Origin of the sequence: Salmonella sp. SAL04214 (assembly GCF_046550615.1) — a bacterium.
In the GTDB taxonomy this organism is placed as follows: Bacteria; Pseudomonadota; Gammaproteobacteria; order Enterobacterales; family Enterobacteriaceae; genus Salmonella; species Salmonella enterica.
Window position 1 is genome coordinate 258,776 of sequence record NZ_JBGDXT010000003.1, and the last position, 57,050, is coordinate 315,825.

The window sequence follows — 57,050 nt, forward strand, 5'->3', positions numbered from 1 at the left end:
AGCGTCGCCAAATGCCTTCATCGCCTCTTCAACATGATCATAAACGGCGTTGTACCACGGGTTGGTCGCTTCGCGAGACTGGAAGTAGGTGTCCGGATTCGCTGAAGTTCCACGAATCACCGGATGTTCCGGATTCAGCGCGCGGGCGCGGTGAGCGTCGATCTCCGCCTGCGGCATCAGGTTCAGAATGGTTTCATCCGTTAGCGGTATAATTTTGTTGATTTCATGCGATGTACGGAAGCCATCAAAAAAATGAATAAACGGAACGCGGCTTTTCAGCGTAGCCCTGTGCGCGATCAGCGCAAAATCCTGCGCTTCCTGAACGCTGGCGGCGCATAACATCGCGCAGCCTGTCTGGCGGACCGCCATCACATCGGAATGGTCGCCAAAAATAGAAAGCGCGTGTGTGGCGACGGTGCGCGCGGCAACGTGCAGTACAAACGGCGTGAGCTGCCCCGCCAGTTTATACAGCGTTGGAATCATCAGCAGCAGCCCCTGCGATGATGTAAATGACGTGGAAAGCGAACCGGTTTGTAACGCACCGTGAACGGCGGCGATCGCGCCGCCTTCCGACTGCATCTCTACCACACGCGGCGTATCGCCCCAGACATTTTTAAGCCCATTACCGGCCCAGGCATCCGCTTGTTCAGCCATTGTTGAACTGGGCGTAATCGGGTAAATGGCGATAACCTCGCTGGTACGGAACGCCACCGACGCTACCGCGCCATTACCGTCAATTGTTTGCATATGACACCCTTACATTGCGCAAAAAAGAGGGACACGCATAATCGTGAGCGCATCCTGTAGTTATCCTTTTATTTTAGCAAAGCCCTTCAAGCCCCATTTTCGCTTTTGTGTCCCTGGCGGGAGGAGAATGGCGATTTCTTGCCGAAAAGACGTAAAAAATTGCCAATAAATGTTAATGAAGCGCATAAATGCGCGCTTTGCCTCTCGACGCGTCAGTTTCTGCTGCCTATTATTTAGGGCGGTGTCGTTTGGATGAATAAACAGAGGGGAGAGAAATGCGCGCAGCGTTTTGGGTGGGATGTGCCGCGTTATTATTGTCGGCTTGCAGTAGCGAGCCTGTTCAGCAGGCAACTGCGGCGCATGTTTCGCCAGGGATGAAAGCGGCGATGTCCAGCGCCGGCGAAGCGAATTGCGCTATGATTGGCGGTTCGCTTTCAGCGGCCCGGCAGCTTGATGGTTCAGTAATTGGTATGTGCGCGCTACCCAACGGCAAACGTTGTAGCGAACAGTCGCTTGCCGCCGGAAATTGCGGGAGTTACTAAGCGCGGCGTTTCGCCTGACGCGTATAACTTTTCACTTAATGGCTTAGTGCGCTAAATCCGCCAGTTTATACATTAGCGTTGTTTCTGCCGTCGCCAGCGTTAATTGGTTCGCGGTTAAATCGACCTGCGCGCCTTTGCTGAAGAGCTCGCTGAGGGTGCCGTCCAGCGCATTAAGCTGCGGATCGGCGCACATCATTCGGGTCATCGCTAAATTTTTCACTTTTAATTCGCCGTCAGACAGTTTTCCTTCGCCGGTGAATTGATTGCACATTTTGCCGGATACCGTCATGTCCTCGCCAAAGCTGAGCTCCGGGCCGGTGACCGTTTTACCGTTTACGCTTTCCAGAACAAAGCGGTGGTGCTCCAGTTGCTCGCGTTTGACGGACACTTTTCCACTGCTCACACACCCTGTCATTATGATGCTCAGGGCGACCAGCGTGACGATTTTCTTCATTGATATTCTCTGTAATCTGATAGTTAACACTGACTATAGTAATGATATGACCGGATAGATCTTCAGGGGTTATCCGAAAATGCTCCCCTGAGCGCAGGGGAGCGACAGGATTAGAACAGCGCGTTCGGGCAGGCTTCGCCCTTCTCAAGCTGGCTTAAGTTTTGTAACGTGGTTTCAGAGATGCTGATCAGCGCTTCTGCGGTCAGGAATGCCTGGTGCCCCGTAAACAGTACGTTATGGCAGGCCGACAGACGGCGGAAAACATCATCCTGGATAACATCGTTTGACTTGTCTTCAAAGAACAGGTCGCGTTCGTTTTCATACACATCCATCCCCAGCGAGCCGATTTTCTGATTCTTCAGAGCTTCGATAGCCGCCTGGGAATCAATCAGCGCGCCACGACTGGTATTAATGACCATAACGCCATTTTTCATTTGATCGAATGCCGCATGGTTCAGTAAATGGTAGTTTTCCGGCGTGAGCGGGCAGTGCAGAGAAATGACATCCGATTCGGCAAACAACGTTTGCAGATCCACATACTCGACGCCGAGGTCAAGTGCGGCGGTGCTGGGATAGGGATCAAACGCCAGTAAACGCATTCCGAAGCCTTTCAGGATACGCAGCGCGGCGACGCCGATTTTACCGGTACCAATGACGCCAGCGGTTTTTCCGTGCATGGTAAAGCCGGTCAGTCCCTCAAGGGAAAAGTTAGCGTCACGGGTGCGTTGATAAGCGCGGTGAATACGGCGGTTCAATGTCATCATCATGCCAATCGCATGTTCAGCGACGGCTTCCGGAGAATAAGCCGGTACGCGCACCACCTGCAAACCGAGCTCTTTAGCGGCATCCAGGTCGACATTATTAAATCCGGCGCAACGCAGCGCGATGTATTTCACGCCGTGTTTTTTCAGCTCTTCCAGTACCGGTCGGCTCCCGTCGTCATTCACGAAGATACAAACTGCTTCACATCCGTTGGCGGTTTTCGCCGTTTTCTCGGTTAGCAGAAAATCAAAAAACTCCAGTTCAAAACCGAACGCTTCGTTCACTTGCTGTAGATATTTCTTGTCATACTGTTTGGTACTATAGACGGCGAGTTTCATATGACCTTCTCCAGTGATGTTAGAATCACACAAATATGCTTAAAATTATCTTACAAAAAATCAAAAATAATTGATAGTCATACATATAATGAATAATTTTAGGTTATCATTCTCCACAACGCCTCAAATAGCCGGAGGGCGCCCCTGCAACACGCAAAACGCATCACCCGCTTGCAACATGAACTATTAGGCTATGTACGGGCAATCATGCCAAAATAAAGAGATAGCCGACTGAATTTTTCGTTAAATCAGGAAATTAATGGCCCATGAAGGGTAAATATAAAGCCGCCCTTGCGCTACTGTTACTGCTGATTCTTGTCCCTCTGACGCTACTGATGACCCTCGGGCTGTGGGTTCCCACTCTGGCGGGAATTTGGCTACCCGTCGGTACCCGTATCGCTCTGGAACAAAGTCCACGCCTGACACGTCATGGGTTAGTGATTCCCGATCTTCGCTATCTGGTCAATGATTGTTCGTTAGCGCATATTACCCAGGCGGAACTGACGCATCCCAGCCGTTGGTTGCTGAATATTAAAAGCCTCAAACTGGATGCCGCGTGCCTGGCGAAACTGCCCGCTACGGAAGCTTCTCCCGCCGCGCCGCGTACGCTGGCGCAGTGGCAGTCAATGCTGCCCAATACCTGGATTAACATCGATAATGTCATTCTCGCGCCCTGGCCGGAATGGCAGGGCAAGCTGGCGATCTCCATGACGCCGGTCATTCAGCAGATACGTTATCAGGGCGAAAAAGTAAAATTTCAAGGGCAGCTACGCGGTCAGGCATTGACGGTGAGCCAACTGGAGATCGCCGCGCTGGCCAACCAGCCTCCCATTAGCCTGGCGGGGGAATTTGTGTTGCCGCTGGTACCGGATGGCCTGCCGGTCAGCGGTCATGCGGCAGCGACCTTGCGTCTGCCGCAGGAACCGTCGCTGGTGGATGCGGAACTGGAGTGGCGTGATAACGCCGGACAGCTCATCGTGATGGCGCGAGGTAATCCTGATCCGATTCTCGATCTCCCCTGGGCGGTAACGCGTCAGCGGCTTACCATCAGCGATGGCCGCTGGAACTGGCCATATCAGGGATTCCCCTTGAGCGGACGTCTGGCTTTTAATATCGATAACTGGCAAGCCGGGCCGGATAATGCGCAAGTCAGCGGACGCCTGAATATTCTGACCCAGGGCGATGCCGGTAAAGCGAACGCTGTGCTGACTATCGGCCCGGGAAAACTCAGCATGGATAGCAGTGAGATGCCTCTACAGCTTACCGGCGAGGCTAAACAGAAGGATTTAATCTTTTATGCCGTATTGCCCGCTATGTTCCGCGGCAGTCTGGCCGATCCGCAGCTCACCTTTGCACCTGGCGCATTGCTACGCTCGCGCGGACGGGTGATTGATGCGTTAGATATTGATGAAATTCGTTGGCCGCTGGCGGGCGTTAAGGTGACGCCGCGCGGCGTTGATGGCCGATTACAGGCTATTTTACGGGCGCACGAAAATGAGATGGGCGATTTCGTTCTTCATCTTGATGGCCTGGCGAATGATTTTCTCCCTGATGCTGGTCGCTGGCGGTGGCGCTATTGGGGGCAAGGAAGCTTTACGCCAATGCGCGCCCGCTGGGATATTGCCGGACAGGGCGAATGGCATGATAACACCATCAGGTTGACCAGTTTGTCCACCGGTTTTGATCAGTTGCACTATGGCGCAATGACCGTCACATCGCCAAGACTGGCGCTGAATAAACCTATTGTCTGGGTTCGCGACGCCACAACGCCGTCGCTACAGGGCGCGCTGTCTCTGGAGGCGGGAAAAACCGTATTTACCAGCGGGAGCGTGCTGCCGCCTTCTACCATTAATTTTAGCGTTGAAGGGCGCGAGCCAACCCTGTTCCAGTTTAAAGGCGACCTTCGGGCGGGGGCGATAGGGCCGGTACGGCTGAATGGACGCTGGGATGGCGAACGCCTTCGCGGACAGGCCTGGTGGCCGAAGCAGTCGCTTATCGTTTTCCAGCCGTTGCTTCCACCAGACTGGAAAATGACGCTGCGCGAAGGCTCACTGTATGCGCAGGTGGCTTTTTCCGCCGCACAGGGGCAGGGGTTTGAAGCGGGTGGACACGGCGTGTTAAAAGGCGGTAGCGCCTGGATGCCGGATAACAAAATCAACGGCGTCGATTTCATTCTGCCATTTCGCTTCCACAACGGCGCGTGGCAATTAGGGACGCGCGGGCCCGTCTCGCTGCGTATTGCCGGGATAGTCAATCAGGTCACGGCGAAAAATATTACCGCTGATTTACAGGGCGGTTATCCCTGGAGCGAGTCGAATCCATTACTGTTAAGCGATGTCAGCGTAGACGTGCTGGGCGGTCAAATCATTATGAAACAGTTGCGAATGCCGCAGCACGACCCGGCGCTTTTGCGGGTGCAAAATATTTCATCCAGCGAATTGATTAGCGCCATAAATCCAAAGCAATTCGCCATGTCTGGTCCGGTTAGCGGCGCGCTGCCGCTGTGGCTGAACAATGAAAAATGGATAATCAAAGATGGCTGGCTTACGAATCCTGGGCCAATGACGTTGCGTATCGATAAAGATACTGCGGATGCGGTGGTGAAGGATAATGTCACGGCAGGCTCGGCGATCAACTGGCTACGTTATATGGAGATTACGCATTCGTGGACGAAAATTAACGTTGATAACCTGGGCGTACTAACGATGCAGGCGGCTATTACCGGCAAAAGCCGGGTAGATGGTAAAACCGCGATCGTTAACTTGAACTATACCCATGAAGAAAATGTGTTTACGCTGTGGCGCAGTTTGCGTTTTGGCGACAATTTACAGGCATGGCTTGAACAAAATACAGCGTTGCCGCAACCTCCTTGCCGGAAAGACAAGGACTGTGAGGATAAATAATGAAAATGAGTATTGCCATGCTGTCAGCGCTTGCGTCATTTATCGTGGTGGGCTGCACGCCACGTATTGAAGTCGCCGCGCCGGAACAGCCGATTACCATCAACATGAATGTAAAGATCGAGCATGAAATACATATCAAAGTCGATAAAGATGTTGAAGAACTCCTGAAATCACGCAGCGATCTATTCTGAGGCCATAATGAAAAAGTATTTAATGCTATGGGTGCTGACGCTGAGCTTGCTCACACCTTCTGTGTGGGCCTTAACCCTGGACGAAGCGCGCACGCAGGGCCGGGTAGGGGAAACGCTGAATGGCTATCTGGTGGCCTTAAAGAATGATGCCGAAACCCAGAAACTGGTGCTTGATATTAATCATGCCCGCCGCGCCAGTTATCAGCAGTTAGCGGATAGCAATCATCTTCCCGTGGACGAGGTGGCGAAGATGGCAGGGCAAAAACTGGTTGAGCGCGCCAGGCCGGGAGAATATGTCCAGGGAATTAATGGCAAATGGATGCGTAAATAACCGCTTCCCGACAATTTTTTTACCGCAAAATGCATTTTTATATGGGTAATTTCTGAATACGAAGGTCGTATTTACATTAGGCGAACCGGAAGGCTATTTCTATACTGTTGGCTGGTATCACTATTCGCGAGAGTAACCAGGTATGACGTCTGAAAAATTATCTGCTGCCTGCCATTGTGGCAGCGTCGTGTTTACCGTTCAACTTAGCGATGGCTTTCATACCGCCAGGCGCTGCAACTGTTCCTTTTGCCGGATGCGCGGAGCAGTGGCAGTGTCTGCGCCGCTATCGGGTATTAAAGTGCTAAAAGGGCAGGATAAGCTTACCGAATATCGCTTCAATACGGGCAAGGCGGTGCATTTTTTCTGTTCGGTATGCGGGATATATACTTTTCATCAACGTCGATCCAATCCCGATCAATATGGGGTCAATGTGGCGTGCATCGAAAATGTGTCGCCTTTTGATTTCGCCTGCGTTGAAGTCAATGATGGGGTAACGCATCCCAGCGATGGCGGCAGTAGCGGCGTGGTAGGATATTTGCGCTACGAACCTAAGAAGTCACCTCCCGTCGAAACGGGAGGCAAAAATATTTAAGCGGCCACGACGCTGTCAATCGCGGCTTTTGCATCGGCCTGAGCTTTAGCCGCCACTTCCGGCCCGTAGGCGATGCCTTCGGCAAAGACAAAATTCACGTCGGTAATACCGATAAAACCAAGGAACACTTTCAGGTAAGGCGCAATCAAATCCGTCGGGGTGTCTTTATGGATACCGCCGCGACTGGAGAGAACCACCGCGCGTTTACCGGTTACCAGACCTTCCGGGCCTTTTTCGGTATAGCGGAAAGTGATACCGGCGCGGGCAATCAGATCAAAGTAGTTTTTCAGCTGCGTCGGGATATTGAAATTGTACATCGGCGCCGCAATAACGATGACGTCGTGGGCTTTCAGTTCAGCAATGAGTTCATCAGACAGCGCCAGAGCGTCCTGCTGACGTGGCGTTAAAGGCGCATCGCCCGGACGCATCGCGCCCACCAGCTCGCCATCCAGCACCGGAACAGGGTTGGCCGCCAGATCGCGGACAGTAATTTCATCTGCGACGTGTTTTTCGCGCCATTGTTCAATAAAATAGTCAGTCAACTGACCAGACTGAGAGTACCCTGCCAGAATACTGGATTTAAGAACTAATACCTTGCTCATGGGTGTTTCCTTTTATGTGTTTGAAGGGGCGTGCCCCGTTGCTTGTTGACACTTTATTCACAAATATGTCGCAGGGATAGCGCAATATATCGAACCCTTTGTTCGAAATTATTGAACAACACAAAAAAAGCCCCAATGTGGTACTCTATACCTATCATTTAAAACGATTTTAAACAGGCAGAATGCTGCCCAAGAGCTTTATGACTGAACAATCTATGTTGACGCTTCAGGTGTTACAGCAGCGGCTGGATGCACTGATGCTGCGCGACAAACAGCGCTTTTCGCGCCGCCTGCATGGCGTAAAGAAAGTAAAAAATCCTGATGCGCAACAGGCCATTTTCCAGACGATGGCGAAAGAAATTGAACAGGCTGCGACGCAGGTCGCTCTCCGCGAAGCGGCGCGCCCCTCAATCACTTATCCGCAAAATCTGCCTGTTAGCCAGAAGAAACAGGACATTCTGGAAGCGGTCCGCGATCATCAGGTGGTGATCGTGGCAGGGGAAACCGGTTCCGGTAAAACCACCCAGTTGCCGAAAATTTGTATGGAACTGGGACGCGGAATTAAAGGACTTATTGGACATACTCAACCGCGTCGTCTGGCGGCGCGCACCGTCGCTAACCGCATTGCCGAAGAGTTGCAAACGGAGCCTGGCGGCTGCATCGGCTATAAAGTTCGTTTCAGCGATCATGTCAGTAGCAACACCATGGTCAAACTGATGACGGACGGTATCCTGCTGGCGGAAATCCAGCAGGACAGGCTATTGATGCAGTATGACACCATCATTATTGATGAAGCGCATGAACGCAGCCTGAATATTGACTTCTTGCTCGGCTATCTGAAAGAGCTTCTGCCGCGTCGCCCCGATCTGAAAGTGATTATTACCTCTGCGACCATCGACCCGGAACGCTTCTCGCGCCACTTTAATAACGCGCCGATTATTGAAGTCTCTGGCCGAACGTATCCCGTAGAAGTTCGTTATCGCCCCATCGTGGAAGAGGCTGACGACACTGAACGCGATCAGCTACAGGCAATTTTCGACGCTGTTGATGAACTGGGGCGTGAAAGTCCCGGCGATATCCTGATTTTTATGAGCGGAGAGCGGGAAATCCGCGATACCGCCGACGCCCTGAACAAGCTGAACTTACGGCATACCGAAGTGTTGCCGCTGTATGCACGCTTGTCGAACAGCGAACAGAACCGCGTTTTCCAGTCGCACAGCGGACGCCGTATCGTGCTGGCGACTAACGTGGCGGAAACCTCGCTGACGGTGCCGGGTATCAAGTATGTGATCGATCCTGGCACTGCGCGCATCAGCCGCTACAGCTACCGCACTAAAGTGCAGCGCCTGCCGATTGAACCGATCTCACAGGCTTCCGCCAACCAGCGTAAAGGGCGTTGCGGACGCGTATCGGAAGGGATCTGCATTCGTCTGTATTCGGAAGATGACTTTTTGTCACGTCCGGAATTTACCGACCCGGAAATTCTACGTACCAACCTGGCGTCGGTTATTTTGCAGATGACCGCCCTGGGGCTGGGTGACATCGCCGCCTTCCCGTTTGTTGAAGCGCCGGATAAGCGCAATATTCAGGATGGCGTGCGTTTGTTGGAAGAGCTGGGGGCGATTACTGCCGACGAACAGCAAACGGCATATAAGCTGACGCCGCTGGGCCGACAATTATCCCAGCTGCCGGTCGACCCGCGCCTGGCGCGTATGGTTCTGGAAGCGCAAAAACATGGCTGTGTGCGCGAAGCGATGATCATTACTTCCGCACTCTCTATTCAGGATCCGCGCGAGCGCCCTGTGGACAAGCAGCAGGCTTCCGATGAGAAACACCGGCGCTTTCATGATAAGGAGTCCGATTTTCTGGCGTTTGTTAACCTGTGGAATTACCTCGGCGAGCAACAAAAGGCCCTGTCGTCGAATCAATTCCGCCGTCTGTGTCGCACCGACTATCTGAACTATTTACGCGTGCGTGAGTGGCAGGATATCTATACCCAACTGCGTCAGGTGGTCAAAGAACTGGGGATTCCGGTAAACAGCGAACCCGCAGAGTACCGGGAAATTCACGTTGCGTTGTTAACGGGGCTGTTGTCGCATATCGGGATGAAAGATGCCGATAAACAAGAGTACACCGGCGCGCGTAACGCCCGATTCTCTATTTTCCCCGGTTCCGGTTTATTCAAAAAACCGCCGAAATGGACAATGGTCGCAGAACTGGTGGAGACCAGCCGTTTGTGGGGGCGTATCGCTGCCCGCATTGAGCCAGAATGGGTGGAACCGGTAGCCCAGCACCTGATTAAACGTTCATATAGCGAACCGCGCTGGGAGCGGGCGCAAGGCGCGGTGATGGCGACGGAAAAGGTTACTGTCTACGGTCTGCCGATTGTCGCCGCGCGCAAGGTGAATTACAGCCAGATTGACCCGGCGTTGTGTCGCGAGTTGTTTATCCGCCATGCGCTGGTGGAGGGGGACTGGCAAACCCGTCATGCCTTCTTCCGTGAGAATCTAAAATTGCGTGCGGAAGTCGAGGAACTTGAGCACAAATCTCGCCGCCGCGATATCCTGGTGGATGACGATACCCTGTTTGAGTTTTATGACCAGCGTATTAGCCATGACGTTATTTCCGCCCGCCACTTTGATAGTTGGTGGAAAAAAATCAGCCGCGAGACGCCGGATCTGCTCAACTTTGAAAAAAGTATGCTGATTAAAGAAGGCGCGGAAAAAATCAGCAAACTGGATTACCCGAACTTCTGGCACCAGGGCAATCTTAAGCTGCGTTTGAGCTATCAGTTTGAACCGGGCGCGGATGCTGACGGCGTGACCGTCCATATTCCGTTGCCGCTACTTAACCAGGTTGACGAGAGCGGTTTTGAATGGCAGATCCCAGGGCTGCGCCGTGAATTAGTTATTGCGCTGATTAAATCGTTGCCAAAACCGGTACGTCGCAACTTTGTTCCGGCGCCAAACTATGCTGAAGCGTTTTTAGGTCGCGTAACGCCGCTGGAGCTGCCGCTGCTGGACGCTCTGGAGCGTGAACTGCGCCGGATGACCGGCGTCACGGTCGACCGGGAAGACTGGCATTGGGATCAGGTGCCCGAGCATCTGAAAATCACGTTTCGCGTGGTGAATGACAAAAACAAGAAACTGCAGGAAGGGCGTTCGCTCGCCGAGCTTAAAAATGCGCTGAAAGGCAAAGTGCAGGAGACGCTCTCGGCGGTGGCGGATGACGGCATCGAGCAGAGCGGGCTGCATATCTGGAGTTTCGGCGAGCTGCCGGAAAGCTACGAACAGAAACGCGGTAATTATAAAGTGAAGGCGTGGCCGGCGTTAGTGGATGAGCGTGACAGCGTCGCTATCAAATTGTTTGATAATCCGCTGGAACAACAACAGGCGATGTGGTGCGGTTTACGCCGTCTGCTGTTGCTCAATATTCCTTCACCGATTAAGTATCTGCATGAGAAATTGCCGAATAAAGCCAAGCTGGGGCTGTACTTTAACCCGTACGGCAAAGTACTGGAGTTGATTGATGACTGTATCGCCTGCGGGGTAGATAAACTGATAGATGCCAACGGCGGACCGGTGTGGAGCGAAGCAGGTTTCACCGCGCTGCACGAAAAGGTACGCGCCGAGCTGAATGATACTGTGGTGGATATCGCGAAGCAGGTTGAGCGGATCCTGACGACCGTATTCAATATCAATAAGCGTCTGAAAGGGCGGGTGGATATGAGCATGGCGTTGGGGCTTTCCGATATCAAGGCGCAGATGAGCGGTCTGGTATACCGTGGTTTTGTGACTGGCAACGGCTTTAAACGTCTCGGCGATACGCTGCGTTATCTGCAGGCAATTGAAAAGCGGCTGGAGAAACTGGCTGTCGATCCGCACCGCGATCGGGCGCAAATGCTGAAAGTCGAAAGCGTCCAGCAGGCGTGGCAACAATGGATAAATAAATTGCCTCCAGCGCGTCGCGAAGATGATGATGTTAAAGAGATCCGTTGGATGATTGAAGAACTGCGTGTCAGTTATTTCGCGCAACAGCTCGGTACGCCTTATCCTATTTCCGATAAGCGTATTTTACAGGCCATGGATCAGATTACGGCCTAAAAAGCCAGGCGACGATGTCTTTCAAAGAGATCCGGTACAAGTTCGGAACAAAAAGGAGGAATTATGAATACAACGCCATTTCCGGCGCTCTCTGCGGAAACATTGCTGGCGGTAAATACCGTCGGACAGTGGCTGGCGCAAAATGATTTTTCCGGCGAACAACCTTATTCGTCGGATTGCGTCGTCCTGGCGGGCAATGCGGTGATCCCCACTATCGACGCGGCCTGTCGCATCGCCAAAGCGCAAGGCGTTCCTTTACTGATTAGCGGCGGTATAGGTCATTCGACGCCGTTTTTGTACGCCGTGATTGCCCGGCATCCGCGCTACCACACTATTCGCACAACCGGACGCGCTGAAGCCGCGATCCTCGCGGATATCGCGAACCAGTTCTGGCATATTCCGGCTGAGAAAATTTGGCTGGAAGATCGGTCAACTAATTGCGGCGAAAATGCCCGTTTCTCCTGCGCACTGATCCGTCAGGCGAAAGAAAACATTAACACGGCTATCGTTGTGCAAGACCCCACCATGCAGCGGCGCACTATCGCGGCATTCCGGCGCGTGACAAACGACGACACCGATGCGCCGCGCTGGCTGAGTTTTCCTGGTTTTGTTCCGGTACTGCGCCACCTTAACGGCGGTACACGTTTTGCCAACGTTGAAGAGGGCATCTGGACGGTGGAGCGTTATCTGTCTCTGATTGCCGGCGAGCTGCCACGTTTGCGTGACGATGAAACAGGGTATGGACCGCGCGGTAAAGATTTTATCATTCACGTTGATATCCCACGCGATATTGAAAACGCATGGCAGGTATTGCAGGCAGATACGACGCTGCGCAGTGCGTTAGAACAGAGAGCTTTACGCTAAAAATCGCCCGTTTGCGAGGGTGAACGGGCAAGTGCGACCACCATTTCATAAATTTGATGAATTATTTAGAAAAGCTGGTTATGTTGTCGCTTTACGGTTTTCATTCAGGACGCGCTATGGGCAATAAGTATTCCCGCCTGCAAATTGGTATTCACTGGTTAGTCTTTTTTCTGGTTATTGTGGCTTACGCCGCGATGGAGCTACGCGGTTTTGCGCCGCGTAGTTATCGGCCCTGGTTTAATATGACGCATGTTTCATGTGGTATCACTATTTTGCTTTTAATGGTGGCGCGCTTGATTATTCGGCTGAAATATCCCACGCCGCCCATTGTTCCTCGTCCAAAACCGATGATGACCGGAATGGCACATTTAGGACATCTGGTGATTTACCTGTTATTTATCGCGCTGCCTGTTATTGGTCTGGTCATGATGTATAACCGCGGCAATCCCTGGGTCGCATTTGGTATTACTATGCCGCATGCCGCCGAAGCTAACTTTGAACGCGTAGATATGCTGAAATCCTGGCACGTCACGCTGGCGAATCTGGGCTATTTTGTTATTGGACTTCATGCCATCGCTGCTTTGATGCATCACTATTTCTGGAAAGACAATACGCTGTTACGGATGATGCCGCGTAAGCGTGACTGACCGTCCTGCATGACGTTTGTCGCTGGTGGGGTTAACTGCTTTAGGCAAACAAGGCATCTATCGGAGGGGATGGCGTATTCCATACAGAAAACGCCTGCGTCGAACCAGGACCCGTGACGCAGGCGAAGGAGGACGGGTCTACATCGGAAGCGGGTATTATACTTATTTGTATGACAAATAAAATAAGCAATTGCTATCCCGTAATCCAATGTTTAATCAACGGGTTAAACCCACATGATCGCGCTGCCGACCGCTCGGAAGTGCCTGTACTTACAATGAACGTGGCATAGTGGCGGAAAATAGCGCAACGGCGCCATGTTGCTCCAAAGTCACCTTAGCGAAATGTTCGTCCAACACGCTGCGTAACGTATCGGCTGAATCATTGGTATTACTGAATATTCCTTTCTTGTTATAAACAGCCATTAATTTCTTACTAAAAGCATTGTGAGGAACCTCTTTGCCCAGAATCGTGGCGCCAAAAAGTGTGCCGCCGGGTTTAAGCGCCATACCGGCATTTTTAATTGCCTTCGCTTTTGTTGTCATCTCACCAGGTAAGCAGTGCAGAAGATAGTACATCGAAACGGAATCGAAGCGCCCGTGCCAGTCCGCCGGGAACGTGTCGAAAACATCGTGTTGTAGTGTGGCGCGGATTTTCGTATTACCCACTCGGCTGGCGGCTATTTTCAGGCTATCCGGATTTAAATCCATCAGCGAAATGGCATGAGTCGCAGGTGCATGTTTCAGGTAATAACCTGTACCTACGCCAATATCCAGGTGAGTCTCGCCCATGTGATGCAGGAAGAAAGGAAGTAGTCGCGTATCAGTAGGACACTTCCAGGCATATTTGTTTGAGATATTGAGTACCCACCAGTCATATAAGCTAAGCGTGAATGGGTTATAGACTTTTGCGCCTGATTGTTGTGTATGCTTCATTGTTCTCTCACTAAATAATTTCGCGCTGGAATTAAAACAATGAAGCAATCGTTAGGCAAGCATTAATCAGGTGAGTGAGTAATTTAATGCGATGAATAAAGGCGATATTATTAATTAAACGGCTATCTTAAAGAAGATAGAGGATAATAATAGCTGATAAATGAATTGGACAGTCATATTATTATAAGCTGATAATTAATAATCGTTAATATAAATATATTAAGCCTTATGATAATAGCAATGCAATTAAATGCATGAGGAACAATATTTATTCATACACATAAAGCGATTATTGTACATTAATTGATATTTTAAATGTTACGCTGAGATAGCCATCTTTATTTAATATCACCTACCTGGAGGCGATATGATTGAGGTTTTTGAAGCGTTTGGCTGGACCTTACTTTTAGGCGGTCTGGCAGTGGCAGTACTGTTTATCACTGCACTGGATAGAAAACGGTAATCATTGCATTTGACGCGCCTGTTGAGTTGGTATTACAAATAATTGTACCTGAAATCTACCACTTCTGAATTTTGCGATATTTTGCCATTCTGACGGCAAGGGGTAATCCTGACTGAAGTTACCGCCGCTTACCAACCAGACACGATGGTAACTTTTTGAAAGCGTTGTCAGAGTATCAATATATGTCTGATCGGCTTGCGCATAAAACAGTGAACCAAAGCCATAGGCATTCGGTCTGCCTGATGTTCCGTGTGCGTTAGGTGGTGTATAAAGAAACGTACGATAATCTCGCTTATTATAATAAACATAACTTAAATAATCGAACATTTTACTGACTACCACGGCATCATTAGGCTGGTGACGGGTATTAATATAGTTTACCAGTGGTTTAAACTCGTCTATGTGCTCAGGGTTATTATGATATGAACCATAGCCGAATAATAAGGTGAATAAGATAAACCAGAAGCCACAAACCGCTTTTTTTGCGCGGGTAAGTAATACTGCGAGCAGGGGAGGAATGCTCAGCGATGAGAAGAAGAAATAACGATCGATAAATAACGGCATCCACCAGGAAATGGTGAAGACCAGCATTACAGGGATGACCAGATTACAAAATAATATCAGCTGATATCTTTCATATTCTCCGTTGCATAAAGATATTCGCCCCACAGTACCGATAAAACTTCCCACAGCCAGCCACAGAATGATCGACGGAAAACCCTGTCCGTTGTTTCCGGTAAAGAAATGCCAGTACATTGCAGGCAGATCACGCCATGTTACGGGGGGAATCCAACCGATATCATTACCGGCTCTCAACTGCGCCAGATGAGTCAGTAAATTAAACAATACGGGCAACCAGGGGAGATAAGCGACAGCAATCGCCAGGTTAGCAAACCACCAGCCAGGAAGTTTAAGGTAGCAGGCCATTTTATGGCTTTGGCAGGATAATATTGTTACTGCGATCCAGTGGGCAATAAGTGCAAATAGGGTGAAATAATGGGTGTAAAAGCTGAACGTCATAAGTAAAGCATACGCGACAAGGTAGCGATTATGGGTGGGTGTTTTTATCCACATCATCAATGCTAACGCGGCAGCGAGCGTTAGCATTCCCATTAACGCGTACATGCGCGTTTCTTGACTGTAATGGACTGCCATCGGCATCAGGGCGGCGAACCATCCCGCCAATAAGGCTGTACGTTCATTTGCCAGCCATCGCGTAAGCGCGATAACCAGCACAACTGTCAGGATCCCAAAGAGTAGACTGAGAGAGCGTACCGCTGCAATGCTATCACCCAATAATATGATCCAGTCATGCAGTAACAGATAATAAAGCGGGGGATGCACGTCAAAAGCGGCATGGAAGAGCAGATTATCTACGCTATGTCGACTAATCAGCACGCTGGACGCTTCGTCACACCAAAGGTAGCGGTCAGTTAAAAACAGCAACCGTATAAGGACGGAGAATATGACAATGAGACAAATATGATATTTATACTTTATTTTTCTTAACCCATCTCCGGGCTGCCATATTGATAGTTGTGGTAGCGCCATAATATCCTCAATGGAGTAAGACTTAGACCAGAATGGACACCTAACGCAATAATGAAGGTTAAAATCTTAACCAACACTAAATAAAAATAACTTTGATAATGTCAGCGATGAATTAATCAGAATAGTGCAGTGCAACTCAGTAATCCTGACCGTAATGGCGAAGCAGTCTATGCTCTAAAAACCGGGTCAAACCGACGATAAAGGTAACGCCAATAAGATACACTATGGCGGCAAAAAGGTAAGCATGGAAGAATTTAAAGCTAGTTGCAGCAACCTCCTGAATTCGCGCGAAAAACTCAGTATATTGGATAAGAAAAACGATGGTGCTGTCTTTAAGGTTATTAATCACCTGATTCGTTAAGGCTGGAATGGAAGACAGCAATACCTGAGGCAGTATAATCCACAAAAAGACCTGCCGTTTGTTCAACCCCTGAACGACTGCTGCCTCCGTTTCATATTTATTCAATGCGTTATAGGCCGTTGTCATGTACGCGGCATTATATGCGCCGACATTCAAGGTAAAACCTGTAACCGCCACGGTAAAAGAGGACAGGTGAATGCCAGATTGAGGTAAACCATAATAGATAACAAACAGAATAAGAATGAGTGGCGTACCGATAAAGAAATCCATGTACAGTCGAGTTATGGCTTTTACCACGGGGCGATGGCTAAGGCTCAGAAAGAAAATAATAATTCCCCACAAAAAACCGGTGATGGAAACAATCAGCGCAAGTTTACAGGTTTCTTTAATACCGTCCACAACAAGTGGCAGTTGTTCAGTCAGGTCATTAAAGAAGAGAGACCAGCCAGCGATCATCGTTGTGCCTCGCTAAAAAAACAGTGGATATCTGGATCCGTTTCTCGTAAGGCAAGATCGGTAAAAGCTCCTTCTGCACGAATCTTGCCATGATTAAGAAACGTTACGTTATCGCTTAGTAATCTGGCGAGGCGAATATCATGAGTGACGCATAATATAGTGACGCCATTGTCGTGAAGTTGCTTAATCAACATTCCGACTTCACGAGTCATGAGCGGATCAAGCGCAGACGTCGGCTCATCAAAAATAATGAGTTCTGGGTCGGTGACCATTGTTCGGGCCAGGGCGACGCGCTGCTGCTGGCCGCCCGATAATTGCGAAGGGTATTTCGCGCTATGCGAGGCCATATCAAGTTTTTGTAGCTCATGTAAGGCTTTCTCCCGGGCTAGTTGTCCCGGCATGCCAAACACTTTACATAGGGCAAGGGTAATGTTATCCATAACGTTAAGATGGCGATACAAAGCGTAATTCTGGAAGACACAACCGACTTTTTTTCTGAACTCAAGAACAGTAAATTCCTTGTCATAAATATTTCTCCCGTGAAAATAAATATCACCATAATCAGGCTCTTCTAATCGAAGCAGACAGCGTAAAAGCGTCGTTTTTCCACAACCCGATGGCCCCATGACTACTTTCATGTCTCCCGATTGAATTTTCAGACTAACCGTATCAAGAACCTTTTTTCCTGAATATTCCTTACTTATCTCTTTTAGTTTCAGTAAAGCCATGAGTATCACCTCTATTTTTATGCTTCAACTGATGCGATATTTTTTCTCAAACACTCCGGCCAGAAGAGTAAAAACTTTATAAATAATGAAATATAATACCCCGGCAAGAGTATAGATCTGTAACCCGTTCAGCGTGATGGCTGTCAGTGACATTGCCTGCTTCGTTATTTCAGCGATACCTACAGTATAAGCAAAGGGCGTCGCTTTTAATACAGAAGAAAACTCATTGATAATACCGGGCACAGAAAATCGCAACATCTGTGGCAGTTCAATATTTATTATAACCTGTAATTGACGCATTCCTGCTACTTTCGCTACCGTAATTTCGTATGGCTCAACTAATTTAAGCGCCCCTCTGAACACCTCGGCAAGATAGCTCCCACTGATTAAGCCGACGCTGAGGTTCATGGCCACCAGAGGTGAAACATATATGCCAATCGATGGCAATCCAAAATAAACAAGAAAAACAGCAATAAGTATTGGAATTCCCCGAAGAATAAAGACCAGTACGTCGAGCATCTTCTGTAGTGGAAGGGGGGATAGTCGCCGTAATACGGCGACTGTAAGCCCGGTAAAAAACGCTGAGAGAAAACAGGTAAAGGTTACAAGCAGCGTATTACCAATCCCTTCCAATAGGAAATAAAATATAGCCAGCATATTACCTGATGACATAGCTTACTATTTCATCCAGTTATCGACGATGCCAGATATTTTTTGTGGCCCTTGCTCTTTAAGCCATAAGTTAAAATCATCGCGCACGGGCGAGCCTTTCTTAAAGGCAATGCCAAGCTGATCAACATTCTTGAAAACATAACGACTTTCTATCGGCATCTTTTTCTTATTTTTGAAGGTAAAATAAACCGGCTCTTCTATAAAAGCCAGATCAAGATTGCCATTTTTTAGATCAGCCATCGTCTCATTATAGGTTGGATACAATTTTACTTTACTTAACGAGTAGTATCCTTTGGGCTCCAGATCGTTTTTGATAAGGTCGGAGTAAGCCATTCCTCGAGGGTATCCAATAGAATATTGATTTAATTCATTGAGGTTATTGAGCGTTATTTTATGATTGGCCATACTGACCAGATAAAAAGAGTTGATGTAATAAGGTTCAGAAAAATCAATAACTTTCTTACGTTTATCTGTGATTGAAATTCCCGAAAATGCGACATCTGCCTGACCACTCGCCACTGCGCCAAGCATTCCATCCCAGGCATATTCGGTGATGTTTAGCTTACAATGCCGTGACTGACAGTAAGACGAAAAAAGCTCCAGATCTATCCCCTGCAATTTGCCATCAGCACTTTTAAATAACATAGGGGGAGAGGCCGGTGATACTGCGACATTGAGTGTTCTCCCTTCAACGATGCTATCAGCAAAAGCTGAAGACGACATTATTCCCAACACTATCATCGATAAGCCAATTTTTTTGGATAACATGCTATCTATTTCCTGTGGTAAGGTAATGCGTATTATAAATTAAGCATTAGGGCGTGAACCTGACATTTGCAGGCGTAAAGTACTTAACGTTATGTATTCCATCGCTGTTAACTAATTTAATCAGGAGGTTTGACAGGAATCATCAAAGGGAATGGATTGAATATACCATGAGATATCAACTGGATATGAGTGCAGCGGCCCCATGAAAGGTGAAAATGTAAAGATACCATAGACATTAGTATACTGGACATAGTTTATGCTCCATTTACGCATACATATTTACATGATAAGCAGATAAATGCTTCAGTGACGGTGTATTTAATGTCTCTAAGTATCATCTTACCACTCTATCCAGGGCCAATATAAAGACTTATCTTTGCTTGTCAAATACATTTTCTGAGCTAAGTTGATTTGCGTGCTATCTATATTTGCAAGCATATAAATTATTTATCCTATGAACAAACGACAACAGATCAGGATTTCTGACGATGTTGTTATGTTTATCAAAACGTTAACTTGTTTTAATCGATAATAATCTTAATTCAGAAATATCTTAATATATGCGGTTGTCGAGATAAAATTCTCAAATTAACATCGTACATCTTATGTAATAAATATAAATACGATAAATAAATCCAAAACTGAGACTGCCAACCGGATAACAAACAGCAATAAAGAGGGCTCTCCATTAAGTTATCCTGGCAATGGTTAAGGTGGTAACATTTTTGGTGGCTTTACCCATTTTAATCGTGTTCACAACACGTTAATTACCTTATGATTACCATGGTAATTAAAAATGAATCCTCGATGACTCGATGACTCGTTGGCTGAATGAAAAGAAAATTCTGCATCACATAGGCGCATGTATCGCGTATAATGGGCTCCGATGACCCTAATCATTGCTATGACATAATAATATGTATCTTAACCGCTTTTGTTATTTACTCCTGATCTCCGCTGCGGTCGGAAGCATTTTTACATCGCATCCCGTCGCGATGTGGTTCCTGCTCGCCAATGTGCTAACGCTGGCGATCTACGGTGTAGATAAAACGGCGGCACGTAAAACCTGGCGCAGAGTGCCGGAATCCACTTTGTTGGTGTTTGGGGTTGTCGGTGGGTGGCCTGGTGCGATTGTTGGTCAACAACTTTTCCGTCATAAAACGCAAAAGCAGCCATTCAAAACATACTTTATCGTCAGTGTGATAGTGAGTACCGTAGTTACGGTGGCGATCTATCGACTCTATCCATTTTTGTCCTACTGAACATAGAGTATGGATCACTTATTGACCAACCGGCAGCAAAGACAACCTCATATTTTCATGCCACCGGCACTATGATATTGAGCGGTGTTTTGCTCAAGGCATACCGCAGCCGATGGAACATTATTCAGTGGAATAATGATGAGCTATAAAACTTTCTAACATTGTGGCAAAACAATGATGGACTTCCTGGGTTGGATGGACAAAGTCATTGAAGACGTATTGCGGACATATATCCAGTTGAGGGTCTTTAGCCCCGGGAAGATGTACATAGCCGTGGTGAGTATAAGGGTTTTCCGTATCATAACCAATGTTACTGGCCACCTCCATTATCATCTTAAATGCATCGGCAGTCTCGAAATAGCATATTTTGTGCTGGGGGTATTTTTCTTTTAATTCTTCAACATTAGTTTTTAGCAGGGCATTGTGAGCGGTGCTTTCATCCTTAAGTTTTCTTTTTTCATCAGAATATTTGCCATAGGGCGTCAAAGACAAATCGGGAATCCCCATGACTAAAATATTATTAACTCCACCGGAAATTATTTTTTCAATATCATCAATTTGTTGCTCAACGACCATCATTACATTATCTTTGTGTAGTGTCATATAGTCATTAGCCCCCAATAAAAATATCGCCAGGTCCTGGTGAGAAGGGGTGTAAGATGCGACTTGTCTGTCCGTATTTGATACAAAGTCACCGAGGCAATTAAAGCAGGAATAGCTTGCCGATGTACTTCCCCCTTCAGCAAAATTAAGCATCTCTTTACCTAAGAAGTGTGGAGATGATAAAAACTCAGTCCAGGTAAATCCATTAGTAAACCTTCCGCCAAAGTATTGACCATAGGAAGGTAAAATATGATGTGTTTTTTCAAACATACGCCCCATGGAGTCAGATAAACTGTCGCCAAAAAATACCAGTCTGGTAATATCACATAAAGAAATATTTTTTGGCTTGGGATGTAATTTATTGATTTCTTTGGCAAGACCAAAAGCTTCCGGATGACATTCAACCTCAATAGATAAAATATTTTCACCATTATCATCTTTAATAATCAACTTATCGGCCTGTTCCTGTGATTCTATAATAAATTGTTCTTTACATCCCTGAGACGCTAAGGCTCGAAGTTTGATGTAGGCTCCGCGAACTTGTACCGGTGTTAGATTCAGTTCCTGATAGTGGTAAAGTTTAAAGATACATTCGAGCGCTTCTGCATGGTAGGTGGTGAAGAAATATGCTTTGATTTTCTCCCATAAACTTAATTCCGGAGGGCGTGCGCTTTCTTTTATCACATTAAATCTTTCAGCACTGATAGATGATGTGAAATACCCCTGTCCAACACTCAATGGCATAGTGTCCTCCTTACTCTATTAAACGCGCTTTAGTAAAGTATTAACTAGCAAATATTAGCAAGTAAAGTAATCAGGTAAATGGTGTATATGGAATTGCGCTTCTTTAACAGTTTGCCGTCGCCAATAAAATACATGCAATATTTATTATTTTTCAACGAAGTAAATATATCATCAACAACGTGAGGTTAATGCCGGGTACATATTATCTGACTGCTATCATTATTGACTGTGCGTCTGGTTAAGGCAAAGCTCTAAAAAAAGTAGCCACTCCTGATTTTAGTGTGCTGGCGTGGGTATGAGCTGGCTTGATATTCAGGAAAATTAGGTGAACTTATCATCCAACTATTATTTCCAGGGGGTTAGTGTTTTATATAACGTGTTGATTTCTATTTTCATACTAAATCTTTGTTAAGTGAGTTAACTATAATGAGTGATGATTCAATTATTAAAAACTCTTCAATGCTTTTGGCCTATTTAGGTGGTCTGGGATGGGGGAGCGCCTATTTTTATGGCTGGGGCGTCTCCGCGTACTATGGTTTCCCGTGGTGGTATGTAGGCGTCGGCCCTGACAACATTGCCCGAAGTCTATTCCATGCGATTAGCCTGATGGCTATATTCATAATAGCATGGGGAGTGGGTATTCTATTGTTTTTTCTAGTAAAGCAAAAAGCACGTATCCACGACCTTAGCTTCTTACGCCTTTTTTTGGCAGCGGTTTTGTTCTTTATTCCAATTGTTATCGAGTTTTCTCTCTTAACAGAATCGTTTTTGTGGGAGCTTTTTTTTATCATTTTACTGGTGGCTTTATGCTTATCGGTGGGGATGCGTTTTTATAGTAAATTGATGCCAGTGATTTGTTTTACGCAACTCAGTTGGGTGCGAAGGCATTGTTTCACTATAGTTATGCTTGGTTTTATTATATATTTTTTTATATTTTCTTTTTTTGTTGGGATCTATAAGCCACAATTAAAGAAAGAATACGAAATGATATTGTATGATGGAGGCTGGTACTACGTCCTGGCCAGATATCATGATAGTTTTATTTTGTCGAAATCCTTTACTAAAAATAACAATAGATTTATTATTTTTAGACCAGAAGATGGGCACTCTTATGAGATTACTCTGGTAAAAGTCAGGCTTTAATAAAATACTGGTTGGCAAGAGCGTGAAATGACGCCAGAGCTTCCCATAGCAGCGATTGAGGAAAGAACTGAGCGCCCATATCTGTAAGCTGTGGAATAGCAATGCCGGGAAGGGCATGGCATGACACTTTATCTGACATTACCATTTGAGTGACAGGTTAGCAGATGTTTCAGGCCAAACCCAAGTTGAATTGGACCGCTCAGAAGCCGATTACCTACATAACAAATATTGGCCGCAAGCTTATGCTGTGGGCGAAATATACGACCGCTATTAGCCAGACTGGCTGTTAACTTATTTACCTTCCCATAGTAACCTATAACAGGGCTTCCTGAGGCATTGGCTAGCATCTGTGCATTGGAAAAACAGCTTCCATTTGCACTATAGCAACTTATAAAGTTTATTGCCTCATGAGAGTTGCTAATATGGTGGATTGATTTTGAAAGTAATGATGACTGACTTGCCCCGGAACCGTACCGATTTTCATGTTGAACAACAAAAGGAGCACCATGTTTACAAATCGAAATAGGCATGGATTATTACCTGAGATTGATTTCAAATTAACAATAATGATGACGCTTTTGGGTATTAAAAATCTTTCAAATAACGCTCATTTGATTTTTTGTCCACATTGACTAAGCCTGGAAAGACACAGGGTTGAGATATTTCTGCTACCCGTCGGCGGTGTATCGCAGTTGTGATGTTACGTTCTTACAAGACTGACATCTGCATATCATAACCTTTATTCATTACCACCTGGTGAGTAAGTAAAAACTATTGAGCAAATATTTACTTCTGGGTAATGGGACTGGATTCACACGGCATTACCTCTGTGCCCCAGTCGGGCAGAACATTGCAGCTAAGAAAGGAAGCTTTGGCGTTTATTGTCTATGGCCAGAAAAAGTTCCCGTGAGCTGGATATGCTGAATGTGAACTGATTCTTGATGACCTATGCCGGTAAGTTATAAGCGATTGATTTTTATATTGCGTGTAATTTTACAATTACATAAACATTAAATTATGATAGTATACCCCCCTATAGTATATGGAGGTCGAATGCCGCATTCACCTGAAGATAAAAAACGTATCCTTACCCGTGTTCGTCGCATACGCGGGCAGGTCGAAGCGCTGGAGCGGGCGCTTGAGTCTGGCGAACCTTGTCTGGCGATTCTGCAACAGATTGCCGCCGTGCGCGGCGCGTCTAATGGCCTGATGAGTGAAATGGTTGAAATCCATCTGAAAGATGAGCTGGTCAGCGGGGAAACTACGCCAGATCAGCGCGCGGTTCGGATGGCGGAAATCGGTCATCTTCTTCGCGCTTATCTAAAATAACAATTTCCCTCACCGTAACAGGAAGAGATATATGAAATCACGTGCAGCAGTTGCTTTTGGTCCCGGTCAGCCGTTAAAAATTGTCGAGATTGACGTTGCGCCGCCGAAAAAAGGCGAAGTTCTGGTCAAAATCACTCATACCGGCGTTTGCCATACCGATGCTTTTACCCTTTCCGGCGATGATCCGGAAGGCGTATTCCCGGCAGTCCTGGGGCACGAAGGCGGCGGCGTGGTAGTCGAGGTCGGCGAGGGGGTCACCAGCCTGAAACCCGGCGACCATGTTATTCCACTGTACACGGCGGAATGCGGCGAGTGTAAGTTCTGTAAGTCCGGTAAAACTAACCTTTGTCAGGCCGTACGCGCCACTCAGGGAAAAGGGCTGATGCCGGATGGCACTACCCGCTTTTCTTATAACGGCGAACCCGTTTATCACTATATGGGAACCAGCACGTTCAGCGAATATACTGTTTGCGCGGAAATTTCTCTGGCGAAAGTGAACCCGCAGGCGCCGCTGGATAAAGTGTGTCTGTTGGGCTGCGGCGTGACGACGGGTATTGGCGCCGTCCATAACACCGCTAAAGTGAAAGCGGGCGACACCGTTGCCGTTTTTGGTTTAGGCGGTATTGGGCTGGCGGTTATTCAGGGCGCGGTTCAGGCTAAAGCCGGGCGTATTTTAGCTGTCGACACGAATCCGGAAAAATTTACGCTGGCGGGCGAAATGGGGGCCACGGACTTTATTAATCCGAATGATTACGACAAACCGATCCAGGACGTTATTGTTGAGCTTACTGATGGCGGCGTAGATTTCAGTTTTGAATGTATCGGCAACGTTAACGTGATGCGAGCAGCGCTGGAATGTTGTCATAAAGGCTGGGGCGAAAGCATTATTATTGGCGTAGCGGGGGCAGGGCAGGAAATCAAAACCCGTCCCTTCCAGCTAGTGACCGGTCGCGTCTGGCGTGGCTCCGCCTTTGGCGGCGTGAAAGGGCGCACGCAGCTGCCAGGGATGGTAGAAGATGCGATGAACGGTAAAATCCATTTAGATCCTTTTATTACTCACCGCCTGCCGCTGGAGCAGATTAACGATGCCTTTGAACTGATGCATCAGGGTAAATCCATCCGTACTGTTATCCACTTTAGCGATAACTGATTCATCCGCCAGCGGATTTTCCGCTGGCGCTTTTCTGAATTTTCTGGAATGAATGTTGTGAAAATGTGACGAAGGCGATGCTTTTCGCGGTAAGCAAACGTCACGAAGTGCCGATGACTATCTAACGGGCGTGTTTTACGCATAAAACCTACAAGAGAGTCGACGGTCATGGGCAACACATTCTCGATGCAAGCCTCGCATAAACTGGGCTTCCTGCATCATATTCGGCTGGTTCCGCTGTTTTCCTCCATTCTCGGTGGCATCCTTCTTCTTTTTGCTTTGAGCGCCGGGCTGGCAGGCTATTTTCTGTTACAGGCCGATCGCGATCAGCGTGATGTCACGGACGAGATTCAGGTACGGATGGGATTATCCAACAGCGCTAACCACTTACGTACCGCACGTATCAATATGATCCACGCTGGCGCGGCGAGCCGGATTGCTGAAATGGATGAAATGAAAGCCAATATTGCCGCTGCGGAAACGCGGATCAAGCAGTCTCAGGACGGCTTTAACGCTTATATGTCCAGAGCGGTGAAAACACCCGCCGATGACGCATTGGATAACGAGTTAAACGCCCGCTACACCGCCTATATCAACGGCCTGCAACCGATGCTGAAATTTGCCAAAAATGGCATGTTCGAAGCGATCATTAATCATGAAAACGAGCAGGCAAAACAACTGGATGCCGCATATAACCATGTCCTGTTGAAAGCGATTGAACTGCGCACCGAGCGGGCAAGACTACTTAGCGAGCAGGCTTACCAACGTACCCGGCTCGGTATGATGTTTATGATTGGCGCATTTACGTTGGCGCTGGTATTGACGTTAATGACCTTCATGGTACTGCGTCGCACGGTGATACAACCCTTGCAGCAGTCTGCGTCACGTATCGAACGCATTGCGGCGGGCGATCTGACCATGGCTGACGAGCCCACAGGACGCAGTGAAATTGGTCGCCTGAGCCATCATCTTCAGCAGATGCAGCATGCGTTGCAACAAACGGTAGGGGCGGTGCGTCAGGGGGCGGAGGAAATTTATCGAGGCACCAGCGAAATTACTGCTGGTAATACGGATTTATCTTCTCGTACTGAACAGCAGGCTGCCGCCATTGAACAAACCGCGGCCAGTATGGAACAGTTGACGGCAACCGTTAAGCAGAATGCGGATAATGCGCATCACGCCAGCAAACTGGCGGAAGATGCTTCCGGTAAAGCCAGTCGCGGAGGCCAGATGGTTTCCGGGGTCGTACAAACGATGGGGAATATTTCCACCAGCTCGAAAAAAATCTCGGAAATTACCGCCGTCATTAACAGTATCGCTTTCCAGACCAACATTCTGGCGCTGAACGCGGCGGTCGAGGCGGCACGCGCCGGGGAACAAGGACGCGGTTTTGCGGTGGTCGCCAGTGAGGTTCGTACCCTCGCCAGTCGCAGCGCGCAGGCGGCAAAAGAGATTGAAGGCTTGATCGGCGCATCGGTCAGCCTGATTGAACAAGGATCTGAAGAGGTTATCGCTGCGGGGAGCACCATGAATGAGATTGTGGATGCCGTCAAACGCGTCACCGATATTATGCTCGATATCGCGGCAGCCTCTGATGAGCAAAGTCGCGGTATTGTTCAGGTCAGTCAGGCGATTTCTGAGATGGACAAGGTTACGCAACAAAACGCGTCGCTGGTCGAAGAGGCGTCCGCGGCGGCGGCTTCGCTTGAAGAACAGGCCGCCCGCTTGACGCAAGCCGTTGATGCGTTTCATTTACAGGATACTGGCGCGACGATGCGATCATCCTTCCTTTAGTAAGCGTCGCGCCAGCGGGCTATTTTAGCCGCGGGCGCGTTTATTCTCCGACAGCCGCTATCACAGCGGCATCGATTTACGGATCGCCGCAATCAGCATTTGCGCCCCGGTTGAGAGCGGGATATCAACTCGCGTAAGAATACCTATCGGCTCGCCCGCGCTCTGGGTCGGCACGGGTAATGAGACCAGCGTCGCCTGGCGAAGATCTTCTTTAACCGCGCCAGAGGGGACGAACCAGACGTAATCGTAATCTACGGTCAGTTGTCGTGATAACGATGCGGATAGCGTTTCGATACATCCGGCAGGCATTTTACACCCCTGGCTTTGCAACAGGGCTTCCGCATTCTGGCGCGGTACCGTGCCTTTTGGCGAGACGACTACCGGCCACTCCATAACCCGACTGAGCGTGATCGTCTCCTGTAACAGGGGATGACCGGGGCGTACCACTAATTTAAGCGATTCTAAAAACAGCAGTTCGTAATTTAAACCGCCCATTAATTCCGGGTCTGACATGCGGCCAATACCCAGATCGATCTCGCCTGATTTCAGACCTGCAAGCAACATCGTATTGTTCATGGTCGCGACCTGTAACGAGGTCGATTTTTGCTGTTGATGGAACCGCCCAATAGCCGCCGGGAGTATACCCAGCGCAGCGGTAGGGAGCGCGCCAACACGCACCACATCGGCGCTGGCGTCCTCTTTGCGATTCAGCGCCTGCCCGGCGGTATTCAATGCATCTAATACTTTTACCGCATGAGTCAAAAATTGTTCGCCAGGAACCGTTAATTGCGCGCCCAGTCGCCCGCGTTCGAACAGACGGGTTCCGGTGAGTTGTTCCAGTTCGTTCAGCGTTTTAGAAAGCGCTGGCTGGCTCAGGTTAAGGGTTTCAGCCGCGCGCCCCAGCGTTCCCTGTTGCGCAACGGCGACAAATGTATGAAGGTGGCGCAACCGAATGCGCTGACTAAACAGACCATTTTTTTCCATAAGCGATGTTAAAAACAGAGCCGTGCGGGTGACAAGTAAAGTTGTTTGTTTTTGATAACCTGATAGCAAAATATTATTAACATTTTACCATTTCAAGTTACAACTGTTTTATTTTACTGATGATTCAACTGCCGTTAAGCATGTTAAGCCGCGATCTGGTCGGGGATATGCCAACTCATGTCAATCCGTTCTGCATAATGAATTCAGACCGGATCACACTTTATAAATTCTTCTCCCCGGAATGGATGAGGTTTTCTACACTCCAGGTAACATTCACTGGAGGCATGACATTATGGCGAACACCATCACGGCAGATGAGATTCGGGAACACTTTTCGCAGGCAATGTCGGCAATGTACCAGCAGGAAGTTCCGCAGTACGGTACGTTACTGGAACTTGTGGCTGACGTGAATCTGGCGGTGCTGGAAAATAATCCCAAACTGCATGAGCAGTTGGCTAATGCCGATGAACTGGCGCGATTGAACGTGGAACGACATGGCGCCATTCGTGTTGGTACCGCAGAAGAACTTTCTACCTTGCGTCGGATATTCGCCATCATGGGGATGTACCCAGTAAGTTATTACGATCTCTCTCAGGCGGGCGTGCCTGTGCACTCCACGGCATTTCGTCCCATTGACGAGGCTTCGCTCTCGCGTAATCCCTTTCGCATGTTCACTTCGCTATTACGCCTGGAGCTCATTGAAAACGCGGCATTACGCCAGCGGGCGGCGGAAATCTTATCGCAGCGGGATATTTTTACATCGCGCTGCCGACAATTGCTGGATGAGTACGACGAGCAGGGCGGTTTTAATGCTGCTCAGGCCGAAGAATTTGTCCGTGAAACGCTGGAGACTTTTCGCTGGCATCGTCAGGCTACCGTTGATGAAGAAACGTACCGCAGCCTGCATCGTGAGCATCGTTTAATTGCCGACGTGGTCTGTTTTCCGGGATGTCACATTAACCATCTGACGCCGCGTACTCTGGATATCGACCGGGTACAGGCCATGATGCCGGAGTGCGGCATTACGCCTAAAATTCTTATCGAAGGTCCGCCTCGCCGCGAAGTGCCTATTCTGTTGCGGCAAACCAGTTTCAAAGCCCTGGAAGAGCAGGTGCTCTTCGTTGATGAAAAGCAGGGTACGCACACGGCGCGCTTCGGCGAAATTGAGCAACGTGGCGTCGCGCTGACGCCAAAAGGTCGTCGATTATATGACGAACTGTTGCACAAGGCGGGAACGGGTAAGGATAACTTCACGCATCAACTCCATTTGCGGGAGGTCTTTAACGCCTTTCCGGATAGCGAATTTCTGCTTCGCCAGCAGGGGCTTGCCTGGTTCCGCTATCGCTTAACGCCTTCCGGCGAGGCGCATCGTCAGGCGATCCATCCTGGCGACGATCCGCAGCCGCTTATTGAGCGCGGTTGGGTGATCGCGCAGCCGATTACCTATGAAGATTTTCTTCCGGTCAGCGCAGCCGGCATTTTTCAGTCGAATTTGGGAAATGAAACGCTGGCAAGAAGCCACGGTAATGCCAGCCGCGACGCCTTTGAACAGGCGCTGGGATGTGCAGTACGGGATGCATTTTCGTTATATCAGGAAGCGGAAGAACGCAGTAAACGCCGTTGCGGTCTGCTTTAAAAGCGGTAAGCTTCACAGGCTGTGAGGATACTGTAAAAGGAAGGCGTTATGTTGAATCCCTCCATCCCGCTGGTGGCGACGCGTCACGGTAAAATCGTGGGCGTCGTACAGGAAGAAATCCATATCTGGCGCGGTATACCTTATGCCGCGCCGCCAACAGGGGAGCTACGCTGGCGTGCGCCGCAGCCTGTTACGCCCTGGCAGGATGTGCGCCAGGCGGATTGTTTCTCCTGCGCCAGTTGGCAGGATATTTCCTGGTGTCGCGAACTCGGCGGCGGCGATCCGGGAAATTTTTCCGAAGACTGTCTCTACCTGAACGTCTGGGCTCCCGCCGTACGTCATGAACCGTTGCCGGTCATGGTCTGGCTACACGGCGGCGGTTACACCATTGGCGCGGGGAGTTTGCCGCCCTATGACGGTCAAGCGCTGGCGAAGCGCGGCTCGATCGTGGTGACGGTCAATTATCGGCTTGGCCATCTGGGCTTTTTCGCGCATCCGGCGCTGGAAGGCGAAGGGGCGGAGTGTATTCATAATTTCGCTTTACTCGATCAAATCGCTGCGCTGCGTTGGGTGCAGGACAATATTGCCGCGTTTGGCGGCGATACGCAGAATGTGACGTTATTTGGCGAATCCGCCGGCGCCCGCAGCGTGCTGTCGTTGATGGCTTCGCCGTTGGCGAAGGGGCTTTTTCATAAAGCGATTATTCAGAGTGGTTATACGCTGCCGGATACGCCCCGCGAGGTGGCGCTAAAAAAAGGCGTTGCGCTGGCAGAACATCTTGGCTTAGCCCATGCCACTGCCGAACAGCTACGCGCTTTACCGGCAGAGACGTTTTGGCCGCTGGACGCGCCTTTTAAAATTGCGCCAACGCCGATTTCCGGCGACGTCGTGCTGCCGCATCCGATGCTGGAAACCTTCTTTGCGGCGAAACAGCATCCGATACCGGTGATGATCGGCTAGAATAGCGATGAAGCCAGCGTATTGGCAGTTTTTGGCGTCGATATTGCCGGTCAAATTCAAAAAATGCGCCGTGAGCGGCGTGTTGGCCTGGGGTTAATCCGGCTGCTTTATCCTGGAGTGAAAGGCGACGAAGCACTAGGGCGGCAGGTCTGTCGGGATATGGTATTTACCACGTTGGATTATGTCGTCATGCAAGCGCAGCAGCGGATCGGCGAACCGTGCTGGCGTTACTGGTTTGATTATGTCGCCGAAGCGGAGCATAACACCTACGCGAATGGTGCCTGTCATGGCAATGAAATACCGTATGTATTCGATACGTTAACGCGGGCTGAGCCCACATGCCATTATGTGAATGAGAATGACCTGGCCTTTGCCTCGCAGGTGGCGGATTACTGGGTGAATTTCGCTCGTCATGCCAGCCGCACGCGCGACGTGCTGCACGGCCCGGTTCGCTGGCCCGCCAGCATTCGGGGGCGAGATCGTCTGTTGCGGATTGGGCTGAACAAACTTGCCGGTTTTAAAGTGGAAAACCGCTTTATGCGTGCGCGTCTGGCGCTGTTTAAACGAGTCATGAAACATCACGTTAGTCTGGAATAAACTTTTCATAACCTGAAGAATGCTGCGTGAGGTTTACATCCGATTCGGTCGGTTCTTATCGACATAAAATATTTACGCTTTTGCACAGTTTCCAGGCGACCAACAATTGGATTATTAATGAATTTTGTCTAGAGTGAGCGGTCAGAAACGGGCACATTCTTGCTGCTGAAAAAACCAGCGCGGGACCATTCACAAGACCAGAAGGACTCATTTTCAGGTATGAATCGTAGACGATTTATTAAAGGTTCAATGGCAATGGCCGCCGTGTGCGGTTCCAGCGGTATTGCTTCACTCTTTTCTCAGGCGGCGTTTGCCGCGGAATCCGATATTGCGGATGGTAAAATTGTCCGTTTTGATTTTGCTGGTCTGCAATCAATGGCCCAGGCGTTAGCGAAAAAGCCCTGGGGTGGCGCGCCGGGACCCTTGCCGGATACGCTCGCCAATCTGACGCCGCAGGCCTATAACAGCATTCAGTATGACGCGGCGCATTCACTCTGGAACGGTGTTGCCAACCGGCAGCTCGATATTCAGTTTTTCCACGTAGGGATGGGCTTCCGTCGTCGCGTACGCATGTTTTCCGTTGATACGACGACGCATCTTGCTCGCGAGATTCATTTTCGCCCGGAACTGTTTAAATACAACGATGCCGGCGTCGACACGACGCAACTGGAAGGGCAGAGCGATCTCGGTTTCGCCGGTTTCCGTGTCTTTAAAGCACCGGAACTGGCGCGGCGCGATGTCGTCTCCTTCCTGGGCGCCAGTTACTTCCGGGCGGTAGATGATACTTATCAGTATGGCCTGTCGGCTCGCGGGCTGGCGATAGATACCTATACTGACGGTCAGGAAGAGTTCCCTGACTTCACCGCATTCTGGTTTGACACCGCCAAGCCGGGCGATACTACGTTTACCGTTTACGCTCTGCTGGACAGCGCCAGCGTGACGGGCGCGTATAAATTTGTGATCCATTGCGAAAAATCGCAGGTGATCATGGATGTAGAAAACCATCTCTATGCCCGTAAAGATATTAAGCAACTTGGCATTGCGCCGATGACCAGTATGTTTAGCTGCGGGAATAATGAACGTCGGGTATGCGACACCATTCATCCGCAAATTCACGATTCCGATCGGCTGGCGATGTGGCGGGGTAACGGCGAGTGGATTTGCCGCCCGCTGAATAATCCGCAGAAATTGCAGTTCAATGCATATATGGACGATAACCCAAAAGGGTTCGGCCTGCTGCAACTCGATCGCGATTTCTCGCATTATCAGGATGTGATGGGCTGGTACAACAAACGTCCGAGCCTGTGGGTGGAGCCGCGCAGTAAGTGGGGGAAAGGTGCAGTTAGCCTGATGGAGATCCCAACCACTGGCGAAACTCTGGATAATGTGGTCTGTTTCTGGCAGCCGGAAAAAGCGATCAAAGCCGGGGATGCGCTGGTGTTCAATTATCGTTTGTACTGGAGCGCGCAGCCGCCGGTACGATCGCCGCTTGCGCGGGTCATGGCGACCCGTACAGGGATGGGCGGATTTCCCGAGGGTTGGGCGCCGGGCGAACATTACCCGGATAAATGGGCGCGCCGTTTTGCTATTGATTTTGTCGGCGGCGATCTGAAAGCGGCCGCGCCAAAAGGCATTGAGCCGGTAATTACGCTTTCCAGTGGCGAGGCGAAGCAGATTGAGATCCTCTACGTTGAGCCTTTCGACGGTTATCGTATCCAGTTTGACTGGTATCCGACCTCGGATTCTACGGCACCGGTGGATATGCGTATGTTCCTGCGCTGCCAGGGGGAGGCTATCAGCGAAACCTGGCTGTATCAGTATTTCCCCCCCGCGCCGGATAAGCGCCGTTATGTCGACGATCGTATCATGCGTTAGTCAGTTTGCCTTCTGTACCGCCACAAAGGCGGTACAGGTTCCCGAAATTGCCCTGACATAAACCCATTCGTGAGCCGCTGTTTTTGTGACACGGCCTTTCCATCGTTCTATTTTTGCAACAGTCCTTCCTGTTTATCCCTCTCGATCCTGCGGACAGGGAACATTAAGATAACTTCACCTTATTTAAGATATAAAGTGAATATAATGAAAAAGAGTTTTCTTGGTGCTGTCCTGTCTCTGGGTTTATTAAGTGCTGCTCATGCAGATGTATATAAATTTGATAATACGCATACCAATGCGGTATTTAATATCGATCATTTCCAGACCTCAACCAATCATGGCGGGTTTTATGCTATTAGCGGCGAACTGAAATATCAGCCGGAAAAGCAAGTCGCAGAGATGCGTGTGACGATTCCCGTGAGCGCCTTAAATACCGGGGTGGATGCGTTTGATAACCATATTCGCAGTAGCGATATTCTGGATGCGGAAAAATATCCAGAAATAGTATTTAAATCGACAAAATGGCATTTTGAAGATAATAAACCAGTTTCTATTGACGGTTTGTTAACAATGAAGGGAGTAACTAAGCCCGTCACCTTAACCACCACCAAGTTTGGCTGTTATATGAGCCCGATATTCAAGGCGCAGGTTTGCGGTGGTGATTTTGTCACGCAAATAGATCGCACCCAATGGGGGGTAGATTATCTGGTCGATATGGGGATGACGAAAGTTGTCGATATAAAAATCCAGGCAGAAGCGGTTAAGCAATAAAAGGAATAATGATGAAAACTCATCACCTCATTCGGGTAGTAGCCTCGCTGGCGATGTTGGCAACGTCAGGCCTGGCTTATGCAGAAGAGTACAAAGCCAGCACGGACGAAAAAGCAATAAAAATGACGAACGTAGCCTCTCTGGAAGCGCGCGTTCAAGCCAGAATGGAGAAAGGGGCATTTGGTTATATTCGCGGTGGAGCCGAAGATGAGAATAACCTTCGCAGCAACACCGAAAGCTTTGACAAAAAATATATTATGCCGCGCGTATTACAGGGCATTGAGTTAAAAGAGATCGATTTATCAACGCAGCTACTGGGTATTCCGCTTAAAACGCCTATAATCCAGGCACCGATGGCAGCACAGGGCCTGGCCCACGCCTCCGGAGAGTTGGCAACGGCGAAAGGCATGGCGCAGGTCGGTTCGATTTTCTCGTTGAGCACTTATGGCAACAAGACCATCGAAGAGGTGGCTAACGTTTCCGGGAAAAATCCGTTCTTCTTCCAGCTTTATATGAGTAAGAATAATCAATTTAACGAATTTATTCTTGCACAAGCGGTAAAGCATGGCGCTAAAGCGATTATTCTGACCGTAGATTCGCCTGTCGGTGGTTATCGGGAAGAAGATATTAAAAATAACTTCCAGTTCCCGTTGGGCTTTGCAAACCTGGAAATGTTCGCCAGAAAAAATGACGATGGTTCAAAAACCGGCAAAGGGGCAGGGATAAGTGAAATTTACGCGCAGGCTAAACAAGCCTTTACGCCGGAGGATATTGCCTATGTACATCGTATTTCCGGTCTGCCGGTTATCGTAAAAGGCATTCAGTCGCCGGAGGATGCTGAAATTGCTATCCAGGCCGGGGCCGCAGGAATATGGGTTTCTAACCATGGTGGCCGTCAATTAGACAGCGGGCCGTCCTCATTCGATATGCTTCCTGCGATTGCAAAAGTCGTCAACAAGCGAGTGCCTGTTATTTTTGACAGTGGAGTACGCCGTGGTTCGCACGTATTCAAAGCGTTAGCCAGCGGGGCGGATATTGTGGCGGTTGGCCGGCCTGTATTATACGGTCTTAATCTTGGCGGCGCTCAGGGTGTGGCATCAGTGATTGAACAGCTAAACAAAGAGCTGACAATTAACATGATGTTGGGTGGCGCCAGAAATATTGAACAAGTGAAAACGACACGCTTGTTAACTGAAAAAGATCTGCCCCAGTAATATAAAGGTCGGGTACTATACCCGACCTTTTCCTGTATGATTTCCCTCAACAACGCTTTCGGTAGAAAATGACGCGCTCTGTTTCCTCAAATCCTAACGCCTGGTGAACTTTCTGGGAAATTGTATTTTCCGGCGTGGTATCAGAGGCCATTTCCCGACACCCTTTATTCGTTCCCCATCGTTGCACCGCTGCAATCAATTGTTTCGCTACGCCGCGTTGACGGAACGAGGGGAGAACAAAAATACCTTCAAGAAAAGCCACGGGCGAACTGTCACAGCCATTGACATAATCGTGGCGGATTGAGGCATCCGCAAAGCCAATCGCCACCCCGTCTGCCATCGCAATAAATGATGCCAGATGATCGGCTTGCAGAATTTCTTCGCCGTCCGCCAGATGGGCGTCATCCGGGTGACCAGGCCAGAGCTGTTTTCGCAATCCGCGCCAGTGATCCAGATGGGTTCTGTTCATTTGCCTGATGTCCATTAACGCACTCCTGATGAGGGGTCTGACATGATGAGACGGCATCCCGCTTGCTGATAACGTCGGGCGATAGCAGACGGGAGCGCACTGTCGCTAAGAATGGTAGTAATACAGGACAGCGTCGCCACCGCATGGGGTTCTACAGTATCAAACTTTGAGTGATCGGCCATCAATATGACCTCGCGTGAGCGCTGAATAATGCGCGTTTTAACGCCCACTTCAAACATGGTAGCGTTGGTGATGCCCGTTTCAATCGACAGCGCATCGCAGGAGATAAAGGCGCGTTCAACGGCAAAGGCGTTAATCATCTCCAGCGCCAGACTCTCGCCCACCGAAAAGTAACCGGGGCGAATCAGTCCGCCGATAATGTAACTCTCTACGTGTGGGAAGCCCCCCAGTTCATTAGCGATTTTGATGTCATTGCAAATGACTTTTACTTTGGCGTCGACCAGACATTTTGCCAGTTCCAGACAGGTGGAGCCGGAGTCGAGAAAAAAGCAGTCTCCATCCTTGATGAACGTGCGGGCGAGGGCGGCGATTTCGCGTTTCGCCTCGCTTTGTAACGTTCGCTTAACGTCGAAAACATATTCTTTATCTTCCGTACTGTCGTCGAAGTCAATACAACCATGGCCGCGAACCATACCGGGATAACGGCTGGCAATATAGTGAAAATCCCGGCGCACGGTTGCCTCTGCATAGCCAAAAAGCTCAATAGCTTGCTGTGTTGAGAGGTGCCTGTGTTGCCAAAGGTAATGCAACATCTGTTTGATACGGTCAGGGCGCTGTTGGCTCATCAGCATATGACTCCTTTATAGCGCGGTGAATTGTGACAACGTCACATCATAGTTCGCCGTCGTGAATAACGCCCGGCCAATCACCAGATGCTGTGCGCCTGCGGCGGCAAGCAGCCGTGCGGCGCGAAGTGTAATACCGCCGTCCGCCCAGCATTCCGCAGCAGGGAAATGCTCTCTGCTTTGGCTCACTTTTTCACACATCGCGGCGATAAATTGCTGCCCGCGCCCGTCGGGTTCGCTGGTCATGATCATCAGCGCATCCAGTTGCAATGCCAGATAACGATAAGGCAATAGCGGCGTTGCCGGGTTAAGCGCCAGTCCTGCTTTCGCCCCGATAGCGCGAATATCCGCCAGAATCTCTGAGGGGTTTTGCACGCTTTCGGCATGAATGAAAATCCAGCCGGGGCGGATAGCTGCAAGCCAGGGTAGCCAGCGTTGCGGTGATGAGACCATCAGGTGCAATGAGAGCGGATGGCGAGTGTATTGTGCGACTGCCTGAATGGTTTTCATACCGAAGGTAATATTGTTGATGAAACTGGTATCTTCGATATCCAGATGCAGCGAGCCGATAGGCGCATCGTGTAAAGCGGTCAACGCCTCGGCATAGCGCAGCGGATCGGCGGAGGCCAGTGAAGGGTGCAGGATCATCGAAACCTCCATCAGCGCAATGCGGTTAATTGCGCGAAAAGCGCGGCGTCATTTGGCGCATCTTGCAGCATCGCGACGCTTTCCGGCGAGTCGAGCCACTGGCTGATGCGTTGAATGGTGCGAATATGTGCTTCGGCATCCGTGGCGCTGGCGCAAAGCAACAGCCAGATGGGATCGCAATCCGCATTGCCGAAAGCGACCGGCGTTGCTAACGTAGTGACGCTGATTTGATTATGGTTAGCGCCTTGCTCCGGTCTGGCATGGGGCAGCGCAATCCCCGGCGCGATAAGATAATATGGCCCCCATTTAAGGGTGTTCTCAATAATACCGTCCAGGTAGCAGGGGGCCGCCGCGCCGAAGGTAATCAGCGGACGAACGGCGATATCCAGCGCGTGTCGCCAGTCGCTGGCATGGCGTTGCGCCTGAACCCACTTAACATCATTAATCATCGATCGTTGACTCCTTGCCGGTTCGGGTTACTCTGAAACCGATCCCCGGCGTGTCTTTTGGCGAAGGCGACGGAGATCGGCAGAAGAGTTATCGCTCTCTGCAGGGGATAAGCGTTTTGCTTATCCCCATTTTATTGTCGGATATGGCGTACTTTCTCCATAAACTTCGCCACGCGCGCCTGGTCGACAAAGTTGGCGAAGACGCCGTCTTTTTTAAACGTGGTTGCCGTTACGCATCCGTCGGCAATGCAGAGCTGCTCCTCGACGTTTTCCAGACACACCCCGGTATTCGCCAGCACGACCGTGTCGGGAACGGTCTCTTTTACCCGCTTCAGTATGGCGCTATCCGTGCGGGCGCCCGCCGTCAGCCCCGAGACGCACAGGGCATCGGGGTTATTGTTAAATACGGTCGATTTCGCAATTGAACAGACATCCCGGTTTCCCAGATACACCGCCGCTTCCGGCACGATGTTAAACAGCGTTTTCACGTGACTTGCGCCGATGCGATGCTGATGGCGAATGGTTTCGCCGACATTCGTATCCCAGACGCCAAAATCGCTGGCGTAAGCGCCGGTGAAAATTTCGCGAATAAATTTTGCGTCGGTCGCCATTGCCAAATCAAACGAGGCCACAGGGTCCCACAACACGTTTACCCCAAACGGTACGCGAATTTCACTCATTAACTGACCGATGATTCTTGCCATCGCGGTGGTCGTTTCCGGTCTGACTTTCGTTAAATAAGGCAGACTAAATTCGTTGGAGAACATCACCGCATCCACGCCGCCATTTTGTAGCGCCATTAAATCGTCATGGGCGCGGTCAATTACCCAGTTCATGCCTTTCCTGGTATCGAACCCGGGATCGCCCGGCAACGCCCGTAAATGGCACATGGCGATAACGGCTTTTTCTGTTCCTATTACCTCTTTTAGCCAACTCATTCTGGGTTGCTCCTTATTCCGGTAGTTCACGTTTACGTAAGACAAGTATGATGCTGGCGACAATGCCGACCACAATAACCACGCCAATCATGCCCAGCGACATCAATTCAGATATTGACCAGCCAAACATATTTCCCACCGACAGCGCGGTAATTTGCGCGTTTTCAGCGGCGAAGCTAAAGCCGCCTTTGAGCGCCATATCGGTAAAGTACGGCGCGAACTGGGTGGCGATCAGCAAAACGGTAATCATGACAATGATGCCGCTGAGCAGAGTACGAATCAGATCGCCGCGATGAATAACTGTGGCCATGCAGATAAAAAATGGCGCGACCGGTAAATCAGCCAGCGGCAGGACTTTATTGCCCGGCAGTATGCTCGCCAGAATTAACATGATGGGAATTAACAGCAGTCCAACCGCGATGGTGGTCGGGTGGCCTAACGTCACTGCGGTATCCAGACCGATAAAGACTTCGCGCCCTTTAAAGTGTTTCTGGAAGAACTTACGCGCGCCGTCGGAAATGGGCATTAATCCCTCAACGATAAGGCGAATCATGCGCGGAAACAGCACCATAATCGCCGCCACGGTAATCATTAAGGTTGCGCACCCTTTAAAGCCTTCGCCTGCGGCAAGTCCGAAGATCAGCCCGAGAACAACGCCAATGATCACCGGGTCGCCGACCATCCCATACCGTTTTTGGATCTCCTGAGCGTCTATATTGCGTCCTTTCATAAACGGTATTTTTTCGTATATCGCATCCAGCAATACGAACAACGGCACGGAACTGGAGCCATACCCTTGCGGAATAGAAATCCCTTCCAGACCCACAATGTTCTGTACCCGTTTCGCCGTCCAGTCGGCCATTTTCAACGACAAGGCGGCGTGGCAAATCGCGCCCAGTACGCCATAAATCAGACTGCCGGTCATCAACTGGACGACCGTTCCGGTAATGGCGTAGTGCCAGTAGTTATAAATATCAACGTTCATGGTTTTGGTCAGACGAGTCACCAGCATACCGACGTTGAGCAGAAAGATAACGGGAATGATCATCGCGCCGATGGCCGTCGCATAGCCGACGCCGGATGCGGGCCCGGCGCCGACGTCAAACACATGCAGCGTCAGGCCAAAACGCTCAATCATCACTTTAATCGGCGGACTGAGACTGTCGATCGCCATGACGATCACCAACCCCATGCCGACAAAACCGATGCCGACCGTCACCCCGGCTTTCACTGCCTGCAGCCAGGGAATACGAAAGATTAAGCCGATGATAATCATAATGATGGGCACAAAAACGGTGCCGCCGAGAGACAGGATGTAATCAAACATAATGCCCCCTTTATTGTGTTAACAGCGCCTTGATTTCTTGTTTTAATGCGTCGTCGTTGATGCCTGTCAGCAGGGCGGCGCCGTTGAGCGTCGGGATGCCATAGTCACTGTGCGTACGCATGGACGTTACGATGAGATCCATACCGTTACAGTTCAACGGGATCTCATTCAGACAACATTGCGCCGTGGTTGCCGCAATGCCTTGCTCCGCAAGAAAGTCCTGCAGTTTTTGTGCAATCATGGTTGATGTCGACATGCCGGTACCACATGCCACAAGGATCTTCTTCATCATGGTCGTGCCTCTTGTGTAGCGCCTGTTTCAGGCTCAATGGGAAACTGCTCTGGCGACATATTGGCCAGCGCAGTCAGTAAACGGATACAATCAGCCAGGTCGCGCAGGCTGGCGACTTCGGCTGGCGAGTGGGTATAGCGGCAGGGAATAGAAAGACTGGCGCAGGGAATACCGTCCAGTTCAACCTGAATGTAGCCGGTTTCGGTGATGACGCCTGGCGCGACTTCTCGCTGTACGGGAATATTATTTTCGTGCGCGGTGGTCTCCAGCATCCGCAGCAAACGCGGCGGCGTAATCAGTCCCGCCAACGTACCGCGTCCGTGATAGTTCAGACAGGTGATGCCGACGCCGTGGTTGACCCGCACATCCGAGTAATCCTGCAGGTCAGGCGTGTCGCAGGAGGGGGTGATATCAATACCAATCGCCAGGTCGGGGCGCACGCGTCGTAAAACGGGAATAATACCGCGAATATTGAACTCTTCCTGTACCGACGCGACCAGGAATACCGCGATATCAAGCGGTGTGGAGGCGATAGCCTCGGCGACGCCCAGTAGCGCCGTACACCCCAGCCTGTCATCCAGCGCCTTACTGCACACCAGGTCGTTGCCCAGACAGTGCGGCGGGTTGTAAAGGGTTACTGGCGTCCCCACCTGAATACCCATTCGTTCGGCATCCGCTTTATCTTTTGCGCCGATATCAATCCAGAGTTTATCGAGAGCGGGTGGCTGGGTGCGCTCGTCACCCTTCGCGAAGTGATATGCTTTAATACCGATACAGCCCATGATATCGCCTGAACGTCCGGCAAGCGTCACAATCGAACCGGGCATAGTAATTTGCGCCGGGCCGCCCACGCGTTCAAAACGTAAAAAACCGGAGGGTTCGATCTTGCGTACCATAAAACCCACTTCATCCATATGCGCAAAAATCATCAGGCGAAGCGCGTCGGGTTTATCGCTGCCATAACGGGCGACGACATTGCCTAAGCGATCCCGCCAGACGTCTTTGGCCTGCTGTTCAAACGCGTGCTGCATAACGTTTGCAATACTGCTTTCATGTCCTGAAATCCCGTTTAGCCGCAGTAAAGAAAAAAGCGTTTCCTGCACAGAAAAGGTCATTGGCGTCTCCGTGGTGATAAAACAATCAGTCGTTGAGCGTTTTATAGGCGGAGAATGGTTGGATAAGTGTGAAATGTGTCACGCGGAAATACGCTAAATATGGCCAATAAAAAATAATGTGATGGCGATACAATAAAAACGCTCATATCACCTGCGGGTTATCGGTAAACCAGGCTATTTATGTGATTACGACCAACAACGAAGAAGGGCAACGCGATGGTGGAAATTATTCCTGTTAGCACGACGCTGGAACTACAAGCGGCAGATGAAAGTCATGTTCCGGCGCTGCACCAACTGGTACTCAAAAACAAAGCGTGGCTACAACAGTCGCTCGACTGGCCGCAATATGTCACGTCGCAGGAGGAAACGCGTAAGCATGTGCAGGGTAATATGCTGTTGCACCAGCGTGGTTACGCCCAAATGTACCTGATTTTCTGCCAGAATGAGATGGCGGGCGTACTCTCATTTAATGCCATCGAACCGATAAACAAAGCCGCCTATATCGGTTACTGGCTGGATGAGTCCCTCCAGGGACAAGGGATAATGTCGCAATCATTACAGGCGCTGATGACACATTATGCCCGGCGCGGCGATATTCGGCGCTTCGTCATTAAATGCCGCGTTGATAATCAGGCCAGTAACGCAGTCGCACGGCGCAACCATTTTACGCTGGAAGGCTGTATGAAGCAGGCGGAGTATCTTAACGGCGACTATCACGACGTTAATATGTATGCCCGCATTATTGATGCGGATTAAAGGGAACCGACTAAGGGGGTACGCGTAATACGATCCTCGCCATTGATCACTTTTGGGCCGCGCAGGTGAATAGTATTGCCGTCAAAGGCTATCACCGCCGCCCGTCCGCTAATCTCGACCTGGTGCTCAATCAGAATTTCGCCCTGTATACAGGCATGGCCTTCAATCAGCACGCGGTCGTCCAGTAAAATCGGGCCTCCGCGTACCTCAGCATGTCCGCCTACCAGCACATGATGTTTTAACACACAGTTGCCTTCGATTAACGCATGTTCCGCTACCTGTGAGCTGTAGCGAAGGGTAGGGATAGCATCTTCCTCTGTGCCGGCGATAACCCGCGCATGGCCATAGACTTTGGCGCAGTCACAGATCCAGACATTATTGTCTTTGTTGCCTTCGATGAGCGCGAAATCAAAGACCTCCGCCCGGTGCTCAATAAAAGCGAGTGTGATAGTGGCGTCGCCATAAAGCTGTACCTGATGGACAATCCGCGAATGGTTCACGGTGGCGCGATCGTAAATTTGTAAAATCTGCGCATGTTCATGCGTTAGTCCCTGAACGGCGAGAATTTCTGACTGGTTTAACACGCGGGCATCGCCATAAATCGCACACTCTCCGCGCACGGAAGAGGACTGAATGGTGACGTTGTCACTTATCCGTGCGCCATCGCTGATATCAGCGCGATCAATCCAGACGTTATCGCCTATTCGCACGTTATTGTAGAGCGTGCACGGCTGCGTGATACGCGCGTTACCCGTAATTTCCGTGCCCGCAAAGGCCATCGCGTTTTCATCATAAATCCAGCAATCCCCCTGTTGTGACAGCACATTATCGGCATCAACCCAGCCGCCGGAGGTTCCGGCTTTAACATCGTTAAAATCCGTTACGGCAATAACTTGTCGTAATAAGACGCTTTTCTTCTCACCGTCTACCTGATAAGTAAAAGCACGAGGTTCCTCACTCAGTCGATATTTGATCATAGGGAAATTCCGTGTGAACGATTAAGATAACCGTAGCAAAGGTACTGGCGAAACAACCAGAAATTCCATAAAATGCATTTCAAATATACTTTATAAATTAAACAAAATGCGTAATCACAAGCAGAGCGATCGCGTGCTCAATCTGCCTGCGGGCTATTTTGGCATCGTCCTTGGCACTATCGGTATGGGATTCGCCTGGCGTTATGCCAGCCAGATATGGGGAATAAGCCACTGGCCCGGCGACATCATGGTGATCCTGGCGATGATTATTTGGGCACTCTTGACCCTGGCGTTCCTTAGCCGTCTGGTGCGCTTTCCCCATAGCGTGATGGCTGAAGTGCGACATCCGGTAATGAGCAGTTTTGTCAGCCTGTTTCCCGCCACCACGATGCTGGTCGCGATCGGTTTCGTTCCCTGGTATCGCCCGTTGGCCGTTGCGCTATTCAGCGTGGGGGTCGTCATACAACTGGCGTATGCCGCCTGGCAGACGGCGGGACTTTGGCGCGGAGCGCATCCGGAAGAAGCGACAACCCCGGGGCTTTATCTGCCCACGGTAGCGAATAATTTTATCAGCGCTATGGCCTGTGGAGCGCTCGGTTACAATGATGCAGGACTGGTGTTTTTAGGCGCAGGCGTCTTTTCGTGGTTAAGTCTGGAGCCGGTTATTTTGCAGCGACTGCGTAGCTGCGGCGAATTACCGGCGGTGCTGCGTACGTCGCTGGGTATCCAACTGGCGCCCGCGCTGGTCGCCTGTAGCGCCTGGCTGAGCGTCAATGGCGGGGAGGGCGACACGCTGGCGAAAATGTTATTCGGCTACGGTCTGTTACAGCTTTTATTTATGCTGCGATTAATGCCCTGGTATTTATCACAACCGTTTAATGCTTCCTTCTGGAGTTTTTCGTTCGGCGTTTCCGCGCTGGCGACCACGGGGTTACATCTTGGTCACGGTAGTGAATCAGGGCTTTTCCATATTCTGGCCGTCCCGCTGTTTATTTTCACTAACGCTATTATCGCCTTATTGCTGGTTCGTACATTTCTATTGCTGGTGCAGGGGACGTTGCTTATTCGCACTGAGCGCGCTGCACTGTTGAAAACGGAGGAAAAAAATGACCGTTCGTGACGAAAATTACTTTACTGAGAAATACGGATTAACCCGCACGCATTCGGATGTGCTGGCGGCGGCAAAGGTTGTCGCGCCAGGCCGAACGCTGGATTTGGGATGTGGCAATGGCCGCAATAGTCTGTATCTGGCCGCGAACGGTTATGACGTTACCGCGTGGGATAAAAATCCGGCCAGTATGGCTAACCTTGAGCGTATTAAAGCGGCAGAGGGGCTGGATAATCTGCAAACCGACATTGTCGATCTGAATACATTGACCTTTGACGGCGAGTACGATTTTATTCTCTCGACGGTGGTTATGATGTTTCTTGAGGCGCAAACCATTCCCGGTTTAATTGCCAATATGCAACGCTGCACAAAAACCGGCGGGTATAATTTGATTGTTGCGGCAATGGATACGCCGGACTTTCCCTGTACGGTGGGATTCCCGTTCGCTTTTAAAGAAGGCGAATTACGCCGCTATTACGAAGGGTGGGACATGCTGAAATACAACGAAGATGTCGGCGAGCTTCACCGCACGGACGAAAACGGCAACCGTATCAAACTGCGCTTTGCTACGATGCTGGCGAGAAAAACGGCCTGAGCGATGCAAGTTCTGTAAGTCTCGCTGCGTTCGGCATTTTTTTGTCGGGCGCCGCGTTCAAATTGTGCTGTCGTTACCATTTTTAGTGCATCCAGAATGATTTCGTTTTGCTATTATTTCCTTTGCATCATTGCGAAGACTAAAGGGATCGTTTCATGCGTACTCATACTTTATTTAAAGTTGCAGTGCTTACTGGCTTGCTGGCGTTATCCGGCTGTGCGTCTAAAGTCACACAGCCGGATAAGTATTCTGGATTCTTAAAAAATTATTCGGACCTGCAGGAAACTACCTCCGCCACGGGAAAACCGGTGTTGCGCTGGGTAGATCCACATTTCAATGACTCTAACTATGACAATATTGTTTACAATCCGATAACGTACTATCCCGTCCCCAAGCCAACGACCCAGGTCGGGCAGCAAGTTCTTGATAAACTGCTGGCTTATACGAACAGTAAAGTAAAATCAGCAATTGAACAGCGCAAACCGCTGGTTACGACGCCAGGGCCGCGCAGTTTGATTTTCCGCGGGGCGATTACGGGCGTGGATACCAGCAAAGAAGGGCTACAATTCTATGAGGTAATCCCTGTAGCGCTGATTGTGGCGGGCACGCAAATGGCGACGGGCCACCGAACCATGGATACCCACCTTTATTTTGAGGGTGAACTGATAGATGCCGCGACCAACAAGCCGGTCGTCAAGGTAGTACGTCAGGGTGAAGGTAAAGACCTGAGTAATTCCAGTACGCCAATGGCGTTTGAGACGTTGAAACAGGTCGTGGATGATATGGCGACGGATACCTCTATGTTTGACGTTAACAAAAAATAATTCTGCGGCGCCATCGCAAGATGGCGCAAACCCCGGCAGATTAGCGGTCGCCATCAGCCAGACAACGATGGGCGGCGCGTTCTCGTTAATACAGCGTATCCTATCCCGCCAGCGATCAACCCCCAGAATGCCGATCCGATGCCCATCAGCGTTAGCCCGCTGGCGGTGACGAGAAATGCGATGACTGCCGCGTCACGCTCATTTTCGTGAGTAAGCGCCTGATACAGGCTACCGCTAATCGTACTTAACAGTGCCAGACCAGCCAGCATTTGCACCCAGCTAACCGGCAGGGCGACCATCAGCGCGGTTATCGAACCGCCAAACCACCCGGCAAGTAAATAAAAAACGCCTGCGGCGGCGGCGGCTAACCAGCGACGCGTTGGATCGGGGTGCGCGTCCGGGCTTTGACAAATGGCGGCTGTAATGGCGGCAATGCAGATAGAATAAACGCCAAATGGCGAAAGCAGCAGCGCCAGCAATCCGGTAAAAATCATTAACGGAGAGACAGGAAGCTGATAGCCAGACGCCTTCATTGTGGCGACGCCGGGGGCGTTTTGCGATGCCATCGTCACCAGGAAGAGCGGTACCGCGACGCTCAGGCTTTGAACGAATGAAAAGTGGGGGGGAACGAAGGTGGGCCACACCGGCGCGAAATGAATACCGCTCATCGCCACCTTACCCTGGATGAGCGCCACCGTTATTCCCATCACCATGGCAGCAATAACGGCATAGCGGGGCGCGAATACTTTAAAGTGTAGCCACGCCAATAGCATACCGCCGCACATGACAAATTCTCCATTGAGCGTCCCGAACGCCTGCAGGCCGAAGCGTAGCAGTATTCCCGCCAGCATTGCGGCGGCAAGAGAATGGGGGATTATCCGCATCAAACGCGCAAACAATCCCGTGACGCCGCACAGCACAATCAGGGCATTGGCGACAATGAATATGCCCACGGCATCTGGCAACGATAATCCCTGAAGCCCTGTCACCAACAGGGCGGCGCCAGGCGTTGACCAGGCGGTTAAAACCGGCGCACGATACCACAAGGTTAACGTTAGTGTGCTTATGCCCATGGCTATACCGAGGGCGGTCATCCAGCCGGCGATCTCTGCGGGTGTTGCGCCAGCGGCAAGCGCCGCCTGCCAGATAATGGCGGCGGAACTCGCATAGCCGACCAGAACGGCGACCAGACCAGATAATACAGTAGGTAACGGCAGTGATAACAGACGCATGATCGCCTCTTGTGCGTTATAACGGTCAGTCAATGTAGCATTGTGCGTTATAGCGTACAAGTGATACGCTATGGTCTTACAGGGGGGGAAAATGGATAACCTGACACACTATCTGGCGACCACGTTAAGAACGTTACGCCATCAGCGAGGCTGGAGTTTATCGCGTCTGGCGGAGATTTCCGGCGTCTCAAAAGCCATGTTGGGGCAGATAGAGCGTAATGAATCCAGCCCGACAGTCGCAACGCTGTGGAAAATTGCGACGGGCCTGAACGTTCCATTCTCAGTGTTTATTTCGCCTCCGCAGGCCGAATTTCCGTCAACCTTCGATCCCCAGCAGCAAACGATGGTAATCACACCGCTGTTTCCGTGGGACCCTGAACTCTGTTTTGACTATTTTTCCCTATTGCTGGCGCCAGGCGCGGTCAGCGAATCAGCGCCGCATAAAACCGGCGTTATCGAACATGTGGTGGTGATTCAGGGTCGGCTGGACATGTGTACTGGTGGGGTATGGCAAACCATAGACGCCGGTAAAGGTTTGCGTTTTGCCGGCGATACGGCGCATACCTATCGCAACAGTAGTGACCAGACGGTTCATTTTCACTCGCTGATCCATTACCCGCGTGATTAAGCGGGAAAACTATTTCGTTAGTTTGCGCTTCTGACTACAATAGCCGCCATTTCGCTGCTATTGGATAAGAAAGACTGTATGCGCCAGCAACCTCACTATCTCGAATTGTTAAGTCCGGCCCGTGACGCCGCAATTGCTCGCGAAGCGATTTTGCATGGCGCAGATGCCGTCTACATCGGCGGACCCGGTTTTGGCGCACGTCATAACGCCAGTAACAGTCTGCGCGATATCGCCGATCTGGTCCCGTTTGCTCACCGTTACGGCGCCCGGATTTTTGTCACGCTGAATACTATCCTGCATGATGATGAGCTGGAGCCCGCGCAGCGGTTAATCACCGATTTGTACAACACCGGGGTGGATGCGCTGATTGTGCAGGATATGGGCATTCTGGAACTGGATATCCCGCCGATTGAGCTTCACGCCAGTACACAGTGTGATATTCGCAGCGTGGAAAAAGCGAAGTTTCTTGCCGATGTCGGTTTTTCACAGATTGTACTGGCGCGCGAGCTTAATTTGAGTCAGATAGCGGCTATTCATCAGGCTACTGACGCCACGATTGAGTTCTTCATTCATGGCGCGCTGTGTGTCGCTTATTCTGGGCAGTGTTATATCTCTCATGCGCAAACCGGGCGCAGCGCCAATCGGGGCGACTGTTCGCAAGCCTGTCGTTTACCGTATACGTTAAAAGACGATCAGGGGCGGGTGGTCTCTTACGAAAAACATTTGCTATCGATGAAAGATAACGATCAAACGGCTAACCTCGGCGCGTTGATCGATGCAGGCGTACGTTCCTTCAAGATTGAAGGGCGCTACAAAGACATGAGCTATGTCAAAAACATCACCGCGCATTATCGTCAGATGCTGGACGCGATTATCGAGCAACGTGGCGATCTGGCGCGTGCGTCGGTTGGTCGGACCGAGCACTTTTTTGTTCCCTCCACGGAGAAAACCTTCCATCGCGGCAGCACCGACTATTTTGTTAACGCGCGGAAAGGCGATATTGGCGCATTTGATTCACCAAAATTTATTGGCTTGCCGGTAGGCGAGGTGCTGAATGTGGCGAAGGATTATCTCGACGTAGAAGCTACGGAGCCGTTGGCGAATGGCGATGGTCTGAACGTGTTGATTAAGCGTGAAGTGGTGGGTTTTCGTGCCAATACGGTGGAGAAAACCGGTCATAACCGCTACCGCGTTTGGCCAAATGATATGCCTGCCGACCTGCATAAAGTCCGTCCGCATCATCCGTTGAATCGTAATCTGGATCATAACTGGCAGCAAGCGCTGACAAAAACCTCCAGTGAGCGCCGTGTGGCGGTTGATATCATGCTGGGCGGCTGGCAGGAACAGCTTATTCTGACGCTGACCAGTGAAGACGGTGTCTGCATCACGCATACGCTTGATGAGGTATTTGAGGAAGCCAATAACTCTGAAAAAGCGTTGAATAACCTAACAGCCGGACTGGCGAAGCTGGGACAGACGCCTTACTACGCGCGTGATATGCAGGTGACATTACCGGCGGCGTTGTTCGTGCCAAATAGCCTGCTCAATCAGTTCCGTCGGGAGGCGATTGATATGCTTGACGCGGCGCGGCTGGCTCATTATCAACGAGGTCGTCGGAAACCCGTGGCGCAGCCTGCGCCGGTCTATCCGCAAACGCATCTCAGCTTTCTCGCTAATGTCTACAACCACAAAGCGCGGGAATTTTATCACCGTTACGGCGTACAATTGATTGATGCGGCCTATGAGGCGCATCAGGAGAAGGGCGAGGTACCGGTCATGATCACCAAACACTGCCTGCGTTTTGCGTTCAACCTTTGTCCAAAGCAGGCGAAAGGAAATATTAAGAGCTGGAAAGCCACGCCGATGCAGTTGGTGCATGGCGATGAGGTACTGACGCTAAAATTCGACTGCCGCCCTTGCGAAATGCATGTCATTGGCAAAATTAAAAACCACATCTTAAAAATGCCCCAGCCCGGCAGCGTTGTCGCTTCAGTGAGCCCTGAAGCGCTGATGAAAACGCTGCCGAAGCGCAGGGGCGTTTAATTAACGAAAATAGCTCTCTGGTTTGCGCGATTTCTGCCAGTTGTGGTGCTCGCGCAAGCCTTCCGCTGATTCTTCCGCTGCCGCCCGTAATTCATCACTGTCGGCTTCGTGTCTAAGCTGGTGCCCTCCCGTCGCAAACCATACGAATGCGTGGTCTTGCTGTTTCGCCAGTAACTGGCCTGAAAACAGCGCACAGGTCAGTAAAACTACTGATAACGTTTTTGTAAACATCATGCCACCTTCCAGTTACGTCGTGAGGCTATGATGCCAATAATTTCTTTGAGTTATTATTCAACACTTCAAATTAGCGAAAACGGTTTGTCAATAAGTGCGATAAGTTGTATGAGAAAATATACTTATACTCAGTATCTCAATTATAAAAATAACGAGCCAATTCGCTCCATGCGAAATTCATTATTCCATGGAAGTATATTTTAAAGTTATTCTATTAGATGGTTTTGGTATTGCCAGGGGATTGTAAGCCATAATAATTTATGGTGTGGTCAACTCTGGTGATGAGCCTCATTTTTTGTTGTTTCAACGAGTGAAGATAAATCTTCAGAAAAAAGGCTGTTATGAACTTGTAGCGCTACATATTCAACAAGGTCGTTTAAACATAGCAGGTCATGAGAGGAATTTTCCTCAAGCATATTCATTAATATCTCATTCTTAAACAAACATGAATAAACTAGTTGAGTAACTGAGCTTTGTGTATGATTTGCATGAAATGTTGCATTCTTTAAGTTAGTATTCTCAATAACCTTTGCGGCTATTTTGTTTTTAATAGCGTCGTCAATAGATGGTACACCTGCCTGGGCGATGCCCAGATTAATCCTGGAGGAGATTGCGGCTTTTCTTTCCTGTTCCTTCCAGTCACATAAATTACCCTTTTCTGCCATGTCGATAAGCGTCTCTTTTATATTTTTTAGGTCGACGGGAAATGTTATACCGCCGGATAGCGAGAGTAGTAACCGCTCAGGGAACAAGCAACATAGCTCTTCACAAACATAAGTGCTAGCTTTTATATTAATATCAGAATATCTTTTCAGGTGGGCAGACTGAGTATCAACACAGAGTACTGTTCTATTCATTATCTCATAATAGTAGTGATCCTGGCGTATCACAATGCATAACGGAATATCTTCGCCATCTTTAATGCAGAGATTTGTATATTGATACTCAGCATCTTTATAGTGCTGAAAATGGAAATTTCCTCTGCATGACGGTGATGATAATTCATATAACTTGCAAAATAAATCAAATAAACGTTGCGCGTCAGGCGGAGAGGCAACATCACATAATTCCTTTATATATTGATCGGCAGCAGATCTTCGCGTGCTACAGAAAAAATCTTTAATCTTTTCCCATAGTAACGTAAAGAAGGAGCGTTGAGAGATGGCACTTTGAGAAAACATCTCACTTTTTAAAAATCCTCTCCCGATAGTAATTGGCATAATGTAGACCACAAGTGATTATATGAGACTTCATTACTGGAATAGGTGGTATTCGAAATATTATACCATGTTGCCCATCGATTTGCTTATCAGTGAAATACCTGATTTTTGCTTTGTCCTGAACCGTCAACATTATTGTTAATATCGACCCGTAGCTTTAGTCATGCCCACGTCTCCTGGCCATGAAGTATGTCAGGTAAAACGAATGAAAGTAAAATGGTTTTCTTAATTCTCACATCATCATGTACCATGAGTAATGATTAATTACGCGCTATATTATTTTTAGAGAAAGTAAATAGTTGCTCAACCGTGTAGAAATTGTCTTATAAGAAGTTAAACTAAAAGTATTATTAGGCTAACAACAATGAGATATTTAGCGGCAGGGCATAAGGCCAATACTGATAGCACTTATGATATAAATACCTTACTCTTTAGTTTTTGTCTTAATTATATTTGTTGTAACGATTAGCTGACGGGTTTATTTCCAGTTGGGTGATAAGACTATAAAAACCTGCGAGGAGGCTCAAAATGAAGAAATCAGATGGTGAAATTCACGAAAAGACAGCATCCTGGGGCATTTTGCAGTCAGAATGGCTAAAAAAATGTGGACGGCTATTATTGCTGTTACTTTACCGCTTCGTTATCGGATGGGCTTTTTTTCAGTTACTCGCCATGATTGTGGCAGGGATATTTTTGTTAGGCGTATTATTATTTCATCCCATAATATTTGTACAGACTATCGTAATCACTGAGAAATTAAATCATGCTTCGCTTGATTTATGGCATATCCTTAAGTTATGCCTGTGGCATTACGGTATCATCGCAGGGTTTATTTTTATGGCGGAGTGTACGTTAAGTAAAAGTATACGGCAGGTTCAGCGCTTGTCCAAAAAGTTTGGGGCGCAGGATTTTTCTTCACGCCCGTGATCCGCCGCTGCAACCTGCGTTCTTACTGAATAATGGCTATGATCAGCAGACCGAATTATCTCGGTCCGAGGGGGATTCTATGTGTTTGCACAACTGCGGTGAATCGTAATTTCAGATGCATTATCGCCGACAATTGACGCGTTCCTCACTAATTGCCTTCCTGACTATATAGTGGTCTTATCTTTGACAAAACAATGTTATTTAGTTATGGAAGGCGACAACAACTGTACTACTGATTATCAAATAACCTTTCTGGTCAGGTAGACTCGCCTTTGTGAAAACACATCGTTATCTGTGTTCCTGGGACTCACTCCCTTGCCGCCTTTAAGCAACTCGAATTATTTTGGGTATAGAACAGGCGGCGTAATGGTCATATAAGCAAAATATAACCTCTCCGTTTGTGATAAGGCACAGATTACAGGGGGGAATGATGTTTATTTTAACCATCTGTTTAAGCGCTGTCCGCTAATCTTTACCTGCTCAAATACATAATCACCCCTGTGACTCTCGCGAGGTGTAACATATGGTAAAATGCGTATCTTCTTTCCTCCTGTTCAGCCTGTTGTCCTTTCAGGCAATGTCAGCTGAAAGCCATATTGATCTCCACCAGCCAAAAGACTTTGTCGATATTACTACGGTCGCCCCCGACGTACAGGTAGACATGCGATACTTCACTTCCCATAACTTTATTGGTCGCCCCATTAAAGGCTATAACGCGCCTGTTTGCCTGTTAACACGACCAGCCGCAAACGCAGTGAAGCAGGTCGCCGATCGTTTACGCCCTTTTGGACTTACCTTAAAAATATATGATTGCTACCGTCCGCAAAGCGCAGTGAACGACTTTATCGCGTGGGCCAAAGATCCTTCTCAAAACCAAATGAAAAACGAATTTTATCCGCTGGTAGAGAAAAAGCGTCTGTTTGATGAAGGTTATCTTGCCGCCCGATCCGGCCACAGTCGGGGAAGTACGCTTGATCTAACGATTGTTCCACTTGACAGTAAAATACCAATATACGATCCCGGACGACCACTGGTGAATTGTACTGCGTCCGCGGCGCAACGCTCGCCAGATAATAGTCTGGATTTTGGTACCGGCTTTGACTGTTTTAGTCCGTTATCCCATCCCGATAATGCCATGCTTACCGCTCAGCAACGCGCGAATAGGTTGTTATTACAAACATTGATGCGTGATGCGGGCTTTACGCCACTGGATACTGAATGGTGGCACTTCTCCCTTACTCATGAACCATACCCGAACACCTGGTTTGACTTTCCCGTTAAGCAGAGACCCTGAAACGGCGTTTTGTTGCGAAATCTAATCATTACGCCTGTTGGGAAGCACCATAACAGTTAGCAAATCATTGTTAATTTTAACAACTGATATACACTGCGGTTGCCACCTGCAAGCAGCGCTCAATGAGAACGAATAATGAAAAAATATCAACGTCTGGCGGAGCAAATTAGAGAACAAATCGCCTCTGGCGTTTGGCAACCCGGCGATCGATTACCCTCGCTGAGGGAGCAGGTCGCCAGTAGCGGCATGAGTTTTATGACTGTCGGTCATGCGTACCAGTTGCTGGAAAGTCAGGGACGGATTATCGCCCGTCCGCAATCCGGTTATTATGTCGCGCCGCATCCGGTTTGTCGGTCAGTCGCGACGGCAGCGCACGTTATTCGGGATGAAGCCGTAGATATCAATACCTATATTTTTGAGATGCTGCAGGCCAGCCGTGATACCTCAGTGGTGCCCTTTGCTTCAGCGTTTCCCGATCCGCGCCTGTTTCCCTTGCCGCAATTGAACCGCTCTCTGGCGCAGGTCAGTAAAACCGCGACGGCAATGAGCGTCATCGAAAACTTGCCGCCAGGTAATGCAGAATTGCGCTATGCGATAGCACGCCGTTACGCGCAGCAGGGGATTACCGTTTCTCCTGACGAGATTGTCATTACCGCCGGCGCGCTGGAAGCGTTGAATCTTAGTTTACAGGCGGTGACGGCGCCGGGAGACTGGGTGGTGGTGGAGAACCCCTGTTTCTACGGTGCGCTACAGGCCCTGGAGCGATTGCGCCTGAAAGCGTTGTCGATACCTACCGATGTTAAAGAAGGTATCGATCTTATGGCGCTGGAACAGGCGTTACAGGAATATCCGGTGAAAGCGTGCTGGTTAATGACCAACAGTCAGAATCCATTAGGGTTCACGCTGAGTGCTGAGAAAAAAGCGCGGCTGGTCGCGTTACTCACGCACCATAACGTGACGCTAATTGAAGACGATGTTTATAGCGAACTCTACTTTGGCCGCGAGAAACCTCTGCCTGCCAAAGCATGGGATCGCGACGATACCGTGTTGCATTGTTCATCTTTTTCCAAATGTCTGGTTCCCGGTTTTCGCATTGGCTGGGTTGCGGGAGGAAGCCATGCCAGACAAATTCAGCGTTTGCAGTTAATGAGCACATTATCTACCAGTTCCCCCATGCAATTGGCGTTAGTGGATTATCTCTCGACACGTCGATATGACGCGCATCTGCGCCGATTGCGAAGGCAGCTTGCCGAACGTAAACAGCAAGCCTGGCAAACCCTTTTGCGCCATCTCCCGGCGGAAGTAAAAATTCACCATAACGATAGCGGTTATTTTCTTTGGCTGGAGCTACCTGAGCAGCTTGATGCCGGTGAACTTAGCGCCAAAGCGCTTGAACACCTTATCAGTATCGCGCCGGGGAAAATGTTTTCAACGTCCGGCGCCTGGACGCGTTTCTTTCGTTTTAACACCGCCTGGCATTGGGGAGAACGGGAAGAACAGGCCGTAAAACAGCTTGGCAGCCTGATTCGCGAGATGCTGAGCGCTAAAAGCCTTGTGTGAGGTGGAATGCGTGTCAGCTCACAACCTGACTAAATTTCCCGAGTGTGCCGGGTGAGCATCTGGCGCGCCGTCTATTTTTAGGAAAGCGGCGGCCCGTTCGCCGGAAATCGATTAATGACGATATGGGAAAATGCTATGCAATATCAATTACTGATTAATGGCGTGCTGGTGGACGGCGAGGGAGAAAGGCAGTCTGTTTATAACCCGGCGACAGGCGAGGTCATACTTGAGATTGCGGAAGCGTCGCCCGCGCAGGTTGACGCCGCAGTGCTGGCCGCCGATAGCGCGTTTGCCGAATGGGGGCAGACCACACCCAAAGCACGGGCGGAATGTCTGTTAAAACTGGCGGACAGCATCGAGCAAAACGCCCTTGAGTTCGCCCGGCTTGAATCGCAAAACTGCGGTAAGCCTTTGCACTGCGTAATTAATGATGAAATTCCGGCAATCGTGGATGTCTTTCGCTTTTTTGCCGGCGCGGCCCGTTGTTTGAGTGGGCTGGCGGCGGGCGAATATCTGGAAGGACATACGTCGATGATCCGCCGGGATCCGATTGGCGTGGTTGCCTCTATCGCGCCGTGGAATTATCCGCTCATGATGGCGGCCTGGAAGCTGGCGCCAGCGCTGGCGGCAGGTAACTGCGTGGTGATTAAGCCTTCTGAAATCACGCCGCTGACGGCGCTTAAACTTGCCGCGCTGGCGAAGGATATCTTTCCGCCGGGGGTGCTCAATGTCCTGTTCGGACGAGGGCAGACTGTTGGCGATGTATTGACCGGTCATGAAAAAGTACGCATGGTCTCTTTAACCGGTTCTATCGCGACCGGGGAGCATATTCTGCGCCATACTGCGCCAGCGATAAAACGTACGCATATGGAACTCGGTGGTAAAGCCCCGGTGATTGTTTTTGATGACGCCGATCTGGATGCGGTGGCGCAGGGCGTCCGGACTTTCGGTTTCTATAATGCCGGACAGGATTGTACTGCGGCGTGCCGTATATACGCGCAGCGCGGTATCTATGATGCGCTGGTCGAAAAGCTAGGGAACGCGGTGAGCAGCCTGAAAATGGGCGCGCCGGAGGATGAGTCGACAGAGCTGGGGCCGTTAAGTTCGCTGGCGCACCTGAAGCGCGTCACAGCGGCAGTAGAGGAGGCGAAGGCCCTCAGCCATATCCGTGTGATTACTGGCGGAAGTCAAACGGAAGGTAAAGGTTACTATTTCGCTCCGACGTTGCTGGCAGACGCAAAACAGGAAGATGCCATCGTGCAACGCGAGGTCTTCGGCCCGGTGGTCAGTATAACCGTCTTTGATGATGAAGATCAGGTTCTGAGGTGGGCCAACGATTCTCGCTATGGTCTGGCATCCTCCGTCTGGACTCAGGACGTTGGGCGGGCGCACCGGCTTAGCGCCAGATTGCAGTATGGCTGTACCTGGATTAATACCCATTTCATGTTGGTTAGCGAGATGCCGCATGGAGGGCAAAAACAGTCGGGATACGGCAAAGATATGTCATTGTATGGTCTGGAAGACTACACCCTTGTCCGTCACATCATGGTTAAGCATTAAGGATCATTTACTGTTCAGAAAAATCGTGAAAAAATAGGCGGGTGTCGGCGGAGAGGGGGACCTCCCCGCCAACATGCGCAGCAAGTACTCAAAGGTTGAACACCTCAAGCAAACCAGCCGAATCTCAACGAGATCAGACCCAAAAGTCCTGCAGCAGCAAAGACATTAATCAGCACGACGGTTTTACTGGAAACATTCATTTTCGCCACCTTTCATCATAACCCCTATGGGTATAGTACGGGTTGGCGAGATCCGCAATAATACGTAAACAGGATATTCTGTGAGCGGAGCCGTGCATTGAGAACGTTTTGCTGTTAAGGCTGATAAACCTTGATGTGTGTCAAATAAAAAGAGCATATTGCGCGCGTTTTTTCCTCTGGTTGGCGCGGATGCCTGATATGACCCTCTTTCAAAAGATATTAATTTTTTACGCCGTCATGGCGGTGATATCATCCCTGATCACCTGGTTTTTGACTCATGACAAAAAACGAATTCGTTTCCTGAGCGCCTTTTTGGTTGGCGCGACATGGCCGATAAGTTTCCCCGTCGCATTGCTGTTTTCGCTTTTCTGACCTCAAGCCCGATACACGTTACCGGGCATGGTTTTTCCGCAAGGTCAGGCTATCAGGGCAATTAATTGCGCTCTGTCTACGTCGGTAACGTCCTGCGGATGCCGATATCCTGCGTTCTCATTGGCCAGGGTATACAGCGCAACAAGCCAGTCATAGACATAGCGGCTGGCGGCGTGAACGGGCTGTTCGTCAAGCTTTGTTAGACGCAACATTGTCGAACGCGGCGTTGCGGCGAAAATGGCTGCGCCTTTCTGAATGCGGCTGGCCGGGCGCTGGGCCTCCTCGATATTTGCGTAGCCGAGCCAGGCGATGAAGTTACCAATGATGGCATGGAGCTGCGCGCCGCTAACCTCCTCGCGCTGCATGGTTTTCTGTAACTGCTGAGGTAAACCGAGGCGATAGCTGG

The 57,050-nt window shown here is 49.7% G+C and carries 56 protein-coding genes and 2 pseudogenes (2 of these 58 running past the window's edge); 30 read left to right on the forward strand and 28 right to left on the reverse strand.

Going from position 1 to position 57,050, the window contains the following annotated elements:
- Window positions 1-747, reverse strand: the 5' end (the start) of a protein-coding gene (gene nifJ, locus ACLJQD_RS07030) for a pyruvate:ferredoxin (flavodoxin) oxidoreductase (RefSeq protein ID WP_017441308.1). It extends 2,778 nt beyond the left edge of the window; 747 of the gene's 3,525 nt are visible here — the first part of the coding sequence; its start codon is at window positions 745-747; the stop codon falls past the left edge of the window.
- Window positions 748-807: 60 nt separating this feature from the next.
- Window positions 808-1,119, reverse strand: coding sequence for a hypothetical protein (locus ACLJQD_RS07035; RefSeq protein WP_031606601.1), 312 nt, complete (start codon window positions 1,117-1,119; stop codon window positions 808-810).
- Here ACLJQD_RS07035 and ACLJQD_RS07040 point away from each other — a divergent pair.
- Window positions 1,023-1,289: a DUF333 domain-containing protein gene (locus tag ACLJQD_RS07040; protein ID WP_001200679.1), complete on the forward strand. Its 267-nt coding sequence runs from the start codon at window positions 1,023-1,025 to the stop codon at window positions 1,287-1,289. The two genes, ACLJQD_RS07035 and ACLJQD_RS07040, sit on opposite strands and share 97 nt — an antisense overlap.
- A gap of 43 nt (window positions 1,290-1,332) precedes the next feature.
- Here the strand turns inward: ACLJQD_RS07040 and hslJ are convergent, their stop codons facing one another.
- Together hslJ and ldhA are read right to left on the reverse strand one after the other, a co-directional pair.
- Complete coding sequence (gene hslJ, locus ACLJQD_RS07045) at window positions 1,333-1,743, reverse strand: heat shock protein HslJ (RefSeq protein WP_000725242.1); 411 nt, start codon at window positions 1,741-1,743, stop codon at window positions 1,333-1,335.
- A 110-nt stretch (window positions 1,744-1,853) separates the two neighbouring features.
- Window positions 1,854-2,843, reverse strand: a complete 990-nt coding sequence (gene ldhA / locus ACLJQD_RS07050; RefSeq protein ID WP_000762206.1) for a D-lactate dehydrogenase — start codon at window positions 2,841-2,843, stop codon at window positions 1,854-1,856.
- 266 nt (window positions 2,844-3,109) lie between these two features.
- Here ldhA and ACLJQD_RS07055 point away from each other — a divergent pair, with 266 nt between their 5' ends.
- From ACLJQD_RS07055 to ACLJQD_RS07070, 4 genes are all read left to right on the forward strand, one after another.
- Window positions 3,110-5,746, forward strand: coding sequence for a YdbH family protein (locus ACLJQD_RS07055; RefSeq protein WP_017441309.1), 2,637 nt, complete (start codon window positions 3,110-3,112; stop codon window positions 5,744-5,746).
- Window positions 5,746-5,937 (forward strand): YnbE family lipoprotein, encoded by a 192-nt coding sequence (locus tag ACLJQD_RS07060; RefSeq protein ID WP_000784063.1) that lies wholly within the window; start codon window positions 5,746-5,748, stop codon window positions 5,935-5,937. Before ACLJQD_RS07055 ends, ACLJQD_RS07060 begins: the two co-directional genes overlap by 1 nt.
- Before the next feature lie 7 nt (window positions 5,938-5,944).
- Entirely contained in the window at window positions 5,945-6,268 is a 324-nt protein-coding gene (locus ACLJQD_RS07065; RefSeq protein ID WP_000760414.1) for a YdbL family protein, read from the forward strand.
- 142 nt (window positions 6,269-6,410) lie between these two features.
- Window positions 6,411-6,860 carry a GFA family protein gene (locus ACLJQD_RS07070; protein WP_001518898.1) on the forward strand — a complete coding sequence of 150 codons (450 nt, stop codon included), beginning with the start codon at window positions 6,411-6,413 and terminating at the stop codon, window positions 6,858-6,860.
- Here ACLJQD_RS07070 and azoR read toward each other — a convergent pair.
- The gene (gene azoR, locus ACLJQD_RS07075; RefSeq protein ID WP_000048924.1) at window positions 6,857-7,462 is read right to left on the reverse strand and encodes an FMN-dependent NADH-azoreductase; all 606 of its coding nucleotides are present in this window, start codon (window positions 7,460-7,462) and stop codon (window positions 6,857-6,859) included. The two genes, ACLJQD_RS07070 and azoR, sit on opposite strands and share 4 nt — an antisense overlap.
- A 200-nt stretch (window positions 7,463-7,662) precedes the next feature.
- On the opposite strand from azoR, the gene hrpA reads away from it, so the two are divergent.
- From hrpA to cybB, 3 genes are all read left to right on the forward strand, one after another.
- A complete protein-coding gene (gene hrpA, locus ACLJQD_RS07080) occupies window positions 7,663-11,565 on the forward strand; it encodes an ATP-dependent RNA helicase HrpA (protein WP_024137316.1) in 3,903 nt (1,300 codons plus the stop codon).
- Between the two features lie 63 nt (window positions 11,566-11,628).
- The gene (locus ACLJQD_RS07085) at window positions 11,629-12,429 is read left to right on the forward strand and encodes a YdcF family protein (protein ID WP_001098507.1); all 801 of its coding nucleotides are present in this window, start codon (window positions 11,629-11,631) and stop codon (window positions 12,427-12,429) included.
- 116 nt (window positions 12,430-12,545) lie between these two features.
- On the forward strand, window positions 12,546-13,076 hold the full coding sequence (cybB, locus tag ACLJQD_RS07090) for a cytochrome b561 (RefSeq protein ID WP_017441311.1): 531 nt from the start codon (window positions 12,546-12,548) through the stop codon (window positions 13,074-13,076).
- 270 nt (window positions 13,077-13,346) lie between these two features.
- Here the strand turns inward: cybB and ACLJQD_RS07095 are convergent, their stop codons facing one another.
- From ACLJQD_RS07095 to ACLJQD_RS07120, 6 genes are all read right to left on the reverse strand, one after another.
- On the reverse strand, window positions 13,347-14,009 hold the full coding sequence (locus tag ACLJQD_RS07095; protein ID WP_023242856.1) for a class I SAM-dependent methyltransferase: 663 nt from the start codon (window positions 14,007-14,009) through the stop codon (window positions 13,347-13,349).
- 463 nt (window positions 14,010-14,472) lie between these two features.
- Window positions 14,473-16,023, reverse strand: coding sequence for a glycosyltransferase family 39 protein (locus tag ACLJQD_RS07100; protein WP_023242855.1), 1,551 nt, complete (start codon window positions 16,021-16,023; stop codon window positions 14,473-14,475).
- Window positions 16,024-16,159: 136 nt separating this feature from the next.
- The gene (locus ACLJQD_RS07105) at window positions 16,160-16,840 is read right to left on the reverse strand and encodes an amino acid ABC transporter permease (protein ID WP_000560165.1); all 681 of its coding nucleotides are present in this window, start codon (window positions 16,838-16,840) and stop codon (window positions 16,160-16,162) included.
- The gene (locus ACLJQD_RS07110) at window positions 16,837-17,568 is read right to left on the reverse strand and encodes an amino acid ABC transporter ATP-binding protein (RefSeq protein WP_017441314.1); all 732 of its coding nucleotides are present in this window, start codon (window positions 17,566-17,568) and stop codon (window positions 16,837-16,839) included. The genes ACLJQD_RS07105 and ACLJQD_RS07110 overlap by 4 nt, the downstream gene beginning before the upstream one ends.
- Before the next feature lie 24 nt (window positions 17,569-17,592).
- Complete coding sequence (locus ACLJQD_RS07115) at window positions 17,593-18,240, reverse strand: amino acid ABC transporter permease (RefSeq protein WP_017441315.1); 648 nt, start codon at window positions 18,238-18,240, stop codon at window positions 17,593-17,595.
- A gap of 6 nt (window positions 18,241-18,246) precedes the next feature.
- Window positions 18,247-19,008, reverse strand: coding sequence for a transporter substrate-binding domain-containing protein (locus ACLJQD_RS07120; RefSeq protein WP_001727062.1), 762 nt, complete (start codon window positions 19,006-19,008; stop codon window positions 18,247-18,249).
- Between the two features lie 917 nt (window positions 19,009-19,925).
- On the opposite strand from ACLJQD_RS07120, the gene ACLJQD_RS07125 reads away from it, so the two are divergent.
- Entirely contained in the window at window positions 19,926-20,270 is a 345-nt protein-coding gene (locus ACLJQD_RS07125; protein ID WP_017441316.1) for a DUF1294 domain-containing protein, read from the forward strand.
- A 120-nt stretch (window positions 20,271-20,390) separates the two neighbouring features.
- Here ACLJQD_RS07125 and sseJ read toward each other — a convergent pair whose 3' ends face one another.
- Window positions 20,391-21,617, reverse strand: a complete 1,227-nt coding sequence (gene sseJ, locus ACLJQD_RS07130; RefSeq protein WP_017441317.1) for an SPI-2 type III secretion system effector SseJ — start codon at window positions 21,615-21,617, stop codon at window positions 20,391-20,393.
- Window positions 21,618-22,043: 426 nt separating this feature from the next.
- On the opposite strand from sseJ, the gene ACLJQD_RS07135 reads away from it, so the two are divergent.
- Window positions 22,044-22,760 (forward strand): hypothetical protein, encoded by a 717-nt coding sequence (locus ACLJQD_RS07135; RefSeq protein ID WP_001588428.1) that lies wholly within the window; start codon window positions 22,044-22,046, stop codon window positions 22,758-22,760.
- Between the two features lie 128 nt (window positions 22,761-22,888).
- On the opposite strand, the gene ACLJQD_RS07140 is transcribed toward ACLJQD_RS07135, so the two are convergent.
- Window positions 22,889-23,290 (reverse strand): hypothetical protein, encoded by a 402-nt coding sequence (locus tag ACLJQD_RS07140; RefSeq protein WP_023888773.1) that lies wholly within the window; start codon window positions 23,288-23,290, stop codon window positions 22,889-22,891.
- Window positions 23,291-23,813: 523 nt separating this feature from the next.
- Here ACLJQD_RS07140 and ACLJQD_RS07145 point away from each other — a divergent pair.
- From ACLJQD_RS07145 to ACLJQD_RS07155, 3 genes are all read left to right on the forward strand, one after another.
- Complete coding sequence (locus ACLJQD_RS07145) at window positions 23,814-24,089, forward strand: metal/formaldehyde-sensitive transcriptional repressor (protein WP_001120770.1); 276 nt, start codon at window positions 23,814-23,816, stop codon at window positions 24,087-24,089.
- 31 nt (window positions 24,090-24,120) lie between these two features.
- The gene (locus tag ACLJQD_RS07150; protein WP_017441318.1) at window positions 24,121-25,239 is read left to right on the forward strand and encodes an S-(hydroxymethyl)glutathione dehydrogenase/class III alcohol dehydrogenase; all 1,119 of its coding nucleotides are present in this window, start codon (window positions 24,121-24,123) and stop codon (window positions 25,237-25,239) included.
- A gap of 168 nt (window positions 25,240-25,407) precedes the next feature.
- Complete coding sequence (locus tag ACLJQD_RS07155; protein WP_000528480.1) at window positions 25,408-27,033, forward strand: methyl-accepting chemotaxis protein; 1,626 nt, start codon at window positions 25,408-25,410, stop codon at window positions 27,031-27,033.
- A 60-nt stretch (window positions 27,034-27,093) separates the two neighbouring features.
- Here the strand turns inward: ACLJQD_RS07155 and ACLJQD_RS07160 are convergent, their stop codons facing one another.
- Window positions 27,094-28,017, reverse strand: a complete 924-nt coding sequence (locus ACLJQD_RS07160; protein WP_000414259.1) for a LysR substrate-binding domain-containing protein — start codon at window positions 28,015-28,017, stop codon at window positions 27,094-27,096.
- Between the two features lie 292 nt (window positions 28,018-28,309).
- Here ACLJQD_RS07160 and ACLJQD_RS07165 point away from each other — a divergent pair, with 292 nt between their 5' ends.
- From ACLJQD_RS07165 to ACLJQD_RS07185, 5 genes and pseudogenes are all read left to right on the forward strand, one after another.
- A complete protein-coding gene (locus ACLJQD_RS07165; protein WP_017441319.1) occupies window positions 28,310-29,653 on the forward strand; it encodes a VOC family protein in 1,344 nt (447 codons plus the stop codon).
- A 48-nt stretch (window positions 29,654-29,701) separates the two neighbouring features.
- Window positions 29,702-31,210, forward strand: a pseudogene (locus ACLJQD_RS07170) (carboxylesterase/lipase family protein).
- A 219-nt stretch (window positions 31,211-31,429) separates the two neighbouring features.
- Window positions 31,430-33,085: a glucan biosynthesis protein D gene (locus ACLJQD_RS07175; protein ID WP_017441320.1), complete on the forward strand. Its 1,656-nt coding sequence runs from the start codon at window positions 31,430-31,432 to the stop codon at window positions 33,083-33,085.
- Window positions 33,086-33,280: 195 nt separating this feature from the next.
- A complete protein-coding gene (locus ACLJQD_RS07180) occupies window positions 33,281-33,856 on the forward strand; it encodes a YceI family protein (protein WP_001024319.1) in 576 nt (191 codons plus the stop codon).
- A gap of 11 nt (window positions 33,857-33,867) precedes the next feature.
- Window positions 33,868-35,070, forward strand: coding sequence for a lactate oxidase (locus ACLJQD_RS07185; protein WP_000848084.1), 1,203 nt, complete (start codon window positions 33,868-33,870; stop codon window positions 35,068-35,070).
- Between the two features lie 46 nt (window positions 35,071-35,116).
- Here ACLJQD_RS07185 and aac(6') read toward each other — a convergent pair whose 3' ends face one another.
- The 8 genes from aac(6') to ACLJQD_RS07225 form a co-directional block, all read right to left on the reverse strand.
- The gene (aac(6'), locus tag ACLJQD_RS07190) at window positions 35,117-35,554 is read right to left on the reverse strand and encodes a cryptic aminoglycoside N-acetyltransferase AAC(6')-Iy/Iaa (RefSeq protein WP_001649384.1); all 438 of its coding nucleotides are present in this window, start codon (window positions 35,552-35,554) and stop codon (window positions 35,117-35,119) included.
- Entirely contained in the window at window positions 35,554-36,345 is a 792-nt protein-coding gene (locus tag ACLJQD_RS07195) for a DeoR/GlpR family DNA-binding transcription regulator (protein WP_023195771.1), read from the reverse strand. The genes aac(6') and ACLJQD_RS07195 overlap by 1 nt, the downstream gene beginning before the upstream one ends.
- A gap of 15 nt (window positions 36,346-36,360) precedes the next feature.
- Window positions 36,361-36,993 (reverse strand): ribulose-phosphate 3 epimerase family protein, encoded by a 633-nt coding sequence (locus ACLJQD_RS07200; RefSeq protein WP_017441321.1) that lies wholly within the window; start codon window positions 36,991-36,993, stop codon window positions 36,361-36,363.
- An 11-nt stretch (window positions 36,994-37,004) separates the two neighbouring features.
- Window positions 37,005-37,442, reverse strand: a complete 438-nt coding sequence (gene sgcA / locus ACLJQD_RS07205) for an SgcA family PTS sugar transporter subunit IIA (protein ID WP_000606454.1) — start codon at window positions 37,440-37,442, stop codon at window positions 37,005-37,007.
- A 131-nt stretch (window positions 37,443-37,573) separates the two neighbouring features.
- Window positions 37,574-38,380, reverse strand: a complete 807-nt coding sequence (gene sgcQ, locus ACLJQD_RS07210; protein WP_000118620.1) for a BtpA family protein SgcQ — start codon at window positions 38,378-38,380, stop codon at window positions 37,574-37,576.
- Between the two features lie 13 nt (window positions 38,381-38,393).
- Window positions 38,394-39,707 carry a PTS sugar transporter subunit IIC SgcC gene (sgcC, locus tag ACLJQD_RS07215; RefSeq protein WP_000460835.1) on the reverse strand — a complete coding sequence of 438 codons (1,314 nt, stop codon included), beginning with the start codon at window positions 39,705-39,707 and terminating at the stop codon, window positions 38,394-38,396.
- Window positions 39,708-39,717: 10 nt separating this feature from the next.
- The gene (sgcB, locus tag ACLJQD_RS07220; RefSeq protein WP_000976132.1) at window positions 39,718-39,999 is read right to left on the reverse strand and encodes a PTS sugar transporter subunit IIB SgcB; all 282 of its coding nucleotides are present in this window, start codon (window positions 39,997-39,999) and stop codon (window positions 39,718-39,720) included.
- Entirely contained in the window at window positions 39,996-41,114 is a 1,119-nt protein-coding gene (locus ACLJQD_RS07225) for a M42 family metallopeptidase (RefSeq protein ID WP_000144619.1), read from the reverse strand. Before ACLJQD_RS07225 ends, sgcB begins: the two co-directional genes overlap by 4 nt.
- 216 nt (window positions 41,115-41,330) lie before the next feature.
- Here ACLJQD_RS07225 and rimL point away from each other — a divergent pair, with 216 nt between their 5' ends.
- Entirely contained in the window at window positions 41,331-41,870 is a 540-nt protein-coding gene (gene rimL, locus ACLJQD_RS07230; RefSeq protein WP_017441322.1) for a 50S ribosomal protein L7/L12-serine acetyltransferase, read from the forward strand.
- Here the strand turns inward: rimL and ydcK are convergent.
- Window positions 41,867-42,847 carry a YdcK family protein gene (ydcK, locus tag ACLJQD_RS07235; protein ID WP_017441323.1) on the reverse strand — a complete coding sequence of 327 codons (981 nt, stop codon included), beginning with the start codon at window positions 42,845-42,847 and terminating at the stop codon, window positions 41,867-41,869. The two genes, rimL and ydcK, sit on opposite strands and share 4 nt — an antisense overlap.
- A 106-nt stretch (window positions 42,848-42,953) precedes the next feature.
- On the opposite strand from ydcK, the gene tehA reads away from it, so the two are divergent.
- The 3 genes from tehA to ACLJQD_RS07250 all read left to right on the forward strand — a co-directional run bounded on the left by tehA (window position 42,954) and on the right by ACLJQD_RS07250 (window position 45,374).
- Window positions 42,954-43,967, forward strand: coding sequence for a dicarboxylate transporter/tellurite-resistance protein TehA (gene tehA, locus ACLJQD_RS07240; protein WP_001244002.1), 1,014 nt, complete (start codon window positions 42,954-42,956; stop codon window positions 43,965-43,967).
- Entirely contained in the window at window positions 43,954-44,550 is a 597-nt protein-coding gene (tehB, locus tag ACLJQD_RS07245; RefSeq protein WP_000218277.1) for a tellurite resistance methyltransferase TehB, read from the forward strand. The genes tehA and tehB overlap by 14 nt, the downstream gene beginning before the upstream one ends.
- Window positions 44,551-44,705: 155 nt before the next feature.
- The gene (locus ACLJQD_RS07250; RefSeq protein WP_017441324.1) at window positions 44,706-45,374 is read left to right on the forward strand and encodes a DUF3313 domain-containing protein; all 669 of its coding nucleotides are present in this window, start codon (window positions 44,706-44,708) and stop codon (window positions 45,372-45,374) included.
- A 53-nt stretch (window positions 45,375-45,427) separates the two neighbouring features.
- Here ACLJQD_RS07250 and ACLJQD_RS07255 read toward each other — a convergent pair whose 3' ends face one another.
- Window positions 45,428-46,606, reverse strand: a complete 1,179-nt coding sequence (locus ACLJQD_RS07255) for a benzoate/H(+) symporter BenE family transporter (RefSeq protein ID WP_017441325.1) — start codon at window positions 46,604-46,606, stop codon at window positions 45,428-45,430.
- 91 nt (window positions 46,607-46,697) lie between these two features.
- Here ACLJQD_RS07255 and ACLJQD_RS07260 point away from each other — a divergent pair, with 91 nt between their 5' ends.
- Both ACLJQD_RS07260 and ACLJQD_RS07265 read left to right on the forward strand, forming a co-directional pair.
- Window positions 46,698-47,234, forward strand: coding sequence for a helix-turn-helix domain-containing protein (locus ACLJQD_RS07260; protein ID WP_017441326.1), 537 nt, complete (start codon window positions 46,698-46,700; stop codon window positions 47,232-47,234).
- Between the two features lie 78 nt (window positions 47,235-47,312).
- A complete protein-coding gene (locus ACLJQD_RS07265) occupies window positions 47,313-49,277 on the forward strand; it encodes a peptidase U32 family protein (RefSeq protein ID WP_017441327.1) in 1,965 nt (654 codons plus the stop codon).
- On the opposite strand, the gene ACLJQD_RS07270 is transcribed toward ACLJQD_RS07265, so the two are convergent.
- Both ACLJQD_RS07270 and sifB read right to left on the reverse strand, forming a co-directional pair.
- Window positions 49,278-49,508, reverse strand: coding sequence for a YncJ family protein (locus tag ACLJQD_RS07270; RefSeq protein WP_001537894.1), 231 nt, complete (start codon window positions 49,506-49,508; stop codon window positions 49,278-49,280).
- Between the two features lie 272 nt (window positions 49,509-49,780).
- Entirely contained in the window at window positions 49,781-50,731 is a 951-nt protein-coding gene (sifB, locus tag ACLJQD_RS07275) for an SPI-2 type III secretion system effector SifB (RefSeq protein ID WP_017441328.1), read from the reverse strand.
- Between the two features lie 528 nt (window positions 50,732-51,259).
- On the opposite strand from sifB, the gene ACLJQD_RS07280 reads away from it, so the two are divergent.
- The 5 genes and pseudogenes from ACLJQD_RS07280 to patD all read left to right on the forward strand — a co-directional run bounded on the left by ACLJQD_RS07280 (window position 51,260) and on the right by patD (window position 56,072).
- Entirely contained in the window at window positions 51,260-51,658 is a 399-nt protein-coding gene (locus ACLJQD_RS07280; RefSeq protein ID WP_001649405.1) for a hypothetical protein, read from the forward strand.
- Window positions 51,659-51,690: 32 nt separating this feature from the next.
- Window positions 51,691-51,922, forward strand: a pseudogene (locus ACLJQD_RS07285) (hypothetical protein).
- Between the two features lie 259 nt (window positions 51,923-52,181).
- Window positions 52,182-52,952, forward strand: coding sequence for a M15 family metallopeptidase (locus ACLJQD_RS07290; RefSeq protein ID WP_001649408.1), 771 nt, complete (start codon window positions 52,182-52,184; stop codon window positions 52,950-52,952).
- 135 nt (window positions 52,953-53,087) lie between these two features.
- On the forward strand, window positions 53,088-54,512 hold the full coding sequence (ycdR, locus tag ACLJQD_RS07295) for a GntR family transcriptional regulator YdcR (RefSeq protein WP_000760692.1): 1,425 nt from the start codon (window positions 53,088-53,090) through the stop codon (window positions 54,510-54,512).
- A gap of 114 nt (window positions 54,513-54,626) precedes the next feature.
- The gene (gene patD / locus ACLJQD_RS07300) at window positions 54,627-56,072 is read left to right on the forward strand and encodes an aminobutyraldehyde dehydrogenase (RefSeq protein WP_000158093.1); all 1,446 of its coding nucleotides are present in this window, start codon (window positions 54,627-54,629) and stop codon (window positions 56,070-56,072) included.
- A gap of 104 nt (window positions 56,073-56,176) precedes the next feature.
- Here patD and yncL read toward each other — a convergent pair whose 3' ends face one another.
- Complete coding sequence (gene yncL, locus ACLJQD_RS07305; protein ID WP_001103198.1) at window positions 56,177-56,272, reverse strand: stress response membrane protein YncL; 96 nt, start codon at window positions 56,270-56,272, stop codon at window positions 56,177-56,179.
- Window positions 56,273-56,470: 198 nt separating this feature from the next.
- Between yncL and ACLJQD_RS07310 the strand changes: the two genes are divergently transcribed.
- Window positions 56,471-56,644 carry a GhoT/OrtT family toxin gene (locus ACLJQD_RS07310; RefSeq protein ID WP_000171943.1) on the forward strand — a complete coding sequence of 58 codons (174 nt, stop codon included), beginning with the start codon at window positions 56,471-56,473 and terminating at the stop codon, window positions 56,642-56,644.
- 44 nt (window positions 56,645-56,688) lie between these two features.
- Here the strand turns inward: ACLJQD_RS07310 and srfC are convergent, their stop codons facing one another.
- Window positions 56,689-57,050, reverse strand: partial view of a virulence-associated effector SrfC gene (gene srfC / locus ACLJQD_RS07315; RefSeq protein ID WP_017441329.1) — the end only. Its footprint extends 1,783 nt past the window's final position; the window shows 362 of its 2,145 coding nt (coding positions 1,784-2,145); its start codon lies off the right edge, out of view — the gene reads right to left on this strand; it ends in the stop codon at window positions 56,689-56,691.

Coding starts and splice junctions, on each gene's coding strand:
- ACLJQD_RS07040 (WP_001200679.1), top strand. CDS start 1,023: ATGCGCGCAGCGTTTTGGGTGGGATGTGCCGCGTTATTATTGTCGGCT.
- hslJ (WP_000725242.1), bottom strand. CDS start 1,743: ATGAAGAAAATCGTCACGCTGGTCGCCCTGAGCATCATAATGACAGGG.
- ldhA (WP_000762206.1), bottom strand. CDS start 2,843: ATGAAACTCGCCGTCTATAGTACCAAACAGTATGACAAGAAATATCTA.
- ACLJQD_RS07055 (WP_017441309.1), top strand. CDS start 3,110: ATGAAGGGTAAATATAAAGCCGCCCTTGCGCTACTGTTACTGCTGATT.
- ACLJQD_RS07060 (WP_000784063.1), top strand. CDS start 5,746: ATGAAAATGAGTATTGCCATGCTGTCAGCGCTTGCGTCATTTATCGTG.
- ACLJQD_RS07065 (WP_000760414.1), top strand. CDS start 5,945: ATGAAAAAGTATTTAATGCTATGGGTGCTGACGCTGAGCTTGCTCACA.
- ACLJQD_RS07070 (WP_001518898.1), top strand. CDS start 6,411: ATGACGTCTGAAAAATTATCTGCTGCCTGCCATTGTGGCAGCGTCGTG.
- azoR (WP_000048924.1), bottom strand. CDS start 7,462: ATGAGCAAGGTATTAGTTCTTAAATCCAGTATTCTGGCAGGGTACTCT.
- hrpA (WP_024137316.1), top strand. CDS start 7,663: ATGACTGAACAATCTATGTTGACGCTTCAGGTGTTACAGCAGCGGCTG.
- ACLJQD_RS07085 (WP_001098507.1), top strand. CDS start 11,629: ATGAATACAACGCCATTTCCGGCGCTCTCTGCGGAAACATTGCTGGCG.
- cybB (WP_017441311.1), top strand. CDS start 12,546: ATGGGCAATAAGTATTCCCGCCTGCAAATTGGTATTCACTGGTTAGTC.
- ACLJQD_RS07095 (WP_023242856.1), bottom strand. CDS start 14,009: ATGAAGCATACACAACAATCAGGCGCAAAAGTCTATAACCCATTCACG.
- ACLJQD_RS07100 (WP_023242855.1), bottom strand. CDS start 16,023: ATGGCGCTACCACAACTATCAATATGGCAGCCCGGAGATGGGTTAAGA.
- ACLJQD_RS07105 (WP_000560165.1), bottom strand. CDS start 16,840: ATGATCGCTGGCTGGTCTCTCTTCTTTAATGACCTGACTGAACAACTG.
- ACLJQD_RS07110 (WP_017441314.1), bottom strand. CDS start 17,568: ATGGCTTTACTGAAACTAAAAGAGATAAGTAAGGAATATTCAGGAAAA.
- ACLJQD_RS07115 (WP_017441315.1), bottom strand. CDS start 18,240: ATGTCATCAGGTAATATGCTGGCTATATTTTATTTCCTATTGGAAGGG.
- ACLJQD_RS07120 (WP_001727062.1), bottom strand. CDS start 19,008: ATGTTATCCAAAAAAATTGGCTTATCGATGATAGTGTTGGGAATAATG.
- ACLJQD_RS07125 (WP_017441316.1), top strand. CDS start 19,926: ATGTATCTTAACCGCTTTTGTTATTTACTCCTGATCTCCGCTGCGGTC.
- sseJ (WP_017441317.1), bottom strand. CDS start 21,617: ATGCCATTGAGTGTTGGACAGGGGTATTTCACATCATCTATCAGTGCT.
- ACLJQD_RS07135 (WP_001588428.1), top strand. CDS start 22,044: ATGAGTGATGATTCAATTATTAAAAACTCTTCAATGCTTTTGGCCTAT.
- ACLJQD_RS07140 (WP_023888773.1), bottom strand. CDS start 23,290: ATGCCTATTTCGATTTGTAAACATGGTGCTCCTTTTGTTGTTCAACAT.
- ACLJQD_RS07145 (WP_001120770.1), top strand. CDS start 23,814: ATGCCGCATTCACCTGAAGATAAAAAACGTATCCTTACCCGTGTTCGT.
- ACLJQD_RS07150 (WP_017441318.1), top strand. CDS start 24,121: ATGAAATCACGTGCAGCAGTTGCTTTTGGTCCCGGTCAGCCGTTAAAA.
- ACLJQD_RS07155 (WP_000528480.1), top strand. CDS start 25,408: ATGGGCAACACATTCTCGATGCAAGCCTCGCATAAACTGGGCTTCCTG.
- ACLJQD_RS07160 (WP_000414259.1), bottom strand. CDS start 28,017: ATGGAAAAAAATGGTCTGTTTAGTCAGCGCATTCGGTTGCGCCACCTT.
- ACLJQD_RS07165 (WP_017441319.1), top strand. CDS start 28,310: ATGGCGAACACCATCACGGCAGATGAGATTCGGGAACACTTTTCGCAG.
- ACLJQD_RS07175 (WP_017441320.1), top strand. CDS start 31,430: ATGAATCGTAGACGATTTATTAAAGGTTCAATGGCAATGGCCGCCGTG.
- ACLJQD_RS07185 (WP_000848084.1), top strand. CDS start 33,868: ATGAAAACTCATCACCTCATTCGGGTAGTAGCCTCGCTGGCGATGTTG.
- ACLJQD_RS07195 (WP_023195771.1), bottom strand. CDS start 36,345: ATGAGCCAACAGCGCCCTGACCGTATCAAACAGATGTTGCATTACCTT.
- ACLJQD_RS07200 (WP_017441321.1), bottom strand. CDS start 36,993: ATGATCCTGCACCCTTCACTGGCCTCCGCCGATCCGCTGCGCTATGCC.
- sgcA (WP_000606454.1), bottom strand. CDS start 37,442: ATGATTAATGATGTTAAGTGGGTTCAGGCGCAACGCCATGCCAGCGAC.
- sgcQ (WP_000118620.1), bottom strand. CDS start 38,380: ATGAGTTGGCTAAAAGAGGTAATAGGAACAGAAAAAGCCGTTATCGCC.
- sgcC (WP_000460835.1), bottom strand. CDS start 39,707: ATGTTTGATTACATCCTGTCTCTCGGCGGCACCGTTTTTGTGCCCATC.
- sgcB (WP_000976132.1), bottom strand. CDS start 39,999: ATGATGAAGAAGATCCTTGTGGCATGTGGTACCGGCATGTCGACATCA.
- ACLJQD_RS07225 (WP_000144619.1), bottom strand. CDS start 41,114: ATGACCTTTTCTGTGCAGGAAACGCTTTTTTCTTTACTGCGGCTAAAC.
- rimL (WP_017441322.1), top strand. CDS start 41,331: ATGGTGGAAATTATTCCTGTTAGCACGACGCTGGAACTACAAGCGGCA.
- ydcK (WP_017441323.1), bottom strand. CDS start 42,847: ATGATCAAATATCGACTGAGTGAGGAACCTCGTGCTTTTACTTATCAG.
- tehA (WP_001244002.1), top strand. CDS start 42,954: ATGCGTAATCACAAGCAGAGCGATCGCGTGCTCAATCTGCCTGCGGGC.
- tehB (WP_000218277.1), top strand. CDS start 43,954: ATGACCGTTCGTGACGAAAATTACTTTACTGAGAAATACGGATTAACC.
- ACLJQD_RS07250 (WP_017441324.1), top strand. CDS start 44,706: ATGCGTACTCATACTTTATTTAAAGTTGCAGTGCTTACTGGCTTGCTG.
- ACLJQD_RS07255 (WP_017441325.1), bottom strand. CDS start 46,606: ATGCGTCTGTTATCACTGCCGTTACCTACTGTATTATCTGGTCTGGTC.
- ACLJQD_RS07260 (WP_017441326.1), top strand. CDS start 46,698: ATGGATAACCTGACACACTATCTGGCGACCACGTTAAGAACGTTACGC.
- ACLJQD_RS07265 (WP_017441327.1), top strand. CDS start 47,313: ATGCGCCAGCAACCTCACTATCTCGAATTGTTAAGTCCGGCCCGTGAC.
- ACLJQD_RS07270 (WP_001537894.1), bottom strand. CDS start 49,508: ATGTTTACAAAAACGTTATCAGTAGTTTTACTGACCTGTGCGCTGTTT.
- sifB (WP_017441328.1), bottom strand. CDS start 50,731: ATGCCAATTACTATCGGGAGAGGATTTTTAAAAAGTGAGATGTTTTCT.
- ACLJQD_RS07280 (WP_001649405.1), top strand. CDS start 51,260: ATGAAGAAATCAGATGGTGAAATTCACGAAAAGACAGCATCCTGGGGC.
- ACLJQD_RS07290 (WP_001649408.1), top strand. CDS start 52,182: ATGGTAAAATGCGTATCTTCTTTCCTCCTGTTCAGCCTGTTGTCCTTT.
- ycdR (WP_000760692.1), top strand. CDS start 53,088: ATGAAAAAATATCAACGTCTGGCGGAGCAAATTAGAGAACAAATCGCC.
- patD (WP_000158093.1), top strand. CDS start 54,627: ATGACGATATGGGAAAATGCTATGCAATATCAATTACTGATTAATGGC.
- yncL (WP_001103198.1), bottom strand. CDS start 56,272: ATGAATGTTTCCAGTAAAACCGTCGTGCTGATTAATGTCTTTGCTGCT.
- ACLJQD_RS07310 (WP_000171943.1), top strand. CDS start 56,471: ATGACCCTCTTTCAAAAGATATTAATTTTTTACGCCGTCATGGCGGTG.